This is a genomic window from Pauljensenia sp. UMB9872 (genome assembly GCF_030212665.1).
Lineage (GTDB): Bacteria > Actinomycetota > Actinomycetes > Actinomycetales > Actinomycetaceae > Pauljensenia > Pauljensenia turicensis_B.
The window spans coordinates 1-57,671 of the sequence record NZ_JASOER010000010.1 but is presented as its reverse complement, the minus strand read 5'-3'; the positions used below and the strand labels follow the sequence as shown (position 1 = coordinate 57,671).

Annotated in this window: 53 protein-coding genes (1 of these 53 running past the window's edge); 9 read left to right on the top strand and 44 right to left on the bottom strand. The window is 56.1% G+C overall.

Features of this window, described 5'->3' with window-relative positions; genetic code table 11:
- The 6 genes in view from priA to hisD are tightly spaced (at most 32 nt apart) and all read right to left on the bottom strand, a layout consistent with a single transcriptional unit that may run on beyond the window.
- Positions 1 to 649, bottom strand: partial view of a bifunctional 1-(5-phosphoribosyl)-5-((5-phosphoribosylamino)methylideneamino)imidazole-4-carboxamide isomerase/phosphoribosylanthranilate isomerase PriA gene (gene priA, locus QP109_RS05400; RefSeq protein ID WP_285023840.1) — the 5' portion only. The gene continues 89 nt to the left of window position 1, outside the view; 649 of the gene's 738 nt are visible here — the first part of the coding sequence; its start codon is at positions 647 to 649; the stop codon falls past the left edge of the window.
- A 30-nt stretch (positions 650 to 679) separates the two neighbouring features.
- Positions 680 to 1,315: an imidazole glycerol phosphate synthase subunit HisH gene (gene hisH / locus QP109_RS05395; protein ID WP_285023839.1), complete on the bottom strand. Its 636-nt coding sequence runs from the start codon at positions 1,313 to 1,315 to the stop codon at positions 680 to 682.
- Between the two features lie 3 nt (positions 1,316 to 1,318).
- A complete protein-coding gene (locus QP109_RS05390; RefSeq protein WP_285023836.1) occupies positions 1,319 to 2,074 on the bottom strand; it encodes a hypothetical protein in 756 nt (251 codons plus the stop codon).
- A gap of 32 nt (positions 2,075 to 2,106) precedes the next feature.
- On the bottom strand, positions 2,107 to 2,724 hold the full coding sequence (hisB, locus tag QP109_RS05385; RefSeq protein WP_285023834.1) for an imidazoleglycerol-phosphate dehydratase HisB: 618 nt from the start codon (positions 2,722 to 2,724) through the stop codon (positions 2,107 to 2,109).
- The gene (locus QP109_RS05380; RefSeq protein ID WP_285023832.1) at positions 2,721 to 3,836 is read right to left on the bottom strand and encodes a histidinol-phosphate transaminase; all 1,116 of its coding nucleotides are present in this window, start codon (positions 3,834 to 3,836) and stop codon (positions 2,721 to 2,723) included. The genes hisB and QP109_RS05380 overlap by 4 nt, the downstream gene beginning before the upstream one ends.
- Before the next feature lie 4 nt (positions 3,837 to 3,840).
- Positions 3,841 to 5,178, bottom strand: a complete 1,338-nt coding sequence (hisD, locus tag QP109_RS05375; RefSeq protein ID WP_285023830.1) for a histidinol dehydrogenase — start codon at positions 5,176 to 5,178, stop codon at positions 3,841 to 3,843.
- A gap of 116 nt (positions 5,179 to 5,294) precedes the next feature.
- On the opposite strand from hisD, the gene QP109_RS05370 reads away from it, so the two are divergent.
- Positions 5,295 to 5,528, top strand: coding sequence for an RNA-binding S4 domain-containing protein (locus QP109_RS05370; protein ID WP_285023827.1), 234 nt, complete (start codon positions 5,295 to 5,297; stop codon positions 5,526 to 5,528).
- Between the two features lie 114 nt (positions 5,529 to 5,642).
- Here the strand turns inward: QP109_RS05370 and dnaE are convergent, their stop codons facing one another.
- The 21 genes from dnaE to dinB form a co-directional block, all read right to left on the bottom strand.
- Complete coding sequence (dnaE, locus tag QP109_RS05365; RefSeq protein WP_285023883.1) at positions 5,643 to 9,194, bottom strand: DNA polymerase III subunit alpha; 3,552 nt, start codon at positions 9,192 to 9,194, stop codon at positions 5,643 to 5,645.
- 231 nt (positions 9,195 to 9,425) lie between these two features.
- Positions 9,426 to 10,343, bottom strand: coding sequence for an RluA family pseudouridine synthase (locus QP109_RS05360; protein ID WP_270771490.1), 918 nt, complete (start codon positions 10,341 to 10,343; stop codon positions 9,426 to 9,428).
- Positions 10,336 to 10,884 carry a signal peptidase II gene (gene lspA / locus QP109_RS05355; protein ID WP_285023824.1) on the bottom strand — a complete coding sequence of 183 codons (549 nt, stop codon included), beginning with the start codon at positions 10,882 to 10,884 and terminating at the stop codon, positions 10,336 to 10,338. Before lspA ends, QP109_RS05360 begins: the two co-directional genes overlap by 8 nt.
- A gap of 173 nt (positions 10,885 to 11,057) precedes the next feature.
- A complete protein-coding gene (locus QP109_RS05350) occupies positions 11,058 to 11,726 on the bottom strand; it encodes a DivIVA domain-containing protein (RefSeq protein WP_285023822.1) in 669 nt (222 codons plus the stop codon).
- 282 nt (positions 11,727 to 12,008) lie between these two features.
- Positions 12,009 to 12,317 carry a YggT family protein gene (locus QP109_RS05345; protein WP_006681676.1) on the bottom strand — a complete coding sequence of 103 codons (309 nt, stop codon included), beginning with the start codon at positions 12,315 to 12,317 and terminating at the stop codon, positions 12,009 to 12,011.
- A gap of 10 nt (positions 12,318 to 12,327) precedes the next feature.
- A complete protein-coding gene (locus QP109_RS05340) occupies positions 12,328 to 12,798 on the bottom strand; it encodes a cell division protein SepF (RefSeq protein WP_101627294.1) in 471 nt (156 codons plus the stop codon).
- Positions 12,799 to 12,978: 180 nt separating this feature from the next.
- Complete coding sequence (locus QP109_RS05335; RefSeq protein WP_285023821.1) at positions 12,979 to 13,740, bottom strand: purine nucleoside phosphorylase YfiH/LACC1 family protein; 762 nt, start codon at positions 13,738 to 13,740, stop codon at positions 12,979 to 12,981.
- A gap of 3 nt (positions 13,741 to 13,743) precedes the next feature.
- The gene (gene ftsZ / locus QP109_RS05330; RefSeq protein WP_285023818.1) at positions 13,744 to 15,009 is read right to left on the bottom strand and encodes a cell division protein FtsZ; all 1,266 of its coding nucleotides are present in this window, start codon (positions 15,007 to 15,009) and stop codon (positions 13,744 to 13,746) included.
- Between the two features lie 127 nt (positions 15,010 to 15,136).
- A complete protein-coding gene (locus tag QP109_RS05325) occupies positions 15,137 to 15,949 on the bottom strand; it encodes a cell division protein FtsQ/DivIB (protein ID WP_285023816.1) in 813 nt (270 codons plus the stop codon).
- 233 nt (positions 15,950 to 16,182) lie between these two features.
- A complete protein-coding gene (gene murC, locus QP109_RS05320; protein WP_502929280.1) occupies positions 16,183 to 17,520 on the bottom strand; it encodes a UDP-N-acetylmuramate--L-alanine ligase in 1,338 nt (445 codons plus the stop codon).
- 61 nt (positions 17,521 to 17,581) lie between these two features.
- A complete protein-coding gene (locus QP109_RS05315) occupies positions 17,582 to 18,697 on the bottom strand; it encodes a UDP-N-acetylglucosamine--N-acetylmuramyl-(pentapeptide) pyrophosphoryl-undecaprenol N-acetylglucosamine transferase (protein WP_502929279.1) in 1,116 nt (371 codons plus the stop codon).
- A 5-nt stretch (positions 18,698 to 18,702) separates the two neighbouring features.
- Positions 18,703 to 19,986 carry an FtsW/RodA/SpoVE family cell cycle protein gene (locus QP109_RS05310; RefSeq protein ID WP_285023812.1) on the bottom strand — a complete coding sequence of 428 codons (1,284 nt, stop codon included), beginning with the start codon at positions 19,984 to 19,986 and terminating at the stop codon, positions 18,703 to 18,705.
- Positions 19,987 to 21,411 (bottom strand): UDP-N-acetylmuramoyl-L-alanine--D-glutamate ligase, encoded by a 1,425-nt coding sequence (gene murD / locus QP109_RS05305; RefSeq protein WP_285023811.1) that lies wholly within the window; start codon positions 21,409 to 21,411, stop codon positions 19,987 to 19,989.
- Complete coding sequence (mraY, locus tag QP109_RS05300; protein WP_270771479.1) at positions 21,408 to 22,493, bottom strand: phospho-N-acetylmuramoyl-pentapeptide-transferase; 1,086 nt, start codon at positions 22,491 to 22,493, stop codon at positions 21,408 to 21,410. Before mraY ends, murD begins: the two co-directional genes overlap by 4 nt.
- Entirely contained in the window at positions 22,490 to 23,896 is a 1,407-nt protein-coding gene (locus tag QP109_RS05295; protein ID WP_285023808.1) for a UDP-N-acetylmuramoyl-tripeptide--D-alanyl-D-alanine ligase, read from the bottom strand. Before QP109_RS05295 ends, mraY begins: the two co-directional genes overlap by 4 nt.
- Before the next feature lie 40 nt (positions 23,897 to 23,936).
- Positions 23,937 to 25,640: a peptidoglycan D,D-transpeptidase FtsI family protein gene (locus QP109_RS05290; protein WP_285023880.1), complete on the bottom strand. Its 1,704-nt coding sequence runs from the start codon at positions 25,638 to 25,640 to the stop codon at positions 23,937 to 23,939.
- A 68-nt stretch (positions 25,641 to 25,708) separates the two neighbouring features.
- A complete protein-coding gene (gene ftsL, locus QP109_RS05285) occupies positions 25,709 to 26,101 on the bottom strand; it encodes a cell division protein FtsL (RefSeq protein ID WP_285023806.1) in 393 nt (130 codons plus the stop codon).
- The gene (gene rsmH, locus QP109_RS05280) at positions 26,098 to 27,078 is read right to left on the bottom strand and encodes a 16S rRNA (cytosine(1402)-N(4))-methyltransferase RsmH (protein ID WP_285023804.1); all 981 of its coding nucleotides are present in this window, start codon (positions 27,076 to 27,078) and stop codon (positions 26,098 to 26,100) included. The genes ftsL and rsmH overlap by 4 nt, the downstream gene beginning before the upstream one ends.
- Positions 27,079 to 27,193: 115 nt before the next feature.
- Positions 27,194 to 27,625, bottom strand: coding sequence for a division/cell wall cluster transcriptional repressor MraZ (gene mraZ, locus QP109_RS05275; protein WP_006681690.1), 432 nt, complete (start codon positions 27,623 to 27,625; stop codon positions 27,194 to 27,196).
- Positions 27,626 to 28,208: 583 nt separating this feature from the next.
- Positions 28,209 to 28,607 carry a DUF3040 domain-containing protein gene (locus QP109_RS05270; protein WP_101627305.1) on the bottom strand — a complete coding sequence of 133 codons (399 nt, stop codon included), beginning with the start codon at positions 28,605 to 28,607 and terminating at the stop codon, positions 28,209 to 28,211.
- Between the two features lie 33 nt (positions 28,608 to 28,640).
- Positions 28,641 to 29,891 (bottom strand): DNA polymerase IV, encoded by a 1,251-nt coding sequence (dinB, locus tag QP109_RS05265; protein ID WP_285023801.1) that lies wholly within the window; start codon positions 29,889 to 29,891, stop codon positions 28,641 to 28,643.
- A 66-nt stretch (positions 29,892 to 29,957) separates the two neighbouring features.
- Here dinB and QP109_RS05260 point away from each other — a divergent pair, with 66 nt between their 5' ends.
- Positions 29,958 to 30,785, top strand: coding sequence for a spermidine synthase (locus tag QP109_RS05260; protein WP_285023799.1), 828 nt, complete (start codon positions 29,958 to 29,960; stop codon positions 30,783 to 30,785).
- A 37-nt stretch (positions 30,786 to 30,822) separates the two neighbouring features.
- Here QP109_RS05260 and QP109_RS05255 read toward each other — a convergent pair whose 3' ends face one another.
- Positions 30,823 to 31,983, bottom strand: coding sequence for a PAC2 family protein (locus QP109_RS05255; protein ID WP_285023878.1), 1,161 nt, complete (start codon positions 31,981 to 31,983; stop codon positions 30,823 to 30,825).
- A 258-nt stretch (positions 31,984 to 32,241) separates the two neighbouring features.
- On the opposite strand from QP109_RS05255, the gene QP109_RS05250 reads away from it, so the two are divergent.
- The 3 genes from QP109_RS05250 to QP109_RS05240 all read left to right on the top strand — a co-directional run bounded on the left by QP109_RS05250 (position 32,242) and on the right by QP109_RS05240 (position 37,572).
- Positions 32,242 to 34,497, top strand: coding sequence for a HelD family protein (locus QP109_RS05250; RefSeq protein WP_285023797.1), 2,256 nt, complete (start codon positions 32,242 to 32,244; stop codon positions 34,495 to 34,497).
- A gap of 65 nt (positions 34,498 to 34,562) precedes the next feature.
- Positions 34,563 to 35,768 carry a phosphoglycerate dehydrogenase gene (gene serA / locus QP109_RS05245; RefSeq protein ID WP_101627309.1) on the top strand — a complete coding sequence of 402 codons (1,206 nt, stop codon included), beginning with the start codon at positions 34,563 to 34,565 and terminating at the stop codon, positions 35,766 to 35,768.
- Between the two features lie 82 nt (positions 35,769 to 35,850).
- Positions 35,851 to 37,572 carry an AMP-binding protein gene (locus QP109_RS05240; RefSeq protein WP_285023794.1) on the top strand — a complete coding sequence of 574 codons (1,722 nt, stop codon included), beginning with the start codon at positions 35,851 to 35,853 and terminating at the stop codon, positions 37,570 to 37,572.
- Positions 37,573 to 37,646: 74 nt separating this feature from the next.
- Here the strand turns inward: QP109_RS05240 and nrdR are convergent, their stop codons facing one another.
- Positions 37,647 to 38,192, bottom strand: coding sequence for a transcriptional regulator NrdR (nrdR, locus tag QP109_RS05235; RefSeq protein ID WP_285023792.1), 546 nt, complete (start codon positions 38,190 to 38,192; stop codon positions 37,647 to 37,649).
- Between the two features lie 70 nt (positions 38,193 to 38,262).
- Positions 38,263 to 38,733, bottom strand: a complete 471-nt coding sequence (locus QP109_RS05230) for a LysM peptidoglycan-binding domain-containing protein (RefSeq protein ID WP_285023790.1) — start codon at positions 38,731 to 38,733, stop codon at positions 38,263 to 38,265.
- A gap of 189 nt (positions 38,734 to 38,922) precedes the next feature.
- Between QP109_RS05230 and lexA the strand changes: the two genes are divergently transcribed.
- Positions 38,923 to 39,621, top strand: coding sequence for a transcriptional repressor LexA (lexA, locus tag QP109_RS05225; RefSeq protein WP_285023788.1), 699 nt, complete (start codon positions 38,923 to 38,925; stop codon positions 39,619 to 39,621).
- A gap of 101 nt (positions 39,622 to 39,722) precedes the next feature.
- Here the strand turns inward: lexA and QP109_RS05220 are convergent, their stop codons facing one another.
- The 3 genes from QP109_RS05220 to hflX form a co-directional block, all read right to left on the bottom strand.
- Entirely contained in the window at positions 39,723 to 40,712 is a 990-nt protein-coding gene (locus QP109_RS05220) for an L-lactate dehydrogenase (protein WP_006681701.1), read from the bottom strand.
- A 108-nt stretch (positions 40,713 to 40,820) separates the two neighbouring features.
- Positions 40,821 to 42,782 carry an ATP-dependent DNA helicase gene (locus QP109_RS05215; protein ID WP_285023786.1) on the bottom strand — a complete coding sequence of 654 codons (1,962 nt, stop codon included), beginning with the start codon at positions 42,780 to 42,782 and terminating at the stop codon, positions 40,821 to 40,823.
- A complete protein-coding gene (gene hflX, locus QP109_RS05210; RefSeq protein WP_285023784.1) occupies positions 42,779 to 44,317 on the bottom strand; it encodes a GTPase HflX in 1,539 nt (512 codons plus the stop codon). The genes QP109_RS05215 and hflX overlap by 4 nt, the downstream gene beginning before the upstream one ends.
- A 116-nt stretch (positions 44,318 to 44,433) precedes the next feature.
- Between hflX and QP109_RS05205 the strand changes: the two genes are divergently transcribed.
- Complete coding sequence (locus tag QP109_RS05205) at positions 44,434 to 45,051, top strand: class I SAM-dependent methyltransferase (RefSeq protein ID WP_285023782.1); 618 nt, start codon at positions 44,434 to 44,436, stop codon at positions 45,049 to 45,051.
- A 55-nt stretch (positions 45,052 to 45,106) separates the two neighbouring features.
- Here QP109_RS05205 and dapF read toward each other — a convergent pair whose 3' ends face one another.
- A complete protein-coding gene (gene dapF, locus QP109_RS05200; protein ID WP_285023780.1) occupies positions 45,107 to 46,015 on the bottom strand; it encodes a diaminopimelate epimerase in 909 nt (302 codons plus the stop codon).
- Between the two features lie 10 nt (positions 46,016 to 46,025).
- A complete protein-coding gene (gene miaA, locus QP109_RS05195; RefSeq protein ID WP_285023876.1) occupies positions 46,026 to 47,012 on the bottom strand; it encodes a tRNA (adenosine(37)-N6)-dimethylallyltransferase MiaA in 987 nt (328 codons plus the stop codon).
- A gap of 149 nt (positions 47,013 to 47,161) precedes the next feature.
- Between miaA and QP109_RS05190 the strand changes: the two genes are divergently transcribed.
- Positions 47,162 to 47,608, top strand: coding sequence for a YbjN domain-containing protein (locus tag QP109_RS05190; RefSeq protein WP_285023777.1), 447 nt, complete (start codon positions 47,162 to 47,164; stop codon positions 47,606 to 47,608).
- The gene (locus QP109_RS05185; RefSeq protein ID WP_285023775.1) at positions 47,601 to 48,155 is read left to right on the top strand and encodes a type III secretion system chaperone family protein; all 555 of its coding nucleotides are present in this window, start codon (positions 47,601 to 47,603) and stop codon (positions 48,153 to 48,155) included. The genes QP109_RS05190 and QP109_RS05185 overlap by 8 nt, the downstream gene beginning before the upstream one ends.
- 113 nt (positions 48,156 to 48,268) lie before the next feature.
- Here the strand turns inward: QP109_RS05185 and miaB are convergent, their stop codons facing one another.
- The 9 genes from miaB to QP109_RS05140 form a co-directional block, all read right to left on the bottom strand.
- A complete protein-coding gene (gene miaB, locus QP109_RS05180; protein ID WP_285023773.1) occupies positions 48,269 to 49,810 on the bottom strand; it encodes a tRNA (N6-isopentenyl adenosine(37)-C2)-methylthiotransferase MiaB in 1,542 nt (513 codons plus the stop codon).
- Positions 49,811 to 49,820: 10 nt separating this feature from the next.
- On the bottom strand, positions 49,821 to 50,315 hold the full coding sequence (locus tag QP109_RS05175; RefSeq protein WP_285023771.1) for a CinA family protein: 495 nt from the start codon (positions 50,313 to 50,315) through the stop codon (positions 49,821 to 49,823).
- 41 nt (positions 50,316 to 50,356) lie between these two features.
- Positions 50,357 to 50,959 (bottom strand): regulatory protein RecX, encoded by a 603-nt coding sequence (locus QP109_RS05170; protein WP_101627321.1) that lies wholly within the window; start codon positions 50,957 to 50,959, stop codon positions 50,357 to 50,359.
- 5 nt (positions 50,960 to 50,964) lie between these two features.
- The gene (gene recA, locus QP109_RS05165; protein ID WP_285023768.1) at positions 50,965 to 52,059 is read right to left on the bottom strand and encodes a recombinase RecA; all 1,095 of its coding nucleotides are present in this window, start codon (positions 52,057 to 52,059) and stop codon (positions 50,965 to 50,967) included.
- 217 nt (positions 52,060 to 52,276) lie between these two features.
- Positions 52,277 to 52,513: a DUF3046 domain-containing protein gene (locus QP109_RS05160; protein WP_285023766.1), complete on the bottom strand. Its 237-nt coding sequence runs from the start codon at positions 52,511 to 52,513 to the stop codon at positions 52,277 to 52,279.
- 3 nt (positions 52,514 to 52,516) lie between these two features.
- Positions 52,517 to 52,831 carry a helix-turn-helix domain-containing protein gene (locus QP109_RS05155; protein WP_006681714.1) on the bottom strand — a complete coding sequence of 105 codons (315 nt, stop codon included), beginning with the start codon at positions 52,829 to 52,831 and terminating at the stop codon, positions 52,517 to 52,519.
- Between the two features lie 158 nt (positions 52,832 to 52,989).
- The gene (gene pgsA / locus QP109_RS05150) at positions 52,990 to 53,628 is read right to left on the bottom strand and encodes a CDP-diacylglycerol--glycerol-3-phosphate 3-phosphatidyltransferase (protein ID WP_285023764.1); all 639 of its coding nucleotides are present in this window, start codon (positions 53,626 to 53,628) and stop codon (positions 52,990 to 52,992) included.
- Between the two features lie 18 nt (positions 53,629 to 53,646).
- Entirely contained in the window at positions 53,647 to 56,424 is a 2,778-nt protein-coding gene (locus QP109_RS05145; protein WP_285023763.1) for an FtsK/SpoIIIE family DNA translocase, read from the bottom strand.
- A 125-nt stretch (positions 56,425 to 56,549) separates the two neighbouring features.
- The gene (locus QP109_RS05140) at positions 56,550 to 57,500 is read right to left on the bottom strand and encodes a PfkB family carbohydrate kinase (RefSeq protein WP_285023761.1); all 951 of its coding nucleotides are present in this window, start codon (positions 57,498 to 57,500) and stop codon (positions 56,550 to 56,552) included.
- Between the last annotated feature and the right edge of the window lie 171 nt (positions 57,501 to 57,671).

Sequence of the window (57,671 nt, the reverse complement as noted above, 5' to 3'; positions counted from 1 at the left end):
CGACGCCAGCGCCAACAAGACCTCGCAGGGTGGCAATATCATCCAGCGTTGACACGCCACCGGATGCCACAACGGCGGCGTCGGTTGCATCGCAAACGCGGGCAAGCAAATCAACGTTCGGTCCCGACAGCATGCCGTCGCGCGTCACGTCAGTGACCACGTAGCGCACGCAACTCGCCTTGTTCAGGCGTTCGATTGTCTCCCAAAGATTGCCTCCATCGCGGGCCCATCCGCGGGCAGACAAGGTATCTCCACGCACGTCCAAGCCGACAGCAATCTGATCGCCATATTCTTTAATAACTCGCTCGGTCCACTCTGGATTTTCCAAAGCTGCAGTACCAAGGTTCACGCGACGGGCACCGGCTCCCAAAGCGCGCTTGAGCGACTCATCATCGCGAATGCCACCGGACAGTTCGACATTCATATCCACGTTCGCGGTGATCTCAGCAAGTAGCGCAGCATTCGACCCACGTCCAAATGCGGCATCCAGATCGACGAGGTGCAGCCACGTTGCCCCAGCATCTGCGAAAGAGCGCGCAGCGTCCATCGGGTGACCGTAGTGTGTTTCCGTACCAGCTTCACCCTGGGTCAGGCGAACGGCTTGTCCGTCGACAACGTCAACGGCGGGAAGAAGAATCAGGTCGTTCATGGAAATCCTTTAATCGTTTATTGCGTGAAGTTACTTCAGTGTGTCAAGCCAGTTTGCCAGTAGCGTCATACCGGCATCTCCTGACTTTTCCGGGTGGAACTGGGTTGCACTCAATGGGCCGTTTTCTACGGCTGCAACGAAGCGGGAATTTCCGTGCCGCGCCCAGGACGTCAACGGTGGGGTGGTCACTCCCCCAGCTAACGCCGCGGTCGGATCGTCATGGACACCGTAGGAGTGAACGAAATAGAAGCGCTGGTCTTCGACTCCCGCGAATAGCTTCGAACCGGTAGCCACTTCAATCGGTGACCAGCCCATGTGCGGAACCACTTCAGCGTCCAAACGCTTCACCACACCCGGCCACTGGCCCAGGCCCTCGCCTTCACCCTTCTCTTCTGACGAAGAGAACATGATCTGCAGGCCAACGCAAATACCCATCACCGGGCGCCCACCAGCAAGACGCATGTCAATAATGTTTTCGCCGTCAGCTACGCGCAACTGGCGCATCACCGCATGGAACGCGCCCACGCCAGGCACCAGCAAGCCATCAGCATTCAATGTTGCTTCACGGTCTGCGCTCAGTTCAACATCGGCGCCCACATGTTCCAAAGCTTGGCACGCAGAGCGTACATTGCCCGAACCATAATCAAAAACAACTACGTGCGTCATCGTCTACTTCTTCCACAATCCGCCAAAGAAACCGCCCGGACGCTTACGGCTCGTCCCATCCGCAGACACGGAGTCCTCGTAATCTTCAGGGGTCGAACGTCCAAGCAGTAGGTCCTCGGTTGCCTGTGGCATTGCACCAAGTAAAACACCCGCAGGAATCGTTTCTTCCGGCTGTCCGTTCACATAACGCTGGGCTGTAATCCGACCAGAAACACCGGGTTCAACCCCATCGCCTTCAACCAGCCACGACATGATTGCAACCGCCCCATATTTGGACAGGCGTGAAACAACGCGGGCGGCCTCGTCGATGGGAGTGGGCATGGGACGCTGGCCGGAAAGCAACGCATCCAACTCTTCTTCGTCAGTCGGCTGAGTTTCCACGCGCTGCCAGATCGCCGTCCATGGCTTCAAACGGACGACGCTGAGGTTCAAACCAGACAGAGCCAAAAGAGAGTGAAGCGCGCCAGGCGATGGAATCGGGGCCAGAACCAAACCAACTGACAGCTTGCCACCGTCAAGATGGAGGGATTCATCAACCGGGACATCGTCAGGATCTTTCAACGTCTTGGTCGATGCGTCCCTGTTGTCTGTCTCGCTCGCCGTATCTGCACCAGCGGGCTTTTCTCTCAGATTATGTGCCGCCAGTACATCGTCGGCATACACTTCGCCGTCAAGCGTTTCCTTGCCTAAATCTTCGCTGTCAAGGGACGCGACAAGATCCGCGAACTCGGCATCGAAGTCGTCATCACGACGCGACATAACTCTCCCCTGCTACCTACGCTCGACTCGGCTTAGAGCGCACCCTTGGTCGATGGAATTCCATCGACGCGAGGATCCGGCTCAACGCCCGCACGAAGAGCTCGTGCCAACGCCTTGAACTGGGCCTCGACGATGTGGTGCGGGTCGCGACCAGCAAGCACGTTCATGTGCAGGCAAATTCCGGAATTGAAGGTCAGGGATTCGAAGACGTGACGCGTCATCGAACCGGTGTAGTGGCCACCAATCAGGTGGTATTCCTGACCGGCAGGTTCACCCGAATGCACAATGTAGGGACGTCCCGCGACGTCAACAACCGCGTGAGCCAGCGCCTCGTCGAGCGGAACAGTCGCATCGCCGAAACGACGAATACCGCGCTTGTCCCCCAGCGCTTCCTTCAGCGCAAGACCCAGGCAGATCGCCGTATCTTCAACCGTGTGGTGCACGTCGATATCAATATCGCCCGTCGCCTTCACCGTCAGGTCAATCAACGAGTGCTTCGACAGCGCAGTCAACATGTGGTCATAGAAAGGAACGGAGGTGGAAATGTCATTCTTTCCCGTTCCATCCAAGTTCAGCTCGAGGTGGATCGAGGACTCAGACGTCACGCGGTCAATGACGGCGGTACGCGGAGTAGTAAAGGTGTTCGTCATTTCGTGATCTCCTCAAGTGCTGCTTTGAAGCTGGCGGTTTCTTCAGGTGTTCCAATACTGACACGAAGCCAGCCCTCAGGCCCGACAACTCGGATCAGAATTCCGCGATCAAGCAGAGCCTGGAAGATGGCTTCGCGGTCATCAAAGCGTCCGAAGAGGACAAAGTTGGCATCCGAATCGACAGCGTCGAAGCCTTTGTCTTTCAGCCACGTGACCAGCTGGTCACGTTCGGCGCGCAACGAGGCCACCTGTGCCATCAGTTCATCCGTGTGGCGCAAAGCAGCAAGCGCCGTTGCCTGCGTGAGAGCTGAGAGGTGGTACGGCAGGCGAACCAACATGATCGCGTCGATGATTTCTTGGCAGGCGCTCATATAGCCGAGGCGCAGGCCCGCCATGCCGAAGGCCTTCGACATTGTGCGACTGACGATGAGGTGCTCGTTCGCGTCCAAGAGTTCAAGAGATGACGGTGTACCGGTTCTGCGGAATTCACCGTAGGCCTCGTCAATAACGACGATCGACGCAGACGTCTGGCCGTCAATCTCCGGGCCACTTTCGCGCGCGATGTCCAGGATCCACTCAATGTCCTCGAACGGCAACGCTGTGCCCGTCGGATTATTCGGGCTGGCCAGCAGAACAACAGAAGGACGCTGCGCTTTCAGTGTTTCTTCGACGAGCGCGCGGTTCAATGTAAAGTCATCATCGCGACGCCCCTGCACCCACTCGGTATTCGTGTCGCGCGCGTACTCGTGGTACATCGAGTACGTCGGAGCAAAGCTGACGGCCGTCCTGCCAGGGCCACCAAATGCTTGCAGGATCTGTAGCATCACTTCATTTGAGCCGTTCGCTGCCCACATCAGTTCCGGACGACGACGAACACCGGATTCTTTTTCTAGGTAGTCCGCGAGCGCGCCACGTAGTTCCATGAAGTCGCGATCCGGGTAGCGGTTGAGACCCGCAGCCACCTTGGCAACGGACTCAGCGATATCGGCAATCACGTTTTCGGAGGGCGAATACGGGTTCTCGTTGACGTTCAGACACACCGGCACGTTGAGCTGCGGAGCACCGTAAGGCGAGAGCCCTTTAAGATCGGACCGAATCGGAAGAATCGTCATGGTGTCACTCTCCGTCTTTGGCGGCTGTGCGGCGAATCAGGGCAGCTTGACCGTGTGCCGGCAGGTTTTCCGCGATCGCAAGCGTGTTCAGATTGTCGGTCAACTGATCCAGTGCTTCGGCCGTGTATTCCACGACCTGCTGGGAACGCAGGTACTGCGTGACATTCAATCCCGATGCGAAGCGCGCGGTGCCACCGGTGGGCAGCACATGATTCGAGCCGGCAATGTAGTCGCCGAGCGGAACCGGCGTGTACGACCCAACAAAGATGGCACCCGCGTTCTTCACTTTCAGTGCATCATCGCGGGAGTTCACGGTCTGGACTTCCAGGTGCTCTGCGCCGTACGCGTTCACGACAGTCAGTCCATCTTCCACATCATCGACGAGGACAATACCGGACTGTGGGCCTGACAGGGCGGTAAGAATACGCTCGGTGTGCGTTGTCGCCTGCGCCTGCACCTTGATTTCTGCTTCCACTCCGTCAGCCAGTTCCTCGCTGGAGGTCACGAGGACCGATGCTGCAGCCGGGTCATGTTCCGCCTGGCTGATCAGGTCGGCGGCAACGAATGCCGGGTGAGCACTGGAATCGGCGAGGATTGCGATCTCGGTTGTTCCCGCTTCGGCGTCAATGCCGACCTTTCCCTGAACAAGGCGCTTGGCTGCGGCAACGAAAATGTTGCCCGGTCCGGTCACCACGTCGACGGGCTTCAAGACGTCATCACCATCGGTCACGCCGTAGGCAAAGGATCCAATCGCCTGAGCTCCACCAATCGCCCAGACCTCATCAACGCCCAGCAACGCGCACGCCGCCAAAATTGTCGGGTGAGGAAGACCGCCGAACTCTGACTGAGGAGGAGACGCCAACGCAATAGACTCCACGCCCGCAACCTGCGCACACACCACGTTCATCACGACGGACGACGGGTAGACAGCCAAACCACCGGGAACATACAGGCCCACACGTCCAACTGGGATCCAACGCTGGGACACGGTTCCGCCCGGAATAATCTGCACCTGAGCAGGCGCAGGCAACTGTTGAATATGCCCCATACGGTTGTGCGCAATCGACATCTCAAGCGCCTCACGAATCTTCGGGTCAAGATTCGCCAAAGCATCAGCAATCGCCTGAGCCGGAACACGAAGCGAAACCGGGCGAACACGGTCAAACTTTTCAGCCAAGTCGTACAGCGCCGGCGCGCCCTCTTCACGAACACGCTTCACAATCGGAGCAACCTGATCTGCAGCCTTCGACGTATCCAGCGCAGCACGAGGCAACGCATGAGCAAGATCTGTCGTTTCAAGAACAGTTCCACGAAGATCCAGTCGTTGCATCAGAGTATCCATACTCCAAGCATAGGCGGGCACACCCATTTGGTTCTTCGGCGCCCAACGCGCGAACATAGAAGCACACAATGAGGACAACTCACCCCAAGATCGTAGACGCCAGAAAGGAAACGTCCATGTCAGACTTCCCCACCATCGAAGTCAGCGGAGTCATCAGACTCGGACAGTTCCTCAAACTCGCCAACCTTGCCGAAGACGGGGGACTCGCACGCGAACTCATCCAGGGTGGCGACGTGTACGTCAACCACAAAGTTGAAACCAGGCGAGGTCGTCAGCTCGCAGACGGTGACGTCGTAGAGGTTGACTCCCCCATGGGATCAGATGGCGCCATCGTCGCAAAGATCGACTAAGCCTGAGGCGCAACGACGAAAGCCACGCCATCCCAGCATTCGACCCCGACACACGAGAAGCAACCAACAACGCTGGTCGGCCTCGTCCCATTAACACCAGGCCCCCGAAGTAGCTCAGTGCGCGCTCAGGACTCCGTCGATGCCCACGATAGCCTTCACATGTGAGAAGAACGGTCCCGTCGGCGACACGCGCAAACGCTGATCCAACTCAACGATCGTCGTGCCCGTGCGCTCGCGGATATGTAAACGGACAGGAGAATCACCTGGGAACGCTTGAAAGACATCTTTCAACTCGCCCAGCAATTCCGCTGTGCACCGCGTTGCAGAAAGCTGAAGCTCCAGCGGAGTATCGCCGTCCTCACGCAAGTCCAAGATCGTCATCGACTGGCCGTAAATCGACATGCCCTCATCGCGGACATTCACGCGACCCTCAATCTGAACCACAATGTCCTGCGTAAGATGCGTTGAAATCGTCTCGTAAGAACGCGGGAAGAAGAGAACTTCAACCGAACCCGATAGGTCCTCGAGGGTCGCAACGGCCCAAACACTCCCCTGCTTCGTCACCTTCGTCTGAACATTCGAAATCAGACCCGCGATACGCACCGTCTGATTCGACATTGAATCCTCAGACCCGACGACCTGCGCGATCTCGTGATCCTGATAGCGAGCCAGCGCTCCTTCAATGCCACGAAGTGGATGATCCGACACGTACAAGCCAAGCATCTCGCGTTCCTGAGACAGCTTGAACTTGCGGTCGAATTCAGGGATATCCGGGATAGTGACCCCCAGGGCATGTGAACCGCTATCAGCGCCGGCATCCATACCCAACGCACCAAACAGGTCGAACTGACCAATCGCTTCGTTACGCTTCACATCGGTGATTGCTTCAACGGCCTCGTCACAACACGACAGCATTGCACGACGCGTGTAGCCCATCGAGTCAAACGCACCTGCACGGATCAGTGACTGAATCGTGCGCTTGTTGCACACAACCTGAGGCACCTTGTCCAGGAAGTCCTGGAAGGAGGTAAACGGGCCCTTTTCCTTTCGGGTTTCAACGATGGCTTCAACCACGTTCGCGCCCACGTTCTGGATCGCGTTCAGACCGAAACGAATCGCTTCACCGTCTGGCGCAAAGTTACCCTGCGACGCATTGACGTCGGGGGGAAGAACCGTGATATCCATGTGTCGGGCTTCAGCCAAGTAGAGCGCACGTTTGTCCTTGTTGTCCTTCGTGGACGTCAGCAGGGCCGCCATGTACTCGGTCTTGTAGTTCGCTTTCAAGAACGCGGTCCAGTAGGACACCAAACCGTATGCGGCCGAGTGTGCCTTGTTGAATGCGTAGGCGGAGAAGGGAACAACGACATCCCAGAGAGCCTGGATTGATTCCTTCGAATAGCCGTTGTCCAACATGCCCTGCTGGAAGGCCTCGAACTGCTTTGCCAGAACCTCGGGCTTCTTCTTACCCATTGCCTTACGCAGAATATCTGCCTGGCCAAGTGAGTAGCCCGCCAGCTTCTGCGCAATCTGCATGACCTGTTCCTGATACACGATCAAGCCGTAGGTCGTACCCAGAATCGATTCCAGTGGCTCAGCCAATTCGGGGTGAATCGGCGTAATTTCCTGCTTCCCGTTCTTACGCAGCGCGTAGTTCGTGTGCGAATTCGCGCCCATCGGACCTGGACGATACAGGGCGCCGACAGCGGAAATATCTTCGAAGTTGTCGGGCTTCATCAGCTTCAGAAGGTCGCGCATACCGCCACCATCAAGCTGGAAGACACCCAGCGTTTCGCCGGCGGACAGGAGTTCGTATGTCTTCGGATCGTTGAACTCCAGGTGTTCCAGATCCGGTTCTTCCTTACCGTTCAGCGCAATGTTTTCCAGCGCGTCCGAGACGACCGTCAGGTTACGAAGCCCCAGGAAGTCCATCTTCAGCAGGCCGAGTGTTTCACACGTCGGATAGTCGAACTGCGTGATGATCGCGCCGTCCTGGGGACGCTTCATAATCGGAATAATGTCGGTCAGCGCATGCGAACTCATGATGACCGCACACGCGTGAACGCCCCACTGGCGGGTCAAACCTTCAAGACCGAGCGCGTACTGAACGACCTCGTGAGTCTCCGGGTTTTCTTCGTAGTACTTACGGAACTCGACAGCTTCGGCGTAACGCTTGTCATCCTTGTCAAAGATGCCGTGAACGCTAATGTCCTTGCCCATAATGGACGGCGGTAGCGCCTTCGTCAGTTGCTCGCCCACCTTGAAGTCCTTACCCAAGATACGGGCAGAATCTTTCAGGGCCTGCTTTGTCTTAATCGTGCCGTAAGTGACAACCTGCGAAATACGATCCTCGCCGTACTTGCGCTTGACGTACTGAATGACCTCGTCGCGCCTACGTTCGTCGAAGTCGACGTCGAAGTCGGGCATCGAGATACGTTCTGGGTTCAAGAAGCGTTCGAAGATCAGACCGTGTTCAAGAGGATTCAGCTCTGTAATCTTCATGGCGTAGGCAACCATTGATCCTGCGCCCGAACCACGACCAGGTCCGACGCGAATACCTTGGCTCTTCGCCCAGTTAATGTAGTCTGCCACCGTCAGGAAGTAACCGGGGAAGCCCATCGAAATAATGACGTCTTCTTCGTATTCCGCCTGCTTACGGACATCGTCGGGAATACCGTTCGGGAAACGATAGTTGAGGCCCTTTTCAACCTCTTTGATGAACCACGAGGTCTTGTCTTCACCTTCGGGCACCGGGAAGTCAGGCATGTAGTTTGCGCCATCATCGGTGGTCGTGAAGTGCACCTCGCAACGTTCAGCGATTTCCAGAGTCGAGTTGCATGCCTGTGGAAGTTCCTTCCACAGCTCGCGCATTTCTTCACTGGGACGAATGTAGTAGCCGTCGCCATCAAACTTAAATCGATCGGGGTCAGAAATACGCGAGCCGGAGTTGATGCAGAGAAGAGCGTCCTGGATCTTACGGTCTTCCTTCTTCACATAGTGGGCGTCATTCGTCACGACAAGCGGAGCATCCATCAACTTCGCCAATTCCAGTAGCTGGAGCTGGGTGCGACGTTCCATTTCGATGCCGTGGTCCATGAGCTCAACGTAGAAGTTTTCTGCGCCAAAAATATCGCGGAGCTCGGCTGCTTCACGGACTGCCTCGTCCCATTGGCCAAGGCGCATACGCGTCTGAACAGCACCCGAAGGACACCCGGTAAACACAATCAAGCCCTCGTGGAACTGAGAGAGTAGTTCCTTATCCGCGCGAGGATACTTACCAAACTGTCCTTCAGTTGAGGCATAGGAGCCGAGGCGGAACAGGTTATGCATGCCCTCGGTTGAATAGGCGATCAGCGTCAGATGGTTGTATGAACCGGACCCCGACACGTCATCGTTCTTTTGCCAGGGTTCTCCCCATCGCACTTTTTGACGGTCAAAACGCGACGTACCGGGAGTCACATAGGCTTCCAAACCAATAATCGGCTTGACCCCGGCCTTCTTACAGTTCGAGTAGAAGTCGTATGCGCCAAACAGGTAGCCGTGATCGGTCAAGCCAATAGCGGGCTGACCCAAACGAGCCGCTTCTTCAGCCATCGCCTTCGTCTTTGCTGCGCCGTCAAGCATCGAGTACTCGGAGTGGTTGTGCAAGTGAACGAAGGAATCAGCCATGGTCTCGATGGTAGCCGTCATCGGGTGATTAAGCACCCCCGAAGGAGCTTGAGAGCTTTCCTTGAAATCACGCAGATTCACAAACTCGACCAGCGGTTTTCGACGTATTGACGCGCCTGCGTTCTTCATCACGCGACCAAAGATTGCCCACCTGTGAGGGATGCATGGACATACTTTCAGTACACAACACGTCGGCGCGGTTTGCCGGTGCCCGCTACGCCGATTGCGGTATCAGTTGGCGGCCCTCAACGATTCCAAAGCCGCTTGCAGATCAGCGGGATAGGGTGAGCGAACAGTTGTGGGCAGACCGGTACGCGGGTGGTTAAACGTCAGTTCAACGGCATGCAACCACTGGCGCACGAGGCCCAGTTCTTCGGCCTTCTTCGAATCAGCCCCATAGAAAACGTCTCCGAGACACGGATGCCCCACTGCCGCGGTGTGGACACGAATCTGGTGGGTTCGCCCGGTCTCCAAATGGATTTCCAGCAAAGATGCCCCCGCCATCAGTTCCAACGTGTCATAGTGCGTCACCGCATGCTTCCCACCGTCGATGACGGCCATGCGCCACTCCCGCGACGGGTGGCGACCAATAGGAGCATCAATCGTGCCCGACGGCGGATCCATATGACCGGCAACGACCGCGTGATAAATCTTCGTCACGGTTCGTTCTTTGAACGCACGCTTCATCACCGAATAGGCAAGCTCTGACTTCGCCACCATCATCGCCCCCGACGTTCCCACATCGAGACGATGCACAATCCCCTGGCGCTCAGGGGGACCGTACGAGGTAATGCGATAACCGGCCGCTTCCAAGTTTCCAAGAACCGTCGGGCCACTCCAGCCTGGTCCGGTGTGGGCAGCCACCCCCACGGGTTTATCAACGACAACCACGTCATCATCGTCGTAAAGAATGTCCATGCCGGTAACCGGTGGTGGGGTTGTATCGGGCGCTGGGATAGTGACTTCAATCAGATCCATCGCACCAAGCTTGGTCGATTTTGAAGGAACCACGCCGTTAATCAGGACATTTCCGTCTTCAACAAGCCCCGCACACTGCGCACGCGACATCCCGAGCATGCGAGCAAGAGCCGCGTCAACACGTTCTCCTACCAGCGCGTCAGGAACAGGAAGCAAACGCGTATCACTCATGCGCGGCCTCGTCACCCAATGAATTCACGACAGGTGCATCATCTGCGTTGCCTTCACCGGCGAACGCTCCATCACGGGAAAACTCCCACGCCAGCCAAATTGCACCAACCACAATCCAAATATCAGCCACATTGCCAACGAAAAAGCCGTTGTAGTTGATGAAGTCAACGACGTGTCCAACGCCGATGCCCGGGGGTTGAATCAGACGATCGATTAAGTTACCGATCGCTCCGCCCCCCAGAAGACCAAGGCAGACCGCCGTGCTCACACGCACAGAGCGACTCAGTCCAACAATCAGGATACCAATGATGACAACCGAGAGAACGGTGAAAACCCACGTGGACGTTTCTCCCAAAGAAAACGCGGCACCCGAATTATGAAGCAGCTGGAATGAAAGCAACGAGCCGATAATCGGAATCGGGTGAGTGTCATCAGCTAATGCTGATAACGCCCAGAACTTCGTCACCTGATCGAGGACCACTGCGACAATCGCAATCGCTCCCGCGATGACATAGCGAGACTTTGACTGGGAAGTATCCATGTCAGGTTCTCCTTTCTGGGTCCTTTGTGTTTGCCTTATCGTAGCGAACGCAGCCCGAGGCTCTATATGCTAGCCAAAGATGATGCTTCTTAGCTTTTCACATGGTAATGGCGGTGGTCCTGAGAGGTACCACCGCCATTTAACCGATGTGAAGATCAGATCTGATGAAAAGATCAGTCCTGATGGGTGTCCGCGTTGACCTGGGAGAGCAGGGTCTCAAGGTGGCCACGGATCGACGAGCGGTAATCCGACTCGAAGGAACGGAGCTCGTTGATGGTGCCCTCAAGGCGAGTGCGTTCTTCATCAAGCTTCGCAAGGATGGTTTCGTGCTGGTTCTGAGCGTCTGCAACGATCTCGTCGCCCTTGGCGTGAGCTTCGGCGATGATGCGCTCGGATTCTTCCTTGCCGTCGCGCACATATTCGTCGTGGACGCGCTGAGCAAGTGCAAGCATGTTGGTAGCAAAAGCAGCCGACTCGGTGTCGACGGGCGCTACGGTTTCGGCAGGGGTCTCGACGACGGCTGCAACCGGAGCTTGTTCAACAATTTCCTCAACGGGAGTTTCTTCAACGGTCTCTTCAACCGGAGCAGGAGCCTCTTCTTCGGCCGCGACTGCCGGGGCAACCGGAGCCTCGACAATTTCAGCACCGGAGGAGAGCTCGGCGATACGACGCTCGGCCGCTTCAAGTTTTTCCTTCAGATCCTGATTCTCGACGTTCAGGGTGTAGATCGTCGAAACGACTTCGTCAAGGAATTCGTCAACCTCAACCTGGTCGTAACCTTCGCGGAACTTTACGTACTGGAACTTCTTGTTAAGAACGTCCTCTGTAGTCAGCAGGGCCATGTGTTCGCCTCTCAATATCGTCGGGTCGATGCGATCCCAAGCGATTGACGTCGGTTGCGCATCAGGACAGTCGTCGGACAACTGTCCATCGACACATCACGGATTATCATATCTGACTCAATAGTCACACGCGCAACAATGAACACTTGACATGACACATTACTCACAATCTATACGTGTGAGATTTGGCCAGTCATGCACCTCTCCAACGGCTCAAAAGGAACCATTGCGGTCAAATAACAGCGTTTGAGCAGCAACATTAGCGACTTTTAACCCACGAAGTCAGCCAATTGTTGCCAGAGAAATTCCTACTCGTTGCAACACGATCAGTGCGACAAAAACAATCAAGAATCCAAGATCCAGCGACAAACCGGCACCGATGCGTAGCGGCGGAATTCTTCGACGCAGGAACCGAATCGGCGGATCAGTCAGCACGTACACGAAATTCGCGATAACAAGCAGGATTCCACGCGGTCTAAAGTTCGGCAGAAGAAACTCAAGCCAATCAAAGACCAGTCGAATGAACGCGAACAGTAGGTAGATGCTCGCGAGCCAGTAAATCGCCCAGCCGGCGTATACAAGTGCTGTCATCGAGAGCTCATCAGCCCTGGTTGAACAGGGTTCCGCGACGGCTTCCAATCACATCACCGGTAACCTCTACGGTTGCGGGCGACAGCAGGAAAACGCGGTTGGTCACGCGCTCAAAACCACCGCGAAGAGCGAAGGTCAAGCCGGCTGCGAAGTCGATCAGACGGCGTGCTTCTTCTTCGCGCATATCGGTGACGTTCATGATAACGGGCGTTCCGTTGCGGAAGGCTTCGCCGATCGTCTTGGCATCCGAGTATGCGGTCGGGTGGACGGTGACGATGCGCGAAAGGTCAGACGTTGTCTTCACTTCAAGGTCCTCACGATGCAGAGGGGTGACGACGGAGGAAATCTCTTCCTGCGGAATTTCAGTCTCGTACGTAGTTTCGTCTTCGTAGAGATCAAAATCCTGGGCTTCATCCTCGACTTCGTCAGCCGGGTACCATCCCATGAACTTACGGGCTCGAGCTCCGAAACCATCCGCCATTGTTTCCTCCTGATTGTGTCGGCTCTGCAACGTTAATGCCCGCGCTGTCCGTTACGGCGCAACCCTGCCGGTATGTCGAAAAACAGAATGGAAAAATCTGATTACTCCCCTGCTGTAAGGGACTCAACAGCCTTTTATCACCGCGCGATATGCCACTGTCTGCGCCGGTCAACACATGCGCTACGCCGGGAAAATGATTGTGGCATTCCTACCGCACTCACGATCACGCCGATAGGAGTGCAACGTGGGGTCTTCAAGAGTGCATCGCGGGTCAATTTCAATGCGGGTACACCCAAGCGCTCGCAGTTCTGCTTGAGCTGCGCGTGGAAGATCAAGAGCGGGCGTTCCCCACGATGTACGCGAGGCACTTTCAGGGCGCTCTACGGCGCACTCGTCACGCATTTGGGCGGGCACTTCATAGCAGTCACCACAGATTGCGGGAGCAATATACGCCTCAATGTCATGGCGTGGAGCAAGACGACGCATGAGAGTCACTGCTCGAGCAATGATGCCGTCGAACAAGCCTTTTCTTCCGGCGTGCACGGCTGCCACGATCGTTCCGCCCGCCGTTGAAAAGACAATCGGTAGGCAGTCCGCTGTCATGACAGCAATCCCGGGAGCGTCCTGCCAGCCTCGCGCATCGATGATGACGCCATCGGCTTCAATAGTGTCCATCGGGTCGCTGAGGTTCAGCGTCGACGCGTGGGCATCGAGGTTCAATGTTGGGTGCCCGTCTGTCATGACGACGAGGCCGATCACATGAGAGTGGGTTTGATTCATCCAGAGGATCGGGCGCTCAAACTCGCTGGCAAGAAGCTGCCTCCGCTCCTTCACCAGCTGAAAGTCGTCACCCACGTGGTGCGCAACATTGTTCCTTAACGAGGCGGTGCCTCGACCCTCCTGAACGAGGCGGATCGAGGCACCGCCAAGCTGGGTGAGCATCGCTCAGCGCAGGAAGTCCGGGATATCCAGATCCGCTGCGCTTTCAGATTCCTCATCAAAGATACGAGGAACTTCCAAAGAAGGTTCCTCTGCGACGGAGGGAGCTTCTTGCACCGGCTGCTGGGTAGCAACTGGAATCGTTGGCGTACGGGTCGGCACCTGGACAGTTGCACGATGGGCTGGGCGAGCGGACGGAACCTCACCGAGCGCGCGAGTTTCCTGCGGAGCGGCTACGGGAGCCGGGGTAGCAACAGGTGCCGTGGACTGCGCGGGAGTTTGGGTTCCGATAACGCTGGGACGCGACGCGATGTCGGTCTGCTGATCCTGCTCGTCAAAGCCAGCGGCGATGACGGTGACGATGATCTGGTCGCCCAGTGTCTCGTCGATGACCGCACCAAAGATGATGTTGGCTTCGGGGTGGACGTATTCCTGAACGAGCTTCGATGCGCGTGCGGTTTCCTGCAGGGACAGGTTCGAGCCACCCTGGAAGAACAGGAGGACGCCACGCGCACCATCGATTGTCGATTCGAGGAGCGACGAGGAGATTGCGCGCTCGACTGCATCGACTGCGCGATCTGTGCCGGTTGCCTGGCCAATACCCATGAGGGCAGAGCCGGCATCCTTCATCACAGACTTCACATCGTTGAAGTCGACGTTGACCATGCCGTTGATGGTAATCAGATCGGTAATGCCCTGAACACCAGAGTGTAGAACCTGATCTGCTGCTTCGAATGCCTTAGTGATCGGGAAATCTTCGTCCTGAATCTCAAGTAGACGATCATTCGGGATGACGATCAGAGCGTCGACGGCTTCACGAAGCGCTTCGACGCCCTTGTTTGCCATGGATGCGCGACGGTTGCCTTCGAAAGAGAACGGGCGGGTGACGACAGCCACGGTCAGCGCATCCTGTTCGCGAGCAATACGCGCAACAACTGGAGCGGCGCCGGTGCCCGTGCCACCGCCTTCACCTGCGGTAACGAACACCATGTCAGCGCCTTCGAGAGCCTGAGCGATCAGGTCAACGTTGTCATCGGCTGCTTTACGTCCGACCTCAGGGTCAGCACCTGCACCTAAGCCGTGGGTAATTTCGCGACCGATATCGATCTTGATATCAGCGTTCGACAGAAGAAGATCCTGAGCGTCCGTGTTCACAACGATGAACTCGACACCACCCATGCCAGCTTCGATCATGCGATCGACAGCGTTTCCGCCGCCACCGCCGACGCCAACGACCTTGATGATGGCCTTGTTCTTCTGAGGTTCGTCCATTGGTCACTCTTTCTATATCAAACCCTCAACTTCAGGTTGAAGGTTCAACTTCACCCTGCTCTCGTTCGGAAGAAAGCTAGGGATTGAGTAGACCTTCTTCAAGGCGACACGCTGAACGAACAGTCGACTATGACGTGACAGGATGAGTCGGCGATGAAACGTCATACACACGGGCGCTCCTTTGAGCCAACAGCACGTCCAAAACCTGCGCTTTCAGCGCCCCATCATCCGGAGTTCCCCACTTCACTTGGGCACCGTTGGTCAGCGTAAACGACAGAGTTTTACCATCGGCGCTCACACCCGAAACCTGCGCTTTTGTTGCCTCAGACAGGTTTGACCACAAGGAAAGAACATCCGAGGCCGCTTCGGCTCGTTCTTCATCACTCTCTGGGAGGCTCACCAATGGAAGCCCCTCAATCAACGTAGGAGCATCAGCGAAACTCACTCCCTCATCGTCAACCTGACGGAACGCGCCCGCACTTCCCTCGATCATCGCGGGAGTTCGCAAAGCAATTGTGATTGCCAAACCCGTCGGCCACTGTCGCTCCACTTCAGCTGAATCGACAACAACATTCGATTCGATGGATTCAGCGATCGTCGCAGTCGGAACCCTAGGTAACGGGGTGCCCACGTACGGCGCAGTTGACGAAAGAACTGATTCCGCGGTGATCAAAGTTTCATCTGCGCCTTCAACGTGCACCGATGACGCGCTCAAAGCAAACAACGGCGAAAACAGCAATACCCACACCAAACCACCGATAAACGCTAGTCCCGCAGCAATCATTGCCATCGTCTTGATGTAGAGAATCCGACGCGCTCGAGCTCGCTCTTGGCGACGCAGATCAAACTCAGAACGCTCGTTGCGCTTTTCACCACCTAAGAGAACAGCGGCATCCTTCTGCCCCACCGGCCGGGCAAGTTTGATACGAGCAGAACGCAACGAAGATTTCCTTGACCCTCGCTTGTGTGCTGCCTGTTGACACTCTGGGGGTTGCCCAGACTCTGGAGTATTCTTATGCGGTCGCTTTGGGCGGACAACAACCGGACGCGATGGAGGTTTTTCAGAGGAAGACTTTTGGGTAGCAGATCCCTTTGACGACAAGCTAGAAGCAGACGTCGCCTGGTGTTGCGTAGAAGTCGATCCGAGTGGCGTTCGACGCGGCTGAGGTGGCTTCACGAGGCATCCATGCGTTGCCACTCATCGATAACATCATCTGCACACTGGGTGATTGAACCAGCACCCATCGTGATCAGAACGCCCCGCGAACCAGTCAGACGCGCTCCGGTTCGAGCGGCCTCGTGCATATCGTGGACACACTCAGCGCCCTCAATCTGATCCGCAATCAGACCAGAAGTCACGGCGGGATCTTCATCCTCGCGAGCAGCATAAATATCCGCAAGAACCACATGATCCGCGCCCGACAACGCCTTGGCGAAACGATCTGCGAATAAGCGCGTACGTGAATACAGGTGAGGTTGGAAAACCACGGTCACATCAGCGCCATCGGCAACCAATCGCGCCTGTTCGATCGCGACAGAAACCTCTGTCGGATGATGCGCATAATCATCAAAAACGCGCCTGTCCCCCACGGTTCCACGGAGCTCAAAACGGCGAGCTGTCCCCGTAAACCCAGCAAGCGACGAAGCCATCAGGCCAGGTTCAACGCCGAGCTCCACGCCGGCAATCCACGCGCCAACAGCATTAAGAATGTTATGCACGCCCGAAACACCCAAGGAAAGCTCCGCGCTGATATCGCCGTAGCTGACTCGTGCACGACATGAAGAAGGCGTCATCTCTACATCGCAAATCGTCACGTCAGCATCCACCACGGACTTATCGGGGCGCCCGTAGGTCACCACGCGAATACCCAGCTCACGCGCCGACTCGCTCAGGCGGACAGTCCCCGCGTCTTCAGCGCAACACACCAAAAGACCACCCGGAACCAGACGCTTTGCGTAGTCAACGAAAATAGCTTCGAACGCTTCGCGCGTCCCATAGCGATCCAAGTGATCGGGCTCAACGTTCGTGACAACTTCGATCGATGGAGTGTAATTCAAGAACGAGCCATCAGACTCGTCAGCTTCGGCAACAAACACGTCCGACGTGCCCAAATGCGCACCGGAACCGAACTGCGGAACAATTCCACCCACCGCGACCGACGGATCTAGACCAGCTGCACGCAGACCAACCGCAATCATCCCAGACGTAGTCGTCTTCCCGTGGGCGCCGGCAACACCAACAAAACGCATTCCACTGGCAGCAAGCGCCAACGCCTGCGAACGATGAATGACATCCAACCCCAATTCACGCGCCCTGGCCAGCTCTGGGTTCGACTCACGAATCGCAGTTGAAACAACAACCGTCGCATCATCATCAACATGGGTGGCATCGTGGCCGACGAATGCGTGAATTCCCTTTTCATTCAAACGCGCAAGAACATCCGAATCGGCACGATCTGAACCAGTCACCCGCGCGCCACGCGCAGCAAGCAGTTCAGCAACAACACTCATTCCCGCTCCACCGATACCGATGAAATGGAAGTGTCCTTCGATAGGTTCCACGTTCTTCCCCCTAGCGCGCGATCTGCGAAACAACCAGGTCAGCTAAACGCGAGGCAGCATCGATCTTTGCTAATCCTGCCGATGCTGTCGCCATAGCGGACAGTTCAGGTGAAGTCAGTAGCGGGAAAACCTTCTGTCGCACCGTATCTGCGTTGAATGACGCATCATCAACCAAGAGCGCTCCGCCAGAGGCAACATGGTCATGCGCATTCAGCTTCTGTTCGCCATTACCGATAGCCAGCGGAACATACACGCACGGCAACGACAGAGCCGTCATCTCGGCAACCGTTCCTGCACCCGAACGACAGACAACCAAGTCTGCGCATGCAAGAGCATCTTCCATGGTCGTCAGATAATCCAGAACCAGGTAGCGATCGCCCACCGAACACTTCTCAACCTTGCTCCGCACAGGGGCGTCTTTGCCTTTGCCGGTCAAGTGGATCACCTGCACATTGTCAGGCAAGTCGCCAAGCGCACCGATCATGGCATCGTTCAGGTGGAGAGCTCCAAGAGATCCGCCGGTAACGAGAAGCGTCGTCTTCTTGGGGTTTACGCCCAAATTCTTCGCCCCACGCTCGCGCGCAACACGGGCACCGTCGGTATCTTGGCGCGCCAACGCAAGCTCTTCGATAGCAGGACGCAAAGGAAGACCCGTTACTTGTGTGATGCCCTTGCGTGCGTTCAGCGGAGTATTCGCAAACGTCAACGCAAGAACATTGGCGTAGCGCGCCCCCACCTTATTTGCCAATCCGGGTCTGGCATTCTGTTCATGAATGACAATCGGGACGCCGGCGCCTCGTGCAGCCCGGTACGCGGGAGTTGAAACATATCCGCCAAAGCCGACAACCACATCAGCATCACGCATCGCCAGACGGCACTGATTCACTGCTTTACGCCAGCGGAACGGGAAAGTGAAGATCGAAGGGGAAGGTCGGCGCGGGAAAGGAACCTTTTCAATCACATGAAGAGGAAACCCTGCAGAGGGAACCAAATCTGATTCCAAGCCCTGAGCTGTTCCGAGGACCTCGACGTCATATCCACGTTTGGCAAGAACCGTCGCCGTAGCCAACAGCGGATTCACGTGCCCAGCGGTACCGCCACCAGCCAAAACAACTTTGCCCAACATGTTGCCTACTTTCGAGCTTTGGATCCACCTGCTCGTCGAAGCTTCGGAGTAACCCGAGGATCACGACGACGAGTAGCAGGATCAGAATATCCCCACATAGTCATACCAGCATCACTACGCGCAAACGACGCGACAACGCCGATGGCCAGCGCGGTGAACAGAAACGATGATCCACCATAGGACACAAGAGGCAGTGGAACACCAATAACCGGGCCGAGCTGAGTAACCGAGGCAATATTCACGAGAGCCTGGAAGCCGATCCACGTTGCCACACCGGCAGCGACGATAGCGACAAACGGGTCGGACGTTGAACGAACCACTCGGAATATTCCCCACACCAACAGAGCAAGAGCCGTGAGCACTGCCAACGTACCCATCAACCCGAACTCCTCACCAACGATGGCGAAAATAAAGTCCGTGTGTGCCGCCTGCAGATAATTCCATTTCTCACGCGAGGCACCCGGACCCAGTCCAGAAACACCACCGGAGCCAAAAGCCCACAGCGAATGATCAATCTGTTCGGGGGCAGACAAATCACGCTTGGGAGCAAAACCCGGAAGAACAACCAAGATTCGACGAAGACGCGTCGGGTTCTGAATGACCAAGAAAACCAGAAGCGGAACAGCGAGGACGAACGCGTATCCGAACCAGCGCTTCGGCAGGCCAGCAATCCACAATGCTCCCATGGCAGCGGCCGTCACGATCATTGCCGTACCCAAGTCATGACCCAGCATGACGTCAATCAGCGTGACAACCACGGGTAGGCCCGCAAGAACACTCATCTGACGCCAGTTTGAAAAATCCCTATTCGGTCCAGTCAAAATGAAAGCAAGAAAGACGATCAAAGCGAGTTTCAAGAACTCTGACGGCTGAACAAGGACGGGAACACCGGGAAGGTACACCCAGTTCGCGTTGCCACCTTCAGAACGGCCAAGAGGGGTAATGACCATCGCCTGGACAATCAATCCCAGCCCGAAAGCATAGGGAGCAAAACGGACAAAAATATGGCGAGGGATCTTATGAACAGCGAAGGCAATGATCAGGGCGAAGACAATGATGGCACTGGGACGCAAATACGCCATGTACGGGTTGGCGCCCTTGGCGATTGATGTCACCGATTGAGCTGAAAAGCCCATCATCAAACCAAAAATAGTCAGAACTATCGTGGGAACGATGATCATGTAGTACGTCGTCAGCGGTTGAATCTCATAGTGTTCATCATCCGTACCAAAAACAAAACGCGGAAGATGACGGATCGCACTATCAATGGCGCTCTTGATCTTCGCCATCTACTTTGCACTCCACTGGTCACGCAAACGGTCAACAGCGTTCACAAACACGTCGCCACGCTGACCGTAGTTATCAAACTGATCCCACGACGCGCAGGCCGGAGCAAGAACAACAAAATCACCGGGGCGTGAAAGAGCGACAGCCTCATTGACGACGGAGAACATCCAATCCTCATGGCCATCGACGTCAACGACCGGAACATTGGGTGCGCTCGCAAGGAACGCCTTAAGTAGGTCCGAACGGTCTTCGCCGATGATCACCGCACCACGCAGAACCGGCTCGACGTCGCGAATAAGGTCGGTAAAGTCCTGTCCCTTCGCGTCCCCGCCAACGATCCAGACAACCGAGTGAGGAGGAAGCCCATATAGGGATGCTTTGGCAGCGTGGGCGTTCGTCGCTTTCGAATCATCGATCCACGTAACATCAGCGGCTTGCCCGATGACGGCTCTGCGATGTCCTGCTGGAGAAAATGCGCGCAAGCCATCACGAACCGCATGCGGACGCACACCGTATGCGCGTCCAAGTGCTGCCGCACCAAGAGCATCCATCACAACAGCCGGGGAAAGACTCGCCCCATAGACCGCGCTCAAATCACTCAAATCACCCAAGTGGGCAGCTTCGCGGTGCCGGTTTTCAACGTAGGCGCGGTCAACAAGCGCACCTTCGACGACGCCCAGTTGCGACACCGAAGGTGAGCCCAGCGTGATCCCAATGGCACGCGCCCCTTCCACAACGTCTGCGTTTTCAACCATCTCTTCAACCACTCGGTCATTGGCCGGGTAGATGCAGGCAACCTGAGTGTTCTCGTATACGCGCGCCTTATCAGCAGCGTATGCTTCTTCGCTTCCATGCCAATCCAGGTGGTCAGCATCCACGTTCAAGCACAAGGACGCCAAAGGCGAAATCGTGTAGGAGGTATGGAGTTGGAAGCTGGAGAGTTCAACAGCGAAGACGCTGGCATCTGAGTCGATTGCTTCGGTGATGGGGGTGCCAATATTGCCAACCTCAAGAACGTCGTCACCGTTGGCCCGAAGAATTGACGCAAGCATGCCCACCGTCGTTGTCTTACCGTTCGTGCCCGTCACGGTCAGCCAGGGGCGACCAGCATGAGGGCCTTGCTCTTGAAGACGCCACGCCAGTTCAACTTCACCCCAGATCGGGATCCCGGCAGCGTGAGCGCGTTCAAAGATAGGGGCATGCGCAGGAATTCCTGGAGACACGATGATCGTGTCAACACCAGCGTCAATAACGGCGCAAGCGAGATCCCTGGCATCGGGAACAACATGAACATCAATACCTAATTCGTCTGTGGGAGTATTGGAACGCTGGTCGAAAGCAAGAACCTCGTGCCCGCGCTTCAACAGAGCTTTTGCTGATGCTTTGCCCGATTTGCCCAGGCCGATGACGGCGTAACGATCACTCACAGCGTTGTCACCCAGTCAGCGTAGAAAATGCCCGCACCGGCGACTGCAAACAACGCGGCAATCAGCCAGAAGCGAATCACGATCGTGATTTCCTGCCAGCCTTTTAGCTCGAAGTGGTGGTGCAACGGTGCCATGCGGAAGACACGCTTATGCGTTGCCTTAAAGACCGAAATCTGGATGACGTCGGACATCACGATGACAACGAAGAGTCCACCAATCACGATTGCGATGAACTCGGTGTTCGTCAGAATCGACAGGCCAGCGATCGCACCACCGAGTGCCAGCGCGCCCGTATCCCCCATGAAGATCTGAGCGGGCGAAGCGTTCCACCAGAGGAAGCCAGCAAGCGAACCGATGATCGCGGCGCAGAAAACTGCAAGGTCCAGAGGATCACGCGTCGGATAGCAGAGAGTTGTCGCATGCCCCTGCGGGAAGCAGGATTGAATCCTCTGGAAGTAGGCGATAAACGTGTATGCGCCGAAAACGAAAATGGAACAGCCCGTGGCAAGGCCATCGAGACCGTCGGTTAGATTCACTGCGTTTGACCAGGCGGTCACAATCAGGTTCGTCCAGATGAAATACAGGACGACCCCCAATCCGAGACCAGCAAACCCGAGCGTGATGGGTGACAGGTGAATGAAGGACAGGTGAAGCGTGCCCGGCGTTGTCCCATAGGCATTGGGGCGGGTCAGTGACATCCACGCGAAAACTGCGGCAACCGCGATCTGACCGATGATTTTTCCGGTCGGAGGCAAACCAAGGGAGCGCTGACGCATGATCTTGATGCCGTCATCCAAAAGGCCAATAAAGCCAAGACCTGCGAAGAGAACAACCAGAGTCCATCCGGACCACGAGGGTCCGGATCCTGCGATCGACGCCCCAATCACCCACGCGATAATGGTTGCCAGAATGAAGACCAGACCACCCATTGTGGGTGTACCGCGCTTCGTCAAGTGCTGGGTCGGTCCGTCCTGACGGATGAACTGCCCGTACTGGTGAGCGATCAGGAATCGGATCAGCAAAGGGGTTCCCAACAGGGAAATCACCAGTGCAATGACGAAGGCGACAATAAGGCCAATCATCGCTGGACTCCCTTCTCGCGGAGTTGGTCCGCTACCTTCCACGAATATGAGAACAAAGATCCCTTCACAAGGATCACACAATCGTCTTTCAGTCTCGCACACACAGCCGCGACAGCCTCATCGACACTACCGACGTGTTCCGCATCGATGGTGTCACCGGCACCCTCGGCGTAATAGGGAGCGTCTTGACCCAACAGAATCAGCGACTCGACTCCGGCTTCTTTCGCCATCAGACCAACCTGGCGGTGAATGTCAGCAGACTCGTCGCCGAGTTCAAGCATTTCGGAAAGAACAGCGATCTTCGTATGCCCATCACCAATCGAATTGAGCGCAGCGAAAGCGGCTCTCATGGAATCGAGGTTCGCATTGTAGGCATCGTCAATCATCGTGACTTTCATACCGTCAATGCGTAAATCAACGACATCCATTCGGTGCGGAGACAGCGCCCGAGCCTCGTTGATCGCACGAATCGCTTGATCGAGTTCAAGACCAAGCTGCACCGCGCCGGCGATGGCGGCCAGTGCGTTCGCCACGTGGTGCACGCCAACGATATTCAGATTCACGAGGCCACGACCGCCGGGGGCTTCAAGCGTGAAGTGTGCGCGGCCAAGGTGGTCAACGTCCACGTCGAGAGCGCGGAAATCGGCTCCCTCTTTGCCTGATGGGGAGAACGTCGTAATCGGACCTGTCGACAGTTTCGTCATATTCATGACGCGCGGATCGTCGTAGTTCAAGACCACTGGAGCGCCGGGACGCGAACCTGTAATCAGCTCCCCCTTCGCCTTTTCAATCCCGTCGACTCCGCCGAAGCCACCGAGGTGAGCGTGACCAACCATCAGTTCAATGGCAACATCCGGCGACGCAATATCTGTCAAATACTTGATGTGTCCGATGCCGGACGCACCCATTTCAAGAACCAGATGGCGGGTTGTTTCATCAGCTTGAAGAACAGTCAGAGGAAGTCCGACCTCGTTGTTGAACGAGAGCTGAGGGGCAACGCTGGGAGCATCAGTACTCATAATCTGGAAAAGCAGATCCTTCGTTGTCGTCTTCCCAGCCGAGCCGGTCATCGCGATAACATCCAGCCCAAAACGCTCACGCAAGTCTTCAAGGTGAGCATGGGCAAGGCGACCCAAAGCGTAGGTCGAATCCTCGACAACAATCTGCGCAATGGACAAGGGAACATCAACGAGGTGTTCAACGATCAGTGCAACCGCACCATTGTCAACGGCCTGTTTGACGTAGTTATGCCCGTCGGTGGCCTCGCCGATTCGTGCGACATACGCTGAACCAGCTGATGCCGAGCGTGAATCTGTAACGACACGGTTCATCACAACCTGACGGTCAGCACCGTTCAGGGTTCCTGAAACTGCTTCAGCAATCCACCCAGCTAACCTGTACATGCCATTTCCTCTACGATTCATGCGACTTCACTTCATCGTCTCAGTTAGTTGGCGTCGTCGGGAACAACGTTGCCGGCGTCGTCGAAGCTGGAATACCTAGATTACGCACTGACGCTTGCGCGACCTCACCGAACAGTGGCGCCGAGGAATCAGAGGAAATGTAGGCTACCGTAGGATTGTAAAGCACAACAGAGATAGCAAGCCTAGGCGCTTCAACGGGAAGCAGGCCGGCGGTCGTCGACACAATGCCGTGCTGACCGTTGACGACGATATCTGCCGTACCGGTTTTCACACCGACGCGATACCCGTCAACCTTCGCAGCCCCTGCAGTACCCAGATGATCTTCAACGACGGACTCCATCATCAGCATCAGGTTCTGCGCCGTATCGGCTTTCATGGCCTGCGTTGGCTTGGGCTCTTCGGGGGTTTCAACGGTCCCGTCAGCGTTCGTCCACGACTTGACCAGTCGGGGGGGAATGTGGACTCCACCGTTCGCGATTGTGGCCATGAACGAGGTCTCTTGGAGCGGTGAAACCGAATAGGACTGGCCGAACATCGACACATACTGATCTCGGCCCGCCCACTCGCTTGGAGGACGAAGAATACCTGTCGTTTCGCCAGCAAGCTCCACGCCCGTCAGCTCACCAAAGCCAATGGCTTTCATCATGTCGTAGCGCTGTTCATTCGACAGAGTCTGACCAACCAGAACGGTGCCAGTATTCGACGATTCAGCCAAAATACCCGTCGCAGTCAGAGTTTCACCATCGTGCTCGTGGAAGTCTGTAATCGGACCACCCGCATCTAGAAGATCCAAAGAATAGGGCACATTAAAGACCGACGTGGGAGTGATCGTCCCCGCATCCAACGCGGCAGCGAACGTCACCACCTTGCCCACTGAACCAGGTTCTACCGCATACTGCACCGAAGCCACAGGCTGAGGATTCGCGTTATCTGGGATGGTCGACTCAGAGTCCGCCATCACCAAAATTTCACCGGTCGTCACATCTTCAACGACAACGGTGCCCCATTCGGCCTTGTGATGCTCCACGCGAGCATCCAGCATGTCTTGAACAAGATGCTGCAAGTCAGCATGCAACGTCAGTTGCAGGGAGCCACCGTCAACAGGCTCAACCGTTGTCTTCTTCGCGCCAGGAATAATCGCACCATTCGGAGCAATCTCATACTGCTGCGAGCCAGGCGTGCCCGTCAGCAACGTATTGAACTGCGATTCCATGCCCGACGAGCCAACGCCTTCAGCATTGACCGTACCAATCACCGGAGCAGCAACATTCCCATTGGGGAACGTCCGTTCGTAGGTGGCTTCCCACTCAATGCCGTAAATATCCAGAGCACGAATCTCTCGATACGTCACCGCATCAACATTGCGCTTCACATACGTGTAGGTCGAGTCACCCAAAAACAAGCCGCCAAGCTCAGCTTCACTCATGTGCAGAAGCGGAGCCAGCTGGCGGGCGGCCTCGACCGGGCCTCGTCCCACAACCTTCGTCTTTTCAACCCCGTTTTCCTTCGTCGTTTCTGAGTGGACATAAGAACGCAAGTTGATCTGATTAACGGCAATGTTGTAGGTCAGAATCGAGTCCGCGAGGATCGTGCCCGTCGCGTCGGTAATTGAGCCTCGTTTAGCGGCGATGCCCGTCTGCGACGTACGAACGGCCTCGCCTTCGGTTGCAAGCGTGGGCGCCTTGATGATCTGTAGATCGACTAAGCGGATCGCACAGGCCATCAAACCGAAGAAGAAAATGATGAGGATGGCAAGAGATCGCCCAAAACGCTGAGTCATACGATCTCCTGTCAGTGTCCGGCCGTTCCGCCTTCAATAGTGCCAGCTCCAAGATTAATGAAGCCAGTCTGACCACCTTTCACCATTCCCTGAGCGGTGGCAGCTTTCTCAAGTTCGGAAGCCGATGCTGCCTTTTCAATTTGGGCTTGCATCGACCACGCCTGAGCTTCAAGCTCGTTCAGCTCAATCTGCTGAGTACGGATTTCAAACGCTGTTTGAGCCATGCGAGTGTGAAGAACCATCGAAGCAAGAACCGTCGCAATGATCACGACGATAGAGACGATTCCCAACATCAGAAGCGAGCGGGTAGGCTTGCTCCCCTTGACAACTCGGAACTCCCGTAGTTCAAACTCGTGACGTTCCGGACGGGAAACCGGGCGCCGGGAAGCTGCAGCACTGCTCATGAGAGTTCCTTCCATTCACGAACAAGCTGGGCGCCACGCAGACGCACAGATGCGGATCGAGGATTGTGTGCGCGTTCAGCTTCATCAGCTTGGCGCACTTTGCGAGTGAGGGGTTCGACGCTTGGTGCCATCGAATCTGGAATAACTGGAAGACCGTGGGGAACATCCACCGTAGAAGCACGTCGGAACAGGTCCTTGACGATGCGGTCTTCAAGCGACTGGTAGGACTCAACAACCAAACGGCCACCGATGCGCAGGCTGGCAAAGCAAGCAGGCAAAGCACGTTCGAGAATATTGAGTTCGTCGTTCACTGCGATGCGAAGGGCCTGGAAAGTGCGCTTCGAAGGGTTTCCGCCCGTACGACGCGCAGCAGCAGGAATAGATGCGCGAACGATGTCAGCAAGCTGCCCCGTGCGGGTCAGAGGTTGCGTTTCACGCGTTTCCACGATGCGACGCGCAATTCGAGAGGCAAAGCGTTCTTCACCGTATACGCGCAAGATCTGTGCGATCTCTTGAGCAGTTGCACTGACCAGAAGTTCGGCAGCGCTCTGCCCCGTAGTCGGATCCATTCGCATATCGAGCGGAGCGTCAGCGGAGTAGGAGAAACCACGTTCCGCTTCGTCGAGTTGAAGGCTGGAAACCCCTAGATCCATCAGGATCGCATCAGCTTTTCCTGCCGGAGCGTATGTCGCAACGACCTCGTCGACGTGGTCGTAGGTCGTGTGAACCGCGGTGAAACGATCTGCGAACGGCGCAAGACGCTCGGAGGCAAGCGAAATTGCTTGAGGATCACGATCGATACCGATCAGGTGAATGTTCGGGAATCGCTTGAGGGCAGCTTCGGAGTGCCCTCCCATTCCCAGCGTGCAATCAACCAGAACAGCACCATCGTCAGTGAGGGCAGGAGCCATCATGTCCATGCATTCGTCCAGGAGGACGGGAATATGGCGCTCGGACGTTTGCTTGGTGAGCTCCATGTCGCCCCCTTTCCTGCAGATGATGTGAGTGCTTTTCGTTCCTCTTGGTCCCCCACCGATCTCCGACATCGGGGAAGTGAAGTCGGGGCCTCGGGTGGAGACCAAAAGGGACGAACTAGAACATTCCTGGGAAGATTTCTTCGTTCGTATCCGAGAACGCGTCGTCTTCGACGGTGAGGACTTCCTCCCACGCTTCGGAATTCCAGATTTCAGCGTGATCACCTACACCGATGACGGTGAGCTGACGGCCGAGTCCGGCGTAGCTACGCAGTTCTGCAGGGAGGGATATACGACCCTGTCGATCTGGAGCTTCTTGGAACGCACTCGCCATAAAAACGCGTCGCCAGTTTCGAACCTGCTTCGACGAGGTCGGCGCAGAGATGATCGACTGCGCGCGCTCATTGAAGGTTTCAACCGGGTAGACGTAAATGCAACGGTCCTGTCCCTTTGTGAGAACAAGTTGCTCACCCATGTCTTCACGGATTTTTGCAGGCAGAAAAACACGTCCCTTGTCGTCGAGTTTCGGCTCGAACGTACCAGTGAACATGTCTCACCACCTTTCCTTGTTTCCCACTTCCACCACTTTACCCCACATCTATTATTTTTAGTACCATCTAGACGCAGTTTTGGACACTTTTTCTTCTTAAAAAGTCTGATTTTCTGCGAGAAACTATCTGGTGGTGAAAAGTGGGGCATATTTTCAGTTCTAGCCGATTATTCCTGCGCGAGACCGTCTCTGCCCGCTACTCCTGCATCTGAGATTGAGGGGACGAGGCCTGCCACATCGAAAGCCCCTCGGCTAGAAAAGGCAGGAACTTGATCCCCAACCGCACCACCACGCCACCCACCGCACCCAACGCGACAAATCCGAGCTTTTAGACCCACATCCGTCGCGCCAAGTGCACACGGGAACCACAAACACGCACCACCACGCCACCCACCGCACCCAACGCGACAAATCCGAGCTTTTAAACCCACATCCGTCGCGCCAAGTGCACGTGGGAACAGAAAAGACTCAGCCAGGCACCGACATCTAGAGGACATGAAGAGATGACACAACAGAAAAGCCCATGGCGTACGGCCACGGGCTTTTCTTTACGTTTTTCGAAGCGAGGTGGAAGACGATCTCTCTAAAGATCGCGACGACGCTTTCGTTCTTCCCACCGCTGTTCTTGGTCATCGATAAAACGCGACCACGAACCGAGGTTTCGTCGCTGTTCTTCAGGTGTAAGCGGAGCGGCTTTCTTGTCGGGCGAAGAGATCGCATACCAGACGCCACCAACCATGATGGCAAAACCGATCACGCCCATCACGATGGAAATACCTGAGTATCCAAGGGAAACTGCGCCAACCAGGACACTCAGACCTGCGATGAAAACGAAAATTCCAAGAGCGATGCGTCGGATCGAAAGCCGCAAAGCTGGAGCTTCTTCTTCCTGCTCCATTTGACGGGCAAGACGTGGCTCGTCACGACGGAACTCCTGTTCCATCTCTTCTAGTACTTGTTTTTCATAGTCAGATAGAGCCACGACGCATCCTTCCGCTATCCGTTAGTGACGAGTCTAATGGGTTGGGGGCGCAGATTGCGATTCGTGCGCACTGACCTGCGGTAACAAAGTTGCTGGCCGTAGAGCATCCCTGCCAAATTTCCCCTGAATCTGGTCCATTGCTCGCTCCGAAGCCAACGGTTTTCCATCATCGTCAAGAGCTATCGCAACACCAGCTGATCGCGGTTGAAGGGCTTCAACCTTCACGCCCGCCAAACGAATCCCCGATGCCGGCATCGCCTCTTTTGCGAAGAGCTCGCTTGCAACCGTGTAGATTTGTCGTCCCACATCTGTCGGAGCGTGTAGCTTCGCGGATCGAGCGATCGTGTGGAACGAGGCGTCCCTCAGTTTCAGCCCGATCCCCCATGCGACCATGTCGGCTCTGCGCAAACGCGCTGCGCATTCGTGAGACGCCTGTAGTAGGAAGGCCTCCAGCTCACTCCTATCGTGAATATCAGACTCAAACGTTCGTTCGGTACTCATGGATTTTACTTCGCGATCACCGCGAACGGGACGCGGGTCGATGCCCCAGGCAAGATTGTGCAGGTGGCGCGCGCTTGCACGGCCCACAAGTCGCGTCAGGAACGTCATGTCCAGGTTCGCGAGATCACCGATTGTGTCAACGCCGGCGAGAGCAAGCCTCTCCCCCGTTTTTCCGCCCACTCCCCAGAGTGCTCCAACGGGGAGCCCGTGCAGGAATGGGACGGTTTGATCGCGAGGAATCAGCAGTAGCCCGTCAGGTTTCGCGTTCGACGAGGCAATTTTTGCCACCGACTTTGTGGCTGCGATTCCAACCGATGCGGGTAAACCGACTTCGGCATGGATGCGGGCTCGAATCAGATTTCCAATCTCGGTTGGTGACCCGAGGCGCCGACGCGACCCTGACACATCAAGGAACGCCTCATCAATACTCACTTGCTGTAAGACGGGAGTGATTTCCGACAGGATCGCCATCACTTTGTGTGAGTATTCGGAATACACGCCCCTACCAGAGAACACAAAAGTCGCTTCCGGGCACAGCGCATGTGCGCGAGCACTCGGCATTCCGGCTCGCACACCGCGAGCGCGAACCTCGTACGTGGCGCTGGTGACGACCCCTCGTCCGCCGAGGTGCCCGACGATGATTGGGCGGCCTCGTAAATCTGGATTTTCCGCGATCTCTACTTGGGCGAAAAACGAGTCCATGTCGACGTGCAGGATGGGAGTCTGGGAGTCATCGTCACCCCAGAACTTTCGGGCACGCCCGTCGCGGGGAGCGTTCGACATTGCTCCTCCTTCAAGTTGCCAGAGCGCGGTCGACTCTGCTTTCGTTCACTGACTACAGTGTGACGCGTGAGCCGAAAAACTGCGCGCGGAAGCGAATTCTTTGAGATCCCCTCTGGGAGGGTTGAGATCCGTTGGGATGGTGCGCTTGCGACGCTGTATTTCAACGGTATCGAGTCATCGTGCACGAATGTGGACGATCCGACCAGCCTCGAGTTTGAGTACATGCAGCATGCGACGTGCGCTCTCGATTGCGTGATTGACGAGGCCACCCCAGTCCGCGCGCTCCACCTTGGTGGCGCGGGATGCACTCTGCCGCTCGCCTGGTCTTACCTTCGTCCGAAGTCGAAGCAGACCGCTGTCGAGATCGATCCGGATCTTCCCGATTTGGTGCGACGTGTGTTTGATCTGCCGAAATCTCCCGCACTATCGATACGTATTGGAGACGGACGGGAAGTGATGAGCTCGTTCCGCGATTCCACTTTCAATGTCATCGTGCGCGATACCTTCGCTAACGGCCAGGTTCCAGCGCATCTTGCGACTCTCGAGTGCGCGAATATTGCGCGGGAAAAGTTGAAGGACGGCGGACTCTATATCCTCAACTGCGCTCACGGTGGTGGCAGTGATGCTCGCGCTGAGATTGCAGCTATTTCCGAGGTTTTCGGCCAGGTGATGAGCATCCAGGATCCGAAGGTGGGGCGAAGCGGTAGGCGTGGCAACGTTATCGTCATCGGGTATGTCGGAGCTGACTATCCGGTTGAAGACCTTGACCGCGCGCTGAGGCGCCTTCCTCTACCTGCTCGGGTGACGCACGGTGTAAATCTGACGAAGTGGTGTGCGGGCACATCCGCACTGCGCGACGCCGACATCGGATATAAGGAAACTGGCGCGAGCTGAAGCCGAAAATACGCTCAACTTGGAGCAAAGGCCTGATTCAGATGACGCCTGTTTCTGCGCTATCTGCCTCTTCGTTTGGATCGGTTTCATCCGCGGTTTGCTCTTCGACATGCAGTGATGCGTCATCCCCGCTATCGGCACGGTGACGAGGAGTCATTGCACGCACGGCCTCTGGGTCTGTTGCACGCAGTTGAACACGCTTGAGGGCCGCAGTCAGGGGATCTTCTTCCGCCGTCTCTACGCTCTGGTCGTCGGTGCTCGGCTGATCGTCAGATGCTGTTTCACTGCGCGACAAGTTCGCCAAGTAGCGCTCAATGACGTCGCCAATGTCCTTGTCCTGTTTAGGAGTATGACCCAGCGGAGTCTGGGTACCAAAAGAGTTCAGGGAAAACGAAGATTCGCCAGGACTCCACGCGTCATAGTGTTCTTCAAGGGACGTAATGGTCGCCATGATCTCTGGATTTGCTTCGATCAATTGCTCGATCGTGCCCTGATCCTGAGCTGCTCCTAACTCCAAGTTACCAACCGGCAACGACAGATCGGCAAAATCAGACAGGCTGGATAACAGCGCAGAGGAGCCTGCCGGGTACCCAGACTCTGCCATGTAGAACGGAACCGCAGCAAGAAGAGCAATACCATTCACACCGCGTTCAGCAAGACGACGTTGAACGAAGGAACTTGCCGGCGCAGGGAACTGCAGTGACCCCACCATCTTCGGCTGAGGCGGAATCAAAGAAGCATCCGTGGCCTGCACGTGAACCGGGGTTGCACGAGTATGTGGAACACTCGAAGGAATGCCATGGAAGGACACGCTGATCTCAACACCAGCTTCCTTCACAAAATCAGCAACGATGCGCGCAAATGCCTCCCACTTTGCATCCGGTTCAGGACCGTGCAGAAGCAAAATCGGGTTCCCCAAGTCATCGCGAACTCTGTCGATTGCGATTTCATGAGTCACCATTTCTTCGCTGACCCAATCACGAACCGTCATGATCGGACGATGAGAGCGGTAGTCCAAGAACTGATCGGAATCAAAAGTCGCAACACGTTCATTCGGCAGGGCGCGAAGCATTTCAGCAACTGCCATACGACCCGCTCCGCCAGCATCCATGCTTCCGTAGAAGTGCATCACTAGGATGCGCGAATGAGTTTCACTGGCCGGCCCTCGCTCGAAAAGAAGGGCATCATTCGGTTTCATTACGTTCACATGCCCTTTCATTTCTGTTCTGTCCAATGCCATGCTCGTCAATTCAACTCGACGAATAATTCGTACTATCAACGCTACTCGGAAACAGGCCGGAGCGCCCGACGGGCCCACTGATATTCGCCTTGGGCGAATAGTCGGCCTCGTGAATCTATCTACCCTGCGTCGCAGATCGCGGACAGTTGCACCTGGTCGCAGTTTTTCAGGCACAATAGATGGTCGTTATCTTGTCCATTCCTCGAAAGTACGCGCATGACTGACTCATCGACTTCTGCTTCGCCGGCGTCCATGCCGGAGCAACGCCATGTCGACGCTGCGTATGCAAGGGTGGATGAGCTTCGAAAAAAATACCGTGACCAGCAGGCGCGAACGCATGCAATCCACGGCGCAGGAAATCCTCAGGCATGGACAGAACGCGAAGCGCTCTCGGCTCACCTTGGTGATATGGCAGCACGCCTCGAGGCCGTTGAAGACCGCCTTGTATTCGGTCGTCTCGACATGGCTGACGGAGACCACCACCACATTGGTCGCGTTGCCCTATCGACCACCGACGGCGAGCACCTCCTGATCGACTGGCGAGCTCCTGTGGCGATGCCCTTCTATCAAGCAACTGCCGTCAACCCAAAGGGTGTCGTGCGAAGGCGCCACATTACAACCCACGGGCGCACCGTCGTCGCGCTTGAGGACGAACTGCTGGATTCGTCGCGAGCCGAAGGTATGGATCTTCAAGGCGAAGGCGCGTTGATGAGCGCCCTTGATAAGGCTCGTGACGGTCGCATGGGTGATATTGTCGCGACAATTCAGTCCGAACAGGATGCAATCATTCGTGCTCCTCGCGACGGCGCGATCGTCGTCCAAGGCGGTCCGGGAACCGGTAAAACAGCCGTCGCCCTGCACCGCATTGCCTACCTGCTGTATGCCGAACGTGAGCGCTTAGAGCGTTCCGGTGTTCTTTTGGTCGGGCCGTCGCGCATTTTCTTGCGATACATCGAACAGGTTCTTCCCTCACTGGGTGAAACTGGCGTCGTTTCGACGACCATGGGCGACCTGTTGCCCGGCGTAGACGCACGTGGAACGGAGCCACTGGGCGTTGCCCAAGCGAAAGGTCATATCGGCTGGGCGCAGCTACTGAAGCAAGCGGTCAAAATGTTGCCACGCGAATTGTCGACACCAACCAAGTTGCAGGTGTGGAGTCGCACGGTAACGCTGACGCCGGATGACGTGTCGAAAGCGATCCGCCATGCACGGCATACGCGTCGCACTCACAATCAGGCGCGCGAAGGTTTTGCTCTGGAACTGATGGAGGTTCTGGCAGAGCGCCTAGCCTCCGATGCTTCGTCGGCCGGTGGAGTGCTGGCTTCCAACGAGGATAAAGCGGAGTGGATCAGCGAAATCCGCGACTCCATTGATGCGCGTCGCACGATCAATCTTGCGTGGATGCCAACGTCCGCCACAACTCTTCTTCGTCGCCTCTATGCGCGCCCCCAACTGTTGGCGCACATTAACGATCGAGCAGGCCGCCCCGTTTCACCCCGCCTGTTGCCACTCGTTGAACGTCATAGTGCTGAGTGGACCGACGCCGATATTCCCCTGTTAGACGAGCTCGAAGAATTGCTTGGACCGATGCCCACATCGCGCATCGAGTCCTCAGAATCAGAAAGTGCTGCAATTGAACGCGCACGAGCTGCGATCGAAGGCCAGGGGCTTGGTGGAGGCATCGTGAATGCTGAGCAGCTTGCCGAGTCCACATTGTCTCAGCGAATGTGGACTCCTCTTGCTGAGCAGGCAGCCAACGATCGCAAGTGGGCATACGGCCATATTGTCGTTGACGAAGCTCAGGATCTCTCCCCGATGGCGTGGCGTAGTTTGTTGCGTCGTTGTCCGTCGCGGTCGTTCACGATTGTTGGTGACTTGGATCAGCGACGCGGATCGAAGCGTCCGAAGACGTGGGTTGAAGCCTTGGGGCCGGCAAGCAGAGCCTACAGCGATGAGTTTGTTCTGACGGTGTCCTACCGTACTCCGGCGACATTGACCGCCATCGCTGAGGCCGTGATGGCACGCGCCGGTAAGCCTGTCATTCACCCGATGAGCGCGGTCCGCGACGTTGAGGACTGCTACCGCGTCGTGACTGTTGAAGCGGATACGGATCCGGTCGCACGCGAGGATTCGCCGGCGTGGGCGGCATCAATTCAGGCGGCTTCGCAGGCGTGTGAGCGACTTGATGCCACTTCGGGTGAAGGAAGCGGCAGGGTCGCGATTCTGGTTTCAGATTCACGAGGCCACGCATGGAATGCCGATTCCACAGGCGAGAGCGCACTTGATTCGCGGATTGCTTTGCTCAGTGCATCGAGTTCCAAGGGGCTTGAGTTCGACACCGTTATCGTGGTTGAGCCCGGCGAGATCTTTGCTGAAGGTGTTGGTGACCTGTTCGTCGCATTGACTCGTGCGACGCATGATTTGGTCGCTATCACTTCGAACGATCTGCCCAAGGGAATGGATCAGTGGTAAGACGTTCCTATCCGTAGCGCGAACACTTGTGCAATCGCTTGGTGTTTTTCTGGCACTATGGTGGCATGATACGCGCACTGTTGCTTGAGAATCCCCATAAGGTTGCTGACGAGGTTTTCGCAAAGAACGGGATTGATGTGTCTCGCCACGCGGGTGCCCTGGACGAAGATGAGCTGATTAAAGCCCTCGAGGACGTGGAGTACTTGGGTCTTCGCTCGAAGACTGAGGTGACGCGACGCGTTCTCGAAGCCAACCCACAGATCAAAGCAATTGGCGCTTTCTGCATTGGGACGAACCAGATCGACCTGGAAGCAGCCACCGAACTGGGCATCTCGGTCTTTAATGCTCCGTATTCGAATACGCGTTCCGTTGTGGAACTGGCAATCGGCGAAATCATTGACCTGTCGCGTCGCGTCACCGTGAAGAATTCTCGCCTCCACCGTGGCATTTGGGACAAAAGCGCTGATGGTGCACACGAGGTTCGCGGTCACACGCTTGGCATTATTGGCTACGGCAATATCGGCACTCAGCTGTCCGTGCTTGCTGAAGCAATGGGTTTGAACGTCATCTTCTACGATGTGGCTGAGCGCCTGTCTCTGGGCAACGCAACCCAGATGCCGACGATGGAATCCGTATTGCGCGAAGCGGATATCGTGTCGATCCACGTTGATGGTCAGGAAACAAATACCAACCTGTTTGGCGCTCGTGAGTTCGCGATGATGAAGCCCGGTGCGCTGTTCATCAATTTGTCGCGAGGTTTCATCGTCGACATTGATGCCCTGCATGATGCGCTGGTGTCGGGTCACTTGGCCGGTGCTGCCGTTGACGTGTTCCCCCAAGAACCGAAGAAGAATGGCGATCCTTTTGATTCACCTTTGGTCAAGCTGGATAACGTTATTCTTACTCCGCACATCGGTGGTTCGACGGAAGAGGCTCAGTACGATATTGGTCGTTTCGTCGCGGGAAAAATCAGTGACTACCAGGACACCGGTTCAACTGACATGTCGGTGAACCTGCCGAACCTCACCTTGAATGCTTCGCAAGAGTCTCGCTACAGGATTCGTCTGATTCACAAGAACACTCCCGGTGTTCTGGCGAATATCAACCACACCTTTGCCGAAATGGGCGCGAATGTTGGTGGTCAGATACTGGGGACTGCAGGATCGACCGGCTATGTGCTGACCGACATTTCTTCCGAACTTCCGGTCGATGCGATCGAGAAGATTCGCTCGATGAAGGACACTATTCGTCTGATTACGACGACCCTGTAGAGAAAAACGTTGATTTGGTCTTTCCTCGGCCTGACCTCAGCTAACCTACGGTATCGTAGGTAGTAAAGAATCGGAGGACAACGTGACTCTTACTGACCAGCTTCGAGGCCAATATGCCCCCGGCGTTCCTGAAACTGTTGAGGTGCCGGATCAGACCATTCCCGCGATGGTTGAAGAGGTAGCGAAACGTTATCCGCATCAGATTGCTCTGGACTTCTTCTCGCGCCCAACCACGTACGCGCAACTGATGACGCGCGTACGCAGGGCAGCAACTGTGTTGGCCAATGCAGGAGTTCGCCGGGGTGACCGCGTTGCCCTGGCGATGCCAAACTGTCCTCAGCACGTTGTTGCGGTTCTTGCAACGATGCACCTTGGCGCAATCGTAGTTGAGCACAATCCTCTGGCTCCTGACCATGAAATTCACGAGGAGTTTAACCGCCACGGCGCACGCGTTGTCATTGCATGGGAAAAAACCCTGTCAAAGCTAACGTTCCTTGATCGTGGGACCACGGTTTTTGCTGTCAACCTGACGAAGGCTCTTCCGGGTCCTAGCCAGTTGCTTTTGAAGCTTCCGATCAAGTCTGCTCGCACGAAGCGTGACGCTTTGTCGACGCGTCCCCCATCATGGGCTCGTTCGTGGGACCAGGCTGTAGATCAGGCTCCACGCTGGACCACTTCTTGCCCTGCGAGTCCTGACGATCCGGCTCTGCTCATTCATACGGGCGGTACGACAGGTGTTCCGAAGGCTGCCTGCATTACACACCGTAATGTGATGGCGAACATTGCCCAGTCGATCGCATGGGTGCCGATCCTGCACGAGAACGCTGAAGTGTTCTACTGCGTTCTTCCCCTGTTCCATGCCTTTGGCTTCACCATCGGCTTATTGTCGGGATTGCGTTTGGGTGCCACAATTGCGCTATTTCCGAAATTCGACACGACCATGATTCTGACCAGCCAGAAGCGTCTTCCCTGTACGTTCTTCCTCGGTGTTCCACCAATGTACGAACGTTTGCTGGCTACGGCAGCCACCATGGATGTCGATCTGACGTCGATGACGTTCTCACTTTCGGGCGCTATGCCACTGTCTGCTGATTTGGCATCACGTTGGGAAAAAAAGACTGGCGGTTTGATGATTGAAGGCTATGGCATGACCGAAGCCTCACCGATCATCCTAGGTTCCCCTCTGGCAAAGAACCGTCGCCCGGGCGCTCTTGGCATTCCCTATCCATCCACACACATCCGCATTGTCGACCAAGATGATCCGACCAAGGATGTCGAAGACGGCGAAATTGGCGAACTCATTGCACGAGGTCCCCAGGTATTCTCCGGATACTGGGAGCAACCGGAGGAAACAGCTGAGATCTTTACCGAAGAGGGCTGGCTTCGTACGGGCGACCTTGTCCAAGTACGCGACGGCTTCATCTACATGGCCGATCGTCGTAAGGAAATGATTAACGCCTCTGGTTTTAACGTGTACCCCAGCCAGGTTGAGAACGCTGTTCGCTCTATGCCAGGAGTTCGCGACGTAGCCGTTATCGGTATTCCTGCCGGCTCGACCGGCGAAGATGTCGTCGCAGCAATTGTCCTTGAAGCCGGTGCTTCGATCACTCTTGCTGATGTTCGCCAGTGGGCCGAAAAGTCTATTGCTCACTATGCCCTACCACGCCAGCTCGTGGTAATGACGGAGCTTCCTCGCTCCCAGCTTGGAAAGGTCATGCGTAAGCGTGTTCGCGAACAGGTAATGGAGGTCGCCGACTCTGCGACAACTAAAATTCGCCAGTTTACGAATCGAAAGAACGACTAGCTGACAGATACACTCTGGGCGGGGATCATCCCAGCGCCCCCGCCCAGAGTGCACGGTGACGCCGAAACGTTTAATTACGAGTCGAGTAGAGAATCCAGAATCTCTCGGTTCGATGGCGCCTTTTTCGTCTTGGATGAGGAGTGTGAGCCCGAAGTGGATGCGGAGGCATTGTCTTTATTACGCTCACGCAGGATGCGGATGGCTTCTTCGAAGTCTTCGAGGGTATTAAAGGCTCGATAGACGGAAGCAAAACGAAGGTAGGCGATTTCGTCGAGGTCGCGGAGGAAGGGAAGAATCGCTTTTCCAACTTCATCGGAAGAGACGTTTGAAACTCCGGTTAAGCGGAGTTGTTCTTCAACCTGTTGCGCCAGGATTGCGAGATCGTCGTCAGAAACGGGGCGTCCTTGGCATGCTTTCTTCACACCGGAAACGACCTTGTTGCGCGAGAAAGGCTCGACGACACCGGCGCGCTTCACAACTTGGAACGAGGATGTTTCAAGCGTGGTGAAACGTTTCTTACATGATGTGCACGCGCGACGACGACGAATCGAGGCACCATCATCTGCGATGCGGGTATCGACGACTCGTGAATCTGGGTTATGACAGAAAGGGCAATGCACGCCTTTAACGCTACACGGCAAATAAGAAAGACAAAAAAGAAACGCGCATGAGGTGCTGGTGATCTGAGTGTTAGTTCAGCGGAAGGATGACCTTCTGCCCCACCTGCAAGCCACCTTCGATGCCATTCAAACGCTGAATATCTGTCACAACATCTTCCAGGCTGCGATCAGTATCAACGCCTTGAGCCAGCGACCAGACCGATTCCCCACCGGTCACAGCATGTTCAATGGTCGGACCTGAATAGACATCGGGAGCCAGGGCGAATCCAGCCAGGCCCGCAACAACGCTGAGAGCGAGCGTCGCACACACGCCACGAACGACATGTCTGATCGACATGGTCGATTGAACCCCGACCGCTTGGTGACGACGAGCTGGACGACGACGCGTTGCGGGATCATCTTGACGAAGAACACCCTTACGCCGACGAGCGGAAGGAGCAGAATCAATCGAGACCACATCGGCGCCATCAGCCATCCCCTGAACAAGGTGCAGGTGTGGACGAGCATCGTGGGCAAGAGTAGCACCGGCACATGCATTCATGAGGATCTCCTTCACAACATATCGAACATATGTTCGTCGAACACTTGTACGATAACAGGTCTTCAAACGAAAGTCGAGACTTATTCGAACAAATGTTTCATTTTCGCGTCAGAATCAGATAATCTGACCTAACAAGTGCATCAGCAACCATGTAGAAACCGAATTGCACGCAACCTCACGGAGGGCCTCATGACAGACAAAGCAACGCTGACTAGTCGCCAGCGAGAGATCCTTCTTGTCATTCACGAAGAAGTCAGCGCGCACGGTTTTCCTCCCTCTGTCAGAGAGATTGCCCAACGCGCGCACCTTGCTTCCCCATCAACCGTGAAGTACCACTTGGATGCACTGGAACGCGCCGGCTACCTCCAACGAGTCCCCGGCTTACCGCGCACCCTTGAGCTCTCCGTGGCAGCGAAACAGGAGCTCGGCATGGACGCGCCAACTACTCCGGCACCCCAAACAGCCACGAACGTGGTCACCATTGACCTGCCAGCCGGACACGTTGACGAAGACAATTCGTCAATCCCCCTGGTTGGTCGTATTGCCGCGGGCGCTCCGATCACAGCAGAGCAGTACGTGGAAGATGTTTTCGAACTGCCCACTCGACTTACCGGCCACGGGCAAATGTTCATGCTGGAGGTCAGCGGAGAGTCCATGGTGGACGCTGGCATTCTAGACGGCGACTTCGTCGTTGTTCGTTCCCAATCGAACGCATCCCAGGGAGAAATCGTTGCCGCCATGATCGACGGCGAAGCTACGGTCAAAGTGTTCTCAAAGACAGACGGCCACATTTGGCTCCTGCCATGCAACGAATCCTACGCTCCCATCCCAGGCGATGAAGCCACCATTTTGGGCAAGGTTGTCACCGTCCTGCGTTCCTTGGCATAGCCACTTCCGGGGCGTAGCCCCGGCCTCGTCCCCCTGCACGCACAGCACACACGTGTGGGGAGCACCCAACGAGCACTCCCCACACTGGACAGATACAGAACTTAGAAGCCTAAGTCCCTTGCCACCTGACGCAGGCGCGTCGCAGAGGCAGTCAGACCATCGCGCTCATTCAGCGTTAACGGCGGATTCAGGACCCTGCCCGCACCCGAACGACCAACGATTGTCGGCGCAGCCATGCAAACATCCGAGATGCCTTCCCAGTCCTCCAGCAGGCTAGAGACGGTAAGAACACGGTTTTCGTCTCTAAGGACGGCACTCGCAATATTCGATGCAGCAAGACCAATTGCGTAGTTTGTCGCACCCTTGCCTTCAATGATCTTATAGGCAGACTCAACAACATCCTGAGCAATGCGTTTACGCAATCCAATATCGAACGGCTTACCCTCTAAGGTCGGACCCCAGTGTTCAAGGGGAACATTACCAATCTCAGCGGAGGACCACAGCGCAACTTCTGAGTCACCATGTTCACCAGCAATGTAGGCGTGAATATTCTGGGTAGCCACGCCGGTTTCACGCGACACCAGGTAGCGCAGACGCGACGTATCAAGCACAGTGCCAGATCCAAATACCTGATTGCGTGGTAGACCGGTCAGCTTCAGCGCCACATAGGTAACAACATCCACGGGGTTCGTGATGAACATGAAGATTGCGTCGGGCGCAACGTTTTGAAGGTTCGGAACAATCTTCTTCATCAGTTCAACAGTTGAACCAGCAAGTTCAAGGCGCGACTGCCCCGGCTTCTGCTTGGCACCAGCGGTCACGATCACAAGGTCAGACCCACGGACGATTTCAACATCGTCTGAGCCTTCAACACTGCCACACGGAGTGAACTGAATGCCATGTGCCATGTCGAGAGCTTCGGCTTCAACCTTGGCCTTGTTAATGTCCTGAAGAACGATTGTTCGAGCATCGCCGCGCATTGCGCACGCGTAGGCGACTGCCGTACCAACAGCCCCAGCCCCCACGACAGCGATCTTTGACGGACGACCCGATGACTTCGGGGGATACAAGCTATTCACACGTCCAGGCACGATGCCTTCCTTCCTCGTTGAGTGGTTTCATAGTCTCAAACTTGAATCATATTTTCTTCGAATTCGCATTGCTTCAAGGTAACTGCGTCACCCAATTTCAGAACATTGTTAACAGCTAACCTCTAACAAACGACTTAGGGCCCCTTTCACGACCTCCTGATCGCGTGTTATCCACATTCTCGGCAACGAATTCAGCAGGTATCCACCATAGGACTTCGTGTCCACACGACGATCAAGGATCGCCACCACTCCCCTGTCCGAGCTTGATCGAATCAGACGCCCAGCCCCCTGCGCCATCAGAAGCGCAGCATGGGGAAGAGAAACACCCCAAAACCCTCCAATACCACGCGCATCGGCATCCTGGGACAGCGCCTTCGTCACTGGATTATCGGGGTGCGGGAATGGAATTCGGTCGATGACAACCAGTCGACACGAGTCGCCCACAACATCAACGCCCTGCCACAACGACAAGGTGCCAACCAAACAGGCATCGCGCTCCCTACGGAATTGGTCAACCAGCACGCTCAAAGTTTCATCTCCCTGGCGATACACGGTGAGTTCTGTCCGATCCTTCAGAGCCTCGTACCCCTGATTCGCTGCCTTCCACGAAGTAAACAGCGCCAGCATTCCCCCACCAGATGCCTGGGCAAGCGCCACCAATTCATCCGTAGCAGCGTCAGACAACCCACCCGGCCCAGGATCTGGTAAGCCGGAAGCAATATAGAGAATCCCCTGGCGCGCCGGATCGAAGGGGGTGCCCACATCACGCGACGTCCACGGCTGCTTCGACACCATGAATCCACAATCGCGTGCCATCTGGTCGAAAGAACCACCCAACGTCAGAGTCGCTGAGGTCAAGATTGCCGGCCTACCAGAGAACCCTTTGGCCCCAACGGGAAGCGCAACATCAAGGGGCGCTAGATTCAGCGACACATTCCCCGCGTCATCTTTCGTCACAAAAGTCGCCATCGATGCCGGGTCCTCACTCCATCCGGCGATAAAGTCCCGCAATTCGTCCAGCGACCCGCGCGCAAGCATCTTGCCTGCTTGATCAGCAGATGACGCCTGTAGCTGAGTTCCAAGTTCGCGCGAGACATTATCGAGCACCGCTAATGCGCCGACAAGCGCCTGCGGACGAGAGCTCATCAGCCCTTGTCCGCACGGGGTCAGAGCGGCAACAAAATCGACTGCAGCCACATCAAGAGCATCAGTTTCAAGCTTCGCGTTGGTTCGAAGCTTGCGTGATACGCGATGAATCATGGTCTGTGACAGCGTCAGCGTCGCCTGACTTCGTACCCGCTCAGCAAGTTCGTGGGCTTCGTCGACAACGACTGGACCAATGTCTTCAAACAGATCGTTCGACGACGTGCAATGGATGCCAAATAGAGAATGGTTCGTGACCACCAGGTCAGCCTCAGCGGCCGTCTCCCGCGCCTGCTGGGCAAAACAGTCATCAATGTAGGGGCAGGTCTTGCCTAAACATTCACGTTTGGCGACGCTGACGTGTCTCCACGCTCGGTCATCAACACCGGGGATCAGATCATCACGATCGCCAGTATCGGTTTCCTTCGCCCATTGACGAAGACGCAGGACCTCTTTGCTAAGCGCGGAGGTCGACGAGTGTACCGACGGGGTATGTGCCGGGTCGAACAGTGTGCCCTCGTCCGGATACCCACCGTTGACGCGGTTCAAACACAGATAGTTTGACCAGCCCTTTTGCACGGCGACAGTGGGACGAATACCCGTCACCTTCGCAACTGCGTCTTGGACCGTGGGCGCGTCTTTCGTCAGAATCTGCCTCTGGAGTGCCAGAGTCGCGGTGGTGACGAGGCCGCGCTCACCAGTTGCAACGCAGTGACTGAGAAGTGGCGCGAGGTAGCCAATCGACTTACCCGTACCGGTGCCCGCCTGGATCAGAATATGACCGTCAGACTTCAGGGCCTCGCTGATATCGGTGACCATTCGTCGCTGGCCATCGCGCTGCGTGCCCCCCATTGATTCGATCACCGCATCGAGGACCTCGATGGCCTTACGGGCTTCGGAGTTTACCGCTTCTACTTCCTCGCTCATTCGCCACTGTCCTGGCGAACATAGGGGGCACCTTCGGTAGCGACCGGTAGCGCCACGTCACGAATGAGCGCTGCAAGGTGCTCATCAACTCGAGCTCGAATGCGCGTTCCTTCGGCAACATATTCTTCGTGATCGACTTCGCCATCCTCGTGAATCTGATGGACCAGATCGCCACGCGAATATGGAATCACGCAGTCAATCTGAATACGAGGCCTGGGTAGAGCTTCTTCAATGCGATGACGAAGTTCATCGACTCCAAAGCCCGTGTATCCGGATACGGCTACCGACGACGGGAAGTAGGTGCGAAGCAGTGCTAACTGCTCTGCAGATGCAAGATCAGCTTTGTTCAGCACGATGATTTCGGGGATATCGAGAGCCCCCTCAATTTCACCCAACACCTGGTGAACAGCCTCAACCTGTCCCACCGGATCGGGGTGCGCGGCGTCCACAACGTGAACGAGCAGGTCGGCTTCGCCCGCTTCTTCCAAGGTCGAGCGGAATGCTTCAACCAGCTGGGTGGGAAGATTCCGAACAAAACCAACCGTGTCTGACAGCGTGTATTCGCGACCATCCGCTGTCTGGGTCCGACGCACCGTCGGATCAAGGGTGGCGAACAGAGCGTCTTCAACTAGGACCCCTGCGCCTGTCAGTTGGTTGAGCAGAGTGGACTTACCGGCGTTCGTGTAGCCAACGATAGCGACGGAAGGGACAGCTCCGCGACGACGCGATAAACGCTGAGTGCGCCGGGCAGGCTCCATCTTTCGTATTTCTTCGCGGAGCTTCGCCATGCGCGTGCGAATACGACGACGATCCAATTCGATCTTCGTTTCGCCCGGACCTCGTGAACCGATACCCGCACCACCCGCGACTCGACCACCCGCCTGACGGGACATCGAATCGCCCCAGCCGCGAAGACGGGGAAGCAAGTATTCGAGCTGAGCCAACTCGACCTGCGCCTTACCTTCACGCGACTTCGCGTGCTGAGCGAAAATGTCGAGAATGAGAGCGGTGCGATCAACGACCTTTGCGTCGACAACATCTTCCAGTCCGCGCCGCTGGGAAGGGGCCAGTTCCTCATCAACAATGACGGTATCGGCTTCAACGGCGCGCACGATTCCCGCGAGCTCTTTCGCTTTACCTGACCCCAGATAGGTGGCCGGATCCGGCTTCACCCGTTTTTGCACGACCGCATCGAGAACCTGAGATCCGGCGGTTTGCGCAAGCGCAGCAAGCTCACGTAGCGAAGTCTCGACTTCTTCTTCAGTCTGCGTCGTCCGCAGACCGACAAGGACAACCTTTTCGAGGCGAATCTGGCGGTATTCGACTTCGGAGATTTCCTCACGATCGTTGGCATATCCCTGGATACGGCGGGTACCGGCACGCGCCTCTCGTTCAAGGTCGCCAGCATCTGCAGAGTGGTCTTGGCCGGCGGTGGATTCAAGCGCCGTGCCTCGACGCGCCAGAATGCGTGCAACAACGTCATTCGCGCGCTGTTGTGCCAATTCGTCGTCAGCCGAGAATCCGGGATTGTCCATTCAGTTCCTTCCGCGTATGTGTGTCCTCTAAGTGTGGCACCTATTCGGTCGGCGTGCGACCTACGCCCCTCTCGGTGCGTTCGTTGCCAGGCAGTCAACCCGCTAGGCTAAAGAGCGTGAATCAACAGTATTTTTCTCAGTCCAGCCCTGCTCGCGCCGACGAGGTATCGAAGCTGACCTACAGCGTACGAGGCCATGACTTCGACATGTCCGTCTCATCGAAGGTGTTTTCGACCAGCCGTCTGGATTTAGGAACTCGCCAGCTTCTTGCCGAAGCTCCTTGCCTTCCCACCACCGGCACTTTCCTTGATGTGGGGTGCGGTTGGGGTCCGATTGCTCTGGCAATGGCAAAGGAAGCACCTGAGGCTACCGTCTGGGCTGTTGATGTGAACGATCGGGCGATTGATCTCACGCGCCGAAACGCCGCGTCTCACGGTTGCACCAATGTGCGCGCGATGAGCGAAGACGAGGCCCTTGCAGCCGTAGCCACCGATGACGTTCGTTTTGACGTCATATGGTCGAACCCCCCGATCCGTATCGGCAAAGAAGCTCTGCATGCTCTGCTGGTGCAGTGGCTGGGTCGCCTGAGTCCCACGGGTGTCGCCTATCTTGTTGTGCAGCGAAACCTTGGCGCCGATTCCCTCATTTCATGGCTGAACGGTCGCGGATACGTCGCTGAAAAGTGTGCGTCAAAGAAGGGCTACCGCATTATCGAAGTTCGCCCGGGCGCCTGAACTTCTGCCCCCGCTTTTTGCGGGCAACGCAGACCTTTTAGCGGGAGAAACAGGATCAGACGAGTTCGAATGTAGCGACGCGAGTCGCAGGACCAGTCAGAATCACTGAAGCGTCGGTGACATGTGGCTGACCGTTCTCCCAGCTCAGGACACCGTCCAGATCTACCCACACGCGACCTCCCGGCACGTCAACGATCCACGAGGCCGGCGCTCCCTCACCTCGACGAATAGCCGTTGCAAGGGCCGCCGCACAACATCCCGTGCCACACGCAAGGGTCTCACCAACTCCGCGTTCAAGGACGCGCAGACGAATGTGGCCACTCTGGTCCTCCGGGCCAGTCAGGTCAACGACGGCTTCAAGGTTTGTACCGCGCTCATTCAAAGGCGCATAGGTGGGGCGCATGGCCTCGGGAGCTTCGGACGCATCAGTGGTCGGGAAAATAATGTCCTGGAGTTCCTCTTCGCTCGCAAGCGCGACAACCGTATGCGGGTTCGGCATATCCACGAATATTCCGCGCAGGGCCCTCTCAATGCCCGGGATCGTCACGTCAATGTCGGCCGTTCCACTGGATTGAGCTGGACCCATGTCAACGCGGTACAGAACCTCGGCCTCGTCCCCCTGATCGATAACGCGGACAGTGCGAACTCCCCCTCTGGTGCCCACCTCGATTTCCTCATCGGCCATGAGGCCTTCGCGACGCAGATGATCAACAAAGACGCGGATGCCGTTGCCGCACATTTCCGCGATCGACCCGTCGGAATTGCGGTAGTCCATGAACCAACGACCGTCCTTCATGACGGCACGCATCAGCCCATCAGCGCCGATACCGAACGCAGGTGAGCAGAGACGACGCACCTCTACAGCATCGATATCGTTCGTGTCATCGGCATCTGTGTAGACAACGAAGGAATTCCCGGTGCCGTGGGCTTTCGCAATACGAGTTGAGGGACGTAGAGCAGTCATATCGTTAACGCTAGTGGGTCTGCGCGCCGGCGTAGTAGTCCGCCGTCTTTTGGACGATTTCAAGTGCCCGATCCAGCAGGTCGTTCTTCGAGGTGCCTTCTTCGGCGTCGATCCAGATCACGCGATGGTCAGGGCGCAACCACTTGATCTGACGCCTGGCCAACTGTCTGGTCGCGATAGCGATCGATTCCTTCGCTTCATCAATGGTCATCTGCCCATTGATCACCGCAATTGCCTGGGCATACCCCGTCGCCTTCGACGCCGTCTTCGCATCGCGCAAACCCTGATCGATCAGGGCGCGAGTCTCTTCAATCAGACCGTCATCAAACATCATCTGGGTGCGAAGAACAATGCGTCGATCCAATTCATCGAGGTCACGGCGGATCGCGATCATCACAGACGGCTTCACGAACTCTTTGACCGGCATATGCGACGAATAGGGTTTGCCAGTCAGTTCAATGACTTCGAGGGCACGAATAATACGACGAGCATTGTGCGGATCAATGCGAGAAGCAGACACCGGATCGAGGGCCTCGAGTTTGCCATGAAGCCCCCGACTGCCCAGCGGGCCTTCCGCTTCTTCTTCCAATGCAGAGCGTACTTTCGGATCTGTTCCAGGGAACTCAATATGATCGAGCAACGCACGTTGATAAAGACCCGAACCGCCGGCAACGATCGCAACGCTTCCCTCGCCGTGAATCGTTGCTAGGTCCGCTCGCGCATGCGTCTGATAGTGGGCAACCGACGCTTCCTGACTGATGTCGAGAACATCGAGTTGATAGTGAGGAATCCCGCGACGTTCCTCCAGCGGCGTCTTCGCCGTGCCAACATCCATGCCCCGATACAGCTGAAGTGCATCAGCACTCACGATCTGACCGCCATTTGCTTCCCAGCGTCTGCCCAATTCTTCGGCAAGATCCAGGGCCAAATCAGACTTACCCGACGCTGTCGGTCCAACAACAGCAACAATCAGTTGCGACGGATTCGCTAGAGTCATCGCCTGGCTCTCACAATCCCCCACCTGAACATCAGACGTGGTGCAGCGCGCATCAGCGCTTGGGATTAAAGAATGAGTGTCAGCCATGGGTTCAGTCTAAATGGCACTTCCTATTTCCCGCCGTCTACCAAACCCCGTAAGGTAGCAGTATGAGTGTGACAACAACAGATCCGGTCACCATCGACCGCATTGCACGCGCACTTGAAGACATGGGCGTTTTCCCCTTCATTTCGTCCAAGGATCAAGTTGCTGCTCTGCTTCCAAACCGTACAATCCGATTCATCGTCCCGCCCACGTCTCCAGCACAGGGCGTTGTCGACTACCCCCGCTTCTTCCACCCGTCGCACCAGCAAGCTCTGCTTGAAACAATGCGCACGTTGAACGCTTCAACATACGTGCCGAAGGCGACAACCTACACCACCGAGCAAGGGATGGTCGGTATCCGCCTCTTCCACTGCTTCAACTGGGTAGCTGGAGCGACTCATGAGCAGCTGACAGAAGAGGTCCAGCAGTTCGTGCTCGCATCCATCGCGGTCCAAAACCGTCTTGACCAGATGTACGTTGACCCGTGGACAAAGGAGGCCTCCAATGCCTGAATGGAAGTCATTTTCGATGGGTGACGGCGCCTCACCACTGACCGAGTCACCGATCCAGCACCTGTCCCAGACCGCTACGCCGGCACCGGGTATGGAAGCTGATGAAGCCGCTGAAAAGTGGGGTACCGAGGTTTCTGAGGTCAGCATTGAACGAATTGAAAACGTTGTTGCTGGAGATGGACTGTCCCACGGCTCAAACGAATTCGTTGTTATCACTGAAGTTGAGGGTGCTCGCATCCAGATTCACCGCGAACCAGCAGATTCGCCGTGGATTCAGATCGAAGCACGCATAGAGCTCGACGCTGAGAGAGCAGCTAAGCTCGACATGCCTCGCCTGAACGAACTCACCAATAAGTGGAACGTCGACCATCTTCAGCCGACCACGTTCGCTCTTGAAACTGAAGATAGCAAGGTCGTTATCTTGGCGACCCGTTTCTTCGCTGGCAAGGGGATGTCAGACCGTCAGATCCATGCGATGGTGCGTCGCGGACTGGGAGTGACACTGCAAGCATTGAACGAAATGCCGGCTTTGCTGGCACGCGCGTAAGTCTTGATCAGTGCGCACACGATTGGTGCGCGATTCGCGAAACGAAATAGCAGGTGTGCATCGCTCGTTGAGCGGAGCACACCTGCTATGCGTCTATAGGGAACCGAGCAGTTTCAGTGAGGTCGTCCCACGCGGATCGTCGGAATACCCAACGACACGCGTTCGTCTTCCTCATGAGCTTGGCGACGCTCCCACGCATCGCCTGCGCGCGTACGGCGCATAGTCCATAGACCACCTGTCAGAGCCGAATCTGCGATCAAGTGGTGCGGGGCACCGTGAGTGACGGTAGCGGTCACCATGTCGCCAGGACGTGGCTTATCTGCTTCGCTGATACCCTCCGGCAAAGCAACGTGCACCAAGCGATTATCACGGGCTCGCCCGGTAACGCGCAGTGTTTCACCATCTTTACGACCGTCGCCCTCAGAGATCAGGACCTCAACCGTGGTGCCTTCCAATGCAGCATTATCTTCCGCGCAAATTCGCTCTTGAAGAGCAACGAGGCGCTTGTAGCGTTCCAGTGCGACATCATCGGGAACCTGGTCTTCACGATCGGCAGCTGGCGTACCCGGGCGCGGGGAATAGAGGAACGTGAATGCTGATGAGAATCGAGCCTGTTCGACAACGTCCAGCGTCTGTTGGAAGTCTTCTTCGGTTTCACCGGGGAAGCCAACAATGATGTCTGTCGTAATTGCAGCATCGGGAATCGCGGCGCGGACTCTTTCGAGAATACCCATGAACTTTTCGCGCCTGTACGAGCGTCGCATCTGACGAAGCACCGCATCGGAGCCAGATTGAAGTGGCATATGGAGGCTGGGCATCACGGTGGGAGTTTCAGCCATCGCTGCAATCACATCGTCCGTGAAGGCAGCCGGGTGAGGTGATGTGAAACGTACGCGTTCGAGGCCCTCGATCTGCCCCACTGAGCGAAGGAGAGAGGCGAATGCGCCTCGTTCACCGAAACCGACACCGTATGAATTGACGTTCTGTCCCAGTAACGTCACTTCGATCGCACCTTCTGAGACGACCGCCTGAACTTCGGACAGAATCTCTCCGGGACGACGATCTCGTTCTTTACCGCGCAGATGAGGAACGATGCAGAAGGTGCACGTGTTGTTGCATCCCACGGAGATTGAAACCCACGCAGCGTACGCGGATTCGCGGTGAGTGGGCAGAGTCGACGGGAAGACCTTCAACGATTCTTCAATTTCGACGGCAGCTTTGCGGTTGTGTTCAGCACGCTTCAACAGGGCGGGGAGCACATCAATATTGTGTGTTCCAAACACTGCATCAACCCATGGAGCCTTATCGATAATGCCGTCACGCATCTGTTGCGCAAGACATCCACCGACGGCGATCTGCATGCCCGGACGTTCACGTTTTACCGACGCGAGCTGACCGAGGTTGCCATACAGCTTCGTCGCAGCGTTCTCGCGAACCGAGCAGGTGTTGATAACAACAACGTCGGCACCCATGTCACCGGCATCAGTTGCTCGTGCCTGGGCTGCAGGAACGCGGTCAACCGGGATGAGTCCAGCTTCTTCCAGCAAGCCAGCCATACGCTCAGAATCGTGAACGTTCATCTGGCATCCCAGCGTTTTAATCGCATAGGTGCGCGGAAGAGTTACCTGAGATGCTTCGTCTACATTCGTTTCCATCGCGGACAGTTTAATCATTCCCATCGGTTCGGGTGAAGTGAAGAAGATCGTGGGCAAGGCTGAGAGCTGCACTGACACTCTGGTTGCGTACTGCTTCCCTGTCCCCCATGAAGTGGAAGAGGCGATGGCGCTCAACAGCGCCCATCACGCAGGCGATATGCACGGTTCCGGCAGGGTGAAGTCCCTGCGGCCCAGGACCAGCAACCCCCGTCGTTGCAATGCCAAGGTCTGAACCGGTGAGCTCGCAGACTCCGCGCGCCATTTGAATTGCAACGCGCCGGTCAACGGGACCGAATGACTGTAGCAGGCTGGGATCAACACCCAGGATTTGAGCTTTTAATTCGGTGGCATAGGTGCACACTCCGCCAAGAAGGACAGCTGATGCACCCGGCACATCAACCAATGTGGAGCACAGTTTTCCACCGGTCAGTGATTCAGCAACGCTGACGGTGACATGATTCAGTGAGCATTGTTGAATCAATTCAACTGCTTCTTCTACAGGCATGAGGTTCTTCCACTCAACGCACAGCCGCAAAGCATGGTGTGCTATTCGTTGTCTTCAGCTTCGGCGTAATCAGCAAGCACCTGCGAGACGGCACTTGAGACAACCGAAGGCGAATACCCTTTTCTGCTCAACATACCAACCAGCCGACGATAGGCAACTTGGCGACTGACACTGCCCATTGACCTGCGCTTTCGCAAGGCAAGATCGAATGCCTTGTTCGCTTCATCATCAGGGTTTATCAAAGCAAGTGCTTGCTCAATGTCGGCGCGCGACAGTCCTTTACGTCGTAGTTCTTCAACGAGTGCTCGCCCAGTCTTCCCGCTAAGTTCAAAACGATCATGAACAAGCATGCGAGCAAAAGTAGCATCATCAACCAACCCAACCTGTTGGAGGCGATCAATCACTTCGTTGGCAGTCTCGGTTGAGAAACCTTTTGCGACGATAGCGCTACGCAATTCGCCAGTCGAACGGCTTCGAGAATCAAGCTGTCGAAGAGCAACTTCACGCGCTGCTTCGATCGCTTCAGTGCCCCTCAGAGCAGCATTCTTCTCTTTTAAACGCGCAAGACGCTCTCCGACTGAGGAGCGCGCCTTGCGAGTTCGTTCGAGCTCCGGATGATCTTCAGGATCCAGATAACGAACCATTGTTGTTAGAAACCTGCATCTTCCATCGGATCGATGTCAGGAAGATCTCGGTTTTCGTCTTCGGGCTCAAGTGGTTCACCGATTCCGAGGGCTGCCAGAATTTTGTTTTCAATCTCTGTGGCAAGTTCAGGGTTATCGATCAGGAACTGACGGACGTTTTCTTTGCCCTGTCCAAGCTGATCGTCCCCGTAGGTAAACCAAGATCCCGACTTACGCACGACGCCAGCCTGAACACCCATGTCGATAATCGAACCTTCACGCGAGATGCCCCTGCCGTAGACGATGTCGAATTCGGCCTGCTTGAACGGCGGTGCCATCTTGTTCTTTACGATCTTGGCACGCGTGCGGTTACCGACCGGGGCTCCCGCTTCCTTCAAGGTTTCAATACGACGAACATCAATGCGAACCGATGCGTAGAACTTCAGAGCCTTGCCACCCGTTGTCGTTTCGGGAGAACCGAAGAAGACGCCGATCTTTTCACGTAGCTGGTTAATGAAAATGGCCGTGGTCCCAGTGGCGGAAAGCGCACCCGTGATCTTACGAAGTGCTTGGCTCATCAGGCGAGCCTGAAGACCAACGTGGGAATCGCCCATTTCTCCTTCGATTTCAGCCTTAGGAACGAGGGCTGCAACCGAGTCAATAACAATAATGTCGATGCCACCGGAGCGGATCAGCATATCCGCAATTTCAAGGGCCTGTTCACCGGTGTCGGGTTGAGAAACCAGCAGAGCGTCCGTATCAACACCCAGCGCCTTTGCATATACCGGGTCAAGAGCATGTTCAGCGTCAATGAACGCTGCGTTACCGCCAGCCTTTTGAGCGCTGGCGACAGCGTGGAGAGCAACGGTGGTCTTACCGGAGGATTCGGGTCCGTAGATTTCGATGACGCGACCACGTGGCAAGCCACCGATGCCGAGAGCAACATCCAGAGCAAGCGAACCGGTGGGGATCACCTGTACCGGCGGACGCGAGTCGTCGCCCAAGCGCATGACAGAGCCCTTACCGAATTGCTTATCAATCTGAGAAAGCGCTACTTCGAGCGCCTTGTTGCGGTCATTTCCCTTGGGAGCAGACACGGGTGCATTCTTGCGACCTGCCATGATGTCCTTCTTAAGATCCGAGCCTCACCGGCTGACGATTATTCTGGCCTTTGAAGTGTGATCCCCTCTCCGAGGACACACAATGACGGTATGCCTGACCATGGGCAAACCACATTGCACACCTGCTTACCTGTGGATAAGTGGGAGCAAAATGCGTCATCTACAAGAAATGATAGATGGAACAGGTGTTCTATACCCTCAGGCGACGCGCCGAAAGCTACGAACGAGACCTACGTCGCTCTTTTTGATCCAGTCGATGAATCCACTTCACGGACGGGTCGACACCCGCTTCGTCGACCAACGCATCCCACACTTCCTGAGGAGCGACCCCGCAATCAAGGGCCTCTTCGCACGTTCCACGTAGCGAAGTGAGATAGAGGTCAGACGTGTATGAACGACCGAGCGTCGTCCCAAAGACAGTGTCGACGCCCTCCCAGAATTCAGATACCTTCACGCGTCAGCTAATCAAGGTAACAGGGACAAGGTCGTCCGGAACAGTATCCGGAACAACAACGCCATCTACAACGGCAAGGCGGTCAGAGACTTCACGCAAAACAAACCACAGCGGGACATCGAGGGCCTCGCAAATAGCTTCAAGCAACTCTGACGACGCTTCCTTCTGACCGCGCTCTACCTCTGACAGATATCCCAGCGAAACTTGAGCACCGGCAGAGACCTCTCTGAGCGTGCGCTTTTGACGCTGACGGATACCACGCAGGACGTCGCCAAGCTCAGTCCTCAATAAAGGTGCGGTAGTCAGTGAAGCATTCATAAGAAAAGAGTATCCCCCACCATATAGAAATGCGCGTGCAGACCACGTGATAAGACCAATCAGCCGACTGGATAGCGTAAGAAATGCGGACCTTATCCGCGAAATTTCAACGATAAGACGCGAAAGGCGAAGTGTGTCTCATCATTAAATAAGTTGAGTCACTTTGACTCACCTTGAGGTGAGCTTGTCTTCCAGAGCTTCGCGCCCTCGACAACATAAACCAGGCCAGACCAGACAGTCATCAACAACGCCAGGCCTGCGACAACCCAACCGAAGATCAGCATTCCGTGGGTCAGCGAAGCATATGCGGGCCACGAGGCACCCAGAGACTGCCAGGGAATCAGAAGCAACCAGATCGCGAAAATCTGCAGAACCGTCTTCAGCTTGCCACCCTTATTTGCCGACACAACAATGTCACGTCGCAACAAAACTGCACGCAAAGCGGTAATACCAAGCTCGCGAATAGCAATCAGAATCGTCACCCACCACGGCAACAATCCAGCAATCGAAAGCATGATGAATGCACCCAACGTAAGTGCCTTATCCGCAATCGGATCCATCAAACGACCGAAGTCTGTGATGAGATTCGCCGAACGCGCAATATGCCCATCGAGCTGATCTGTTGTGGCGGCAACCATGAAGACTAAAACAGCCCACCAGCGTGCAACAGGGGCCTCAAGGAACATCAGCCAGATGAATACCGGGACCAGAACCAGACGGAAAACGGTCAGGGCATTGGGCACGTTCCATGAAGAAACATGGTGTTCATGATCAACACGAGAAACATTACTTCCCATAACAAACCCCTTTTTACCTTAGCGACCGGTCAGTTGCCAAGCGTCCTCATCATCTTCGGGCTCTTCATCTACCCATTGTGGTGCATTCCCGCCAAAATCATGTCCTGAATATGGGTCCGGTGCCGACATAGCACCATCGACCACACCAGTGCGCGCATCTGTGCTAGGAACGCCATCATCAGTTGACGTGGCCGCGTCACCCATGGAAGGCACAACCTCGGCTGCTTCATCTAGCGTCTCTGCTTCGCCTCGTAGCATGGCGAGGACCTGAGGCAACTGCTCGGGCGCAACCAGCACCTGGCGCGCCTTCGACCCTTCGGATGGGCCGACGATTTCGCGTGACTCGAGCAGGTCCATCAGGCGACCTGCTCTGGCAAAACCGACACGCAACTTACGCTGAAGCATCGACGTCGAACCCAGCTGCGAGGAAACAACTAGCTCGGCTGCCTGCAACAGATCATCGAGGTCATCGCCAATATCCTCGGCGACCTTGACCTTCTTCGCCGGCGCAACCACATCCTCGCGGTACGTGGGTTGCATCTGCGACTTCACGTGCGCGACAACCTTGTGAATCTCCGACTCGCTGACCCACGCGCCCTGGACGCGCAACGGCTTCGAAGCGCCGGCAGGAAGGTAGAGAGCATCGCCCTGACCAATCAGCTTCTCAGCACCCGGCTGGTCGAGAATCGTGCGAGAGTCAGTCAGGGACGAGGTAGCAAACGCCAAACGCGAGGGGATATTCGCCTTAATCAAGCCGGTCACAACGTCAACAGACGGACGTTGCGTCGCCAGCACCAAGTGGATGCCAGCGGCACGCGCCAGCTGAGTGATGCGCTGAATCGAGGCTTCAACATCGCGCGGAGCGACCATCATCATGTCGGCGAGCTCATCAACCACAACCAGCAAATACGGGTACGGGTGAAGCGTGCGTTGCAGGCCGGGCTTTGCCTGAACCTGACCAGACGCTACAGCCTTATTGAAATCGTCAATGTGCTTAAAGCCATACTCAGCCAAATCATCGTAACGCGCATCCATTTCGCGCACGACCCATTCGAGAGCCTCGGCGGCCTTCTTCGGATCGGTGATAATCGGCGAAATCAGGTGCGGAATGCCTTCGTAAATCGTCAGTTCCACGCGCTTGGGATCAACCAGGATCATGCGCACCTGCTGAGGCGTCGCACGCATCATGATCGACGTAATCATCGAATTCACGAAGCTCGACTTACCGGAACCCGTCTGGCCAGCGACCAGCATGTGAGGAGTCTTTGCGAGGTTCGTGACAACGTACCCGCCTTCGACATCCTTACCCACGCCGACAACCAGCGGATGCTGGTTGCGCATGGCAGCGCCGGAACGCAACACGTCACCCAGTGCCACGTTTTCGCGGTCAGCGTTCGGAATTTCAATGCCAATCGCGGACTTTCCAGGAATCGGAGCAAGGATACGCACGTCAGCTGAAGCCACCGCATACGCGATGTTCTTCGTCAGGTTCATCAGTTTGTCAACCTTGACGCCGGCGCCAAGAACGACTTCGTAGCGCGTCACTGTCGGACCTCGTGAAAAACCGGTGACCTTCGCATCAATGTTGAAGTCAGCGAACACCTGCATCAGCGCATTGACAACCTGATCATTGACCTCGGAGCGCGTCTTGTGCGGCGGGCCGGCAACAAGAAGATTGGCCTGGGGAAGCGTGTACGTGATTGCATCATCCAGGTTTGGCTGGAAACCGGGCTGAGCGGGAGGATCGGTGATCGGCGGAGCAGGAATACTTGTCGCTCCCCCATGCACATCGACTTCGGAGGTCGCTATATCAGCGGTCAGCTCATCGATGCCAGCAGTCGCATCAGACAGGGAAATCACCTGAGTTGGTATGTCCTGCGGATCGGGGGAAGGCTCAGCCTTCTTCGCAAACCGAGACTTGCGCGCCGGCTTATCAACATACTTTTCCGCATTCGCATCCTGTTCAAGGACAACCGTCGGGTCATCGCTGATCTGTGGGGAACGGAACGACTCATCACCGTCATATTGTTCAAGGAAAGGATCATCGCCGGCAGCAAGATCTTCGCGCGCACGACGCCTGCGTTCGCGTGCGCGTTCTTCATCGCTCATTTCTTCATCGCCACCGCGGTGGGTCAGCGAACGGAAGAAGGAAGCGAGAGCAGCCGGAGCATCGGCAACACGCGTACGAGTTGCCAGCAAGATCGAGTAAATGCCCAAAAGAATGAGGATTCCGCCAGCCCCCCACCCTGATAGCAGAAGTGTCAGTGGGCGCGCGATAAACCAGCCGATAATGCCACCGGCCGATTCAATAGCTGCTAGGTCATCGAATGCCGGATTTCCTTGACTGATATGCACCAAACCGGTCAGGGCAACCGTCAACCCGATACCACCTGCAGTGTGGTGTGGCACAGCGTGGTTTCCCGAGCGCGCACGGAAGAGTTCTACGGCTTGTGCGACAAGTGCCAGTGGGACAACGACAGAGAATAGACCGACGAGGCCGGCTGCCCCGTGGTGCAATACATCCCCAGCCTGGCCGGAAATGTGGAACCACTCGCGTAGGGCGACAACGATCGCTAGCGCAAGAAGTACAAACGCAAGGCCGTCGCGCTTTACTTGCACATCAGCTGCAATGAACGCGCGAACCATCGAGGCAATGCCACGCCCGATTGCTGAGAAGAACGAGGCGAGGAGCCCCGGCTTCTCCGTTATCTCGGGTTGAGCCTGCTTCTGATTCGACGTGCGCTGGCGCGACTTGGCGTTCGAGCCATTTCGGGCAGATGGGTTGCTTTTAGCCATGATGATCAAAACGCTACCCGTAGACCTGGCGAATCGTGATCGGCGCGCCGTTAAAGCGCAGTCTCACGCGGATCTCACACTCATGACACGTCTGCGAATAGAGGAAAGAGACGCACGTGCAGTCTTTACAGCGCCGCGAGGCTCTCGACTGTTCCTGTTTCTATGACGATATCAATCTGTTCGCGTGAGGGAACAGGAAGAGCAGATTCGTGAGAGAGCGCAATCGCGGCAGCCGCGTTCGCGATACGACATGCTTCCGCAACGTCTTTGCCGGCGATCAGAGTGGCGCACATTGTCGCGATGTGTGTATCACCGACACCAGCGGTGTCGACGACATGCGTCTCGTAGGCGGGGATCGTAACGGGTTCATCAGTCTGTGTGCGTTGCAATTCGCACCCCGACGCGCCCGTGCGACGAACCAGCGCAGCTTCGGGTCGCATCAGGTGACGCACTCCCGTGCCGGGCTCAAAAGAGTCGAGGATCGACGCTAAGGTGTTCGATTCACGGACATTCATTGTCACGACGTCAGCACGATGCAACAGCTGGCGCCATAGTTCAACGGGAACTTGCTCAACTGCCGGGGAAACAGCCACAACAAGAGTGACAGATGACGGCAGGGCTGCAGCCCATCCCGCAAGGACCTTCGCAGAATGAGGATTCGTCAAGTCAGAGGCAGCAATATGGATCAAGTCGCCAGGGGTAAGAACAAGAGAGTCCAACGCTGTACGCGACGGCTCTGACTCAACACCGGACGTCACAATCGAGGTCATCGACCCATCGGGTTCGATCAACTGCATTGCGACGCCGATGTCACCCACCAGTTCTGGAATAAGAACCTCAACTCCAGCTTCAACGAGCTGGCGACGAACAGTGAACGAGTTCGGTCCAGTGCCTAACGGGGAAGCCAGCGCAGCCGGGATACCGAGAGCTGCCACCGCGGATAGGGTTGTAAAACCACCCCCGGGACGCGAGCTAGAAGCATCGGCATGGATGGAAGCGCCACGAACCGGTGAATGTGAAATGTGCATCGGAAGAACAAGCACCACCGAGTGGGTTGAGATAAAACGACCTGTCATTTCTTCCACGCTTCTTCGAGTTTGAGGCTCTTCGTTGAGGTTGCTGACACCAGAGTACGCGATAGGGAGGCCCTCAAACGCTCGCGCGGTAAAGAGGGGTTAAGTAGCAAAAAGTGTGTCTGAGCTCAGACGTTCTTGCTGCTCAGGTTAGCTAAATCGGGTCTATATATG

Bases quoted from the DNA above. Each gene is read 5' to 3' on its own strand.
- QP109_RS05290 (WP_285023880.1), bottom strand. From the start codon at position 25,640: ATGGCCTGTGCGATCCGCTTAGTCGATCTACAGATCATCAAGGCGCCC.
- rsmH (WP_285023804.1), bottom strand. From the start codon at position 27,078: ATGGAGCTCACCAAGCAAACGTCCGAGCGCCATATTCCCGTCCTCCTG.
- QP109_RS05370 (WP_285023827.1), top strand. From the start codon at position 5,295: ATGTCAGACTTCCCCACCATCGAAGTCAGCGGAGTCATCAGACTCGGA.
- mraY (WP_270771479.1), bottom strand. From the start codon at position 22,493: ATGATTGGCCTTATTGTCGCCTTCGTCATTGCACTGGTGATTTCCCTG.
- ftsL (WP_285023806.1), bottom strand. From the start codon at position 26,101: ATGAGCAGTGCTGCAGCTTCCCGGCGCCCGGTTTCCCGTCCGGAACGT.
- dinB (WP_285023801.1), bottom strand. From the start codon at position 29,891: ATGTCGAACGCTCCCCGCGACGGGCGTGCCCGAAAGTTCTGGGGTGAC.
- hflX (WP_285023784.1), bottom strand. From the start codon at position 44,317: ATGGACAATCCCGGATTCTCGGCTGACGACGAATTGGCACAACAGCGC.
- murC (WP_502929280.1), bottom strand. From the start codon at position 17,520: ATGAGTGTTGTTGCTGAACTGCTTGCTGCGCGTGGCGCGCGGGTGACT.
- QP109_RS05185 (WP_285023775.1), top strand. From the start codon at position 47,601: ATGCCTGAATGGAAGTCATTTTCGATGGGTGACGGCGCCTCACCACTG.
- mraZ (WP_006681690.1), bottom strand. From the start codon at position 27,625: ATGTTCACTGGTACGTTCGAGCCGAAACTCGACGACAAGGGACGTGTT.
- ftsZ (WP_285023818.1), bottom strand. From the start codon at position 15,009: ATGGACGAACCTCAGAAGAACAAGGCCATCATCAAGGTCGTTGGCGTC.
- QP109_RS05250 (WP_285023797.1), top strand. From the start codon at position 32,242: ATGACTGACTCATCGACTTCTGCTTCGCCGGCGTCCATGCCGGAGCAA.
- QP109_RS05340 (WP_101627294.1), bottom strand. From the start codon at position 12,798: ATGGCGGATGGTTTCGGAGCTCGAGCCCGTAAGTTCATGGGATGGTAC.
- QP109_RS05145 (WP_285023763.1), bottom strand. From the start codon at position 56,424: ATGGCTAAAAGCAACCCATCTGCCCGAAATGGCTCGAACGCCAAGTCG.
- miaA (WP_285023876.1), bottom strand. From the start codon at position 47,012: ATGACTCTAGCGAATCCGTCGCAACTGATTGTTGCTGTTGTTGGACCG.
- QP109_RS05390 (WP_285023836.1), bottom strand. From the start codon at position 2,074: ATGTCGCGTCGTGATGACGACTTCGATGCCGAGTTCGCGGATCTTGTC.
- pgsA (WP_285023764.1), bottom strand. From the start codon at position 53,628: ATGGGAAGTAATGTTTCTCGTGTTGATCATGAACACCATGTTTCTTCA.
- QP109_RS05315 (WP_502929279.1), bottom strand. From the start codon at position 18,697: ATGTTGGGCAAAGTTGTTTTGGCTGGTGGCGGTACCGCTGGGCACGTG.
- QP109_RS05310 (WP_285023812.1), bottom strand. From the start codon at position 19,986: ATGGCGAAGATCAAGAGCGCCATTGATAGTGCGATCCGTCATCTTCCG.
- QP109_RS05295 (WP_285023808.1), bottom strand. From the start codon at position 23,896: ATGTACAGGTTAGCTGGGTGGATTGCTGAAGCAGTTTCAGGAACCCTG.
- hisD (WP_285023830.1), bottom strand. From the start codon at position 5,178: ATGGATACTCTGATGCAACGACTGGATCTTCGTGGAACTGTTCTTGAA.
- QP109_RS05230 (WP_285023790.1), bottom strand. From the start codon at position 38,733: ATGAATGCATGTGCCGGTGCTACTCTTGCCCACGATGCTCGTCCACAC.
- QP109_RS05215 (WP_285023786.1), bottom strand. From the start codon at position 42,782: ATGAGCGAGGAAGTAGAAGCGGTAAACTCCGAAGCCCGTAAGGCCATC.
- QP109_RS05350 (WP_285023822.1), bottom strand. From the start codon at position 11,726: ATGGCCCTGCTGACTACAGAGGACGTTCTTAACAAGAAGTTCCAGTAC.
- dapF (WP_285023780.1), bottom strand. From the start codon at position 46,015: ATGACTGCTCTACGTCCCTCAACTCGTATTGCGAAAGCCCACGGCACC.
- hisH (WP_285023839.1), bottom strand. From the start codon at position 1,315: ATGACGCACGTAGTTGTTTTTGATTATGGTTCGGGCAATGTACGCTCT.
- QP109_RS05255 (WP_285023878.1), bottom strand. From the start codon at position 31,983: ATGAAACCGAATGATGCCCTTCTTTTCGAGCGAGGGCCGGCCAGTGAA.
- QP109_RS05360 (WP_270771490.1), bottom strand. From the start codon at position 10,343: ATGAGTGATACGCGTTTGCTTCCTGTTCCTGACGCGCTGGTAGGAGAA.
- QP109_RS05335 (WP_285023821.1), bottom strand. From the start codon at position 13,740: ATGCTCACCCAGCTTGGCGGTGCCTCGATCCGCCTCGTTCAGGAGGGT.
- QP109_RS05190 (WP_285023777.1), top strand. From the start codon at position 47,162: ATGAGTGTGACAACAACAGATCCGGTCACCATCGACCGCATTGCACGC.
- lexA (WP_285023788.1), top strand. From the start codon at position 38,923: ATGACAGACAAAGCAACGCTGACTAGTCGCCAGCGAGAGATCCTTCTT.
- recA (WP_285023768.1), bottom strand. From the start codon at position 52,059: ATGGCAGGTCGCAAGAATGCACCCGTGTCTGCTCCCAAGGGAAATGAC.
- serA (WP_101627309.1), top strand. From the start codon at position 34,563: ATGATACGCGCACTGTTGCTTGAGAATCCCCATAAGGTTGCTGACGAG.
- QP109_RS05380 (WP_285023832.1), bottom strand. From the start codon at position 3,836: ATGACGATTCTTCCGATTCGGTCCGATCTTAAAGGGCTCTCGCCTTAC.
- lspA (WP_285023824.1), bottom strand. From the start codon at position 10,884: ATGGATACTTCCCAGTCAAAGTCTCGCTATGTCATCGCGGGAGCGATT.
- QP109_RS05170 (WP_101627321.1), bottom strand. From the start codon at position 50,959: ATGGTTCGTTATCTGGATCCTGAAGATCATCCGGAGCTCGAACGAACT.
- QP109_RS05175 (WP_285023771.1), bottom strand. From the start codon at position 50,315: ATGCCTGTAGAAGAAGCAGTTGAATTGATTCAACAATGCTCACTGAAT.
- dnaE (WP_285023883.1), bottom strand. From the start codon at position 9,194: ATGGCTGATTCCTTCGTTCACTTGCACAACCACTCCGAGTACTCGATG.
- hisB (WP_285023834.1), bottom strand. From the start codon at position 2,724: ATGACGAACACCTTTACTACTCCGCGTACCGCCGTCATTGACCGCGTG.
- QP109_RS05140 (WP_285023761.1), bottom strand. From the start codon at position 57,500: ATGACAGGTCGTTTTATCTCAACCCACTCGGTGGTGCTTGTTCTTCCG.
- QP109_RS05345 (WP_006681676.1), bottom strand. From the start codon at position 12,317: ATGACAGCACTTGTATACGCCGGCTGGGCGATTTACTGGCTCGCGAGC.
- QP109_RS05155 (WP_006681714.1), bottom strand. From the start codon at position 52,831: ATGAATGCTTCACTGACTACCGCACCTTTATTGAGGACTGAGCTTGGC.
- miaB (WP_285023773.1), bottom strand. From the start codon at position 49,810: ATGGAAACGAATGTAGACGAAGCATCTCAGGTAACTCTTCCGCGCACC.